The 57,671-nt window shown below is 65.1% G+C and carries 42 protein-coding genes (2 of these 42 running past the window's edge); 24 read left to right on the top strand and 18 right to left on the bottom strand.

Annotated elements, in window-relative coordinates; genetic code table 11:
• A protein-coding gene (locus tag ABB26_RS13305) for a S9 family peptidase (RefSeq protein WP_057634915.1) crosses the window boundary here: on the top strand, positions 1-248 show its 3' portion. Its footprint begins 2,071 nt before the window's first position; the window shows 248 of its 2,319 coding nt (coding positions 2,072-2,319); its start codon lies off the left edge, out of view; it ends in the stop codon at positions 246-248.
• Between the two features lie 64 nt (positions 249-312).
• Complete coding sequence (locus ABB26_RS13300; protein ID WP_425477262.1) at positions 313-2,085, top strand: DUF885 domain-containing protein; 1,773 nt, start codon at positions 313-315, stop codon at positions 2,083-2,085.
• A 130-nt stretch (positions 2,086-2,215) separates the two neighbouring features.
• Here the strand turns inward: ABB26_RS13300 and ABB26_RS13295 are convergent, their stop codons facing one another.
• On the bottom strand, positions 2,216-3,292 hold the full coding sequence (locus tag ABB26_RS13295; protein ID WP_057634912.1) for an alpha/beta fold hydrolase: 1,077 nt from the start codon (positions 3,290-3,292) through the stop codon (positions 2,216-2,218).
• On the opposite strand from ABB26_RS13295, the gene ABB26_RS19050 reads away from it, so the two are divergent.
• The 4 genes from ABB26_RS19050 to ABB26_RS13280 all read left to right on the top strand — a co-directional run bounded on the left by ABB26_RS19050 (position 3,279) and on the right by ABB26_RS13280 (position 10,784).
• Positions 3,279-3,608: a hypothetical protein gene (locus ABB26_RS19050; RefSeq protein WP_152982673.1), complete on the top strand. Its 330-nt coding sequence runs from the start codon at positions 3,279-3,281 to the stop codon at positions 3,606-3,608. The genes ABB26_RS13295 and ABB26_RS19050 overlap by 14 nt on opposite strands.
• Positions 3,609-3,760: 152 nt before the next feature.
• Positions 3,761-6,670, top strand: coding sequence for a TonB-dependent receptor plug domain-containing protein (locus ABB26_RS13290; RefSeq protein ID WP_083490829.1), 2,910 nt, complete (start codon positions 3,761-3,763; stop codon positions 6,668-6,670).
• Positions 6,671-6,787: 117 nt separating this feature from the next.
• On the top strand, positions 6,788-8,398 hold the full coding sequence (locus tag ABB26_RS13285; RefSeq protein WP_057634907.1) for an amidohydrolase family protein: 1,611 nt from the start codon (positions 6,788-6,790) through the stop codon (positions 8,396-8,398).
• Complete coding sequence (locus ABB26_RS13280; protein WP_057634906.1) at positions 8,391-10,784, top strand: beta-L-arabinofuranosidase domain-containing protein; 2,394 nt, start codon at positions 8,391-8,393, stop codon at positions 10,782-10,784. Before ABB26_RS13285 ends, ABB26_RS13280 begins: the two co-directional genes overlap by 8 nt.
• 81 nt (positions 10,785-10,865) lie before the next feature.
• Here the strand turns inward: ABB26_RS13280 and ABB26_RS13275 are convergent, their stop codons facing one another.
• The 6 genes from ABB26_RS13275 to ABB26_RS13250 form a co-directional block, all read right to left on the bottom strand.
• Positions 10,866-11,900: an Ldh family oxidoreductase gene (locus ABB26_RS13275; RefSeq protein WP_057634903.1), complete on the bottom strand. Its 1,035-nt coding sequence runs from the start codon at positions 11,898-11,900 to the stop codon at positions 10,866-10,868.
• A gap of 500 nt (positions 11,901-12,400) precedes the next feature.
• Positions 12,401-13,846: an FAD-dependent oxidoreductase gene (locus tag ABB26_RS13270; RefSeq protein ID WP_057634902.1), complete on the bottom strand. Its 1,446-nt coding sequence runs from the start codon at positions 13,844-13,846 to the stop codon at positions 12,401-12,403.
• A gap of 217 nt (positions 13,847-14,063) precedes the next feature.
• Entirely contained in the window at positions 14,064-18,518 is a 4,455-nt protein-coding gene (gltB, locus tag ABB26_RS13265; protein ID WP_057634901.1) for a glutamate synthase large subunit, read from the bottom strand.
• A gap of 313 nt (positions 18,519-18,831) precedes the next feature.
• Complete coding sequence (locus ABB26_RS13260) at positions 18,832-19,221, bottom strand: I78 family peptidase inhibitor (protein ID WP_057634899.1); 390 nt, start codon at positions 19,219-19,221, stop codon at positions 18,832-18,834.
• A gap of 200 nt (positions 19,222-19,421) precedes the next feature.
• A complete protein-coding gene (locus tag ABB26_RS13255; RefSeq protein WP_161809054.1) occupies positions 19,422-20,633 on the bottom strand; it encodes an acyltransferase family protein in 1,212 nt (403 codons plus the stop codon).
• Positions 20,634-20,724: 91 nt separating this feature from the next.
• A complete protein-coding gene (locus ABB26_RS13250) occupies positions 20,725-21,057 on the bottom strand; it encodes a hypothetical protein (RefSeq protein WP_057634895.1) in 333 nt (110 codons plus the stop codon).
• 235 nt (positions 21,058-21,292) lie between these two features.
• Between ABB26_RS13250 and ABB26_RS13245 the strand changes: the two genes are divergently transcribed.
• The 3 genes from ABB26_RS13245 to ABB26_RS13235 all read left to right on the top strand — a co-directional run bounded on the left by ABB26_RS13245 (position 21,293) and on the right by ABB26_RS13235 (position 24,850).
• A complete protein-coding gene (locus ABB26_RS13245; protein ID WP_057634893.1) occupies positions 21,293-22,408 on the top strand; it encodes a saccharopine dehydrogenase family protein in 1,116 nt (371 codons plus the stop codon).
• Between the two features lie 216 nt (positions 22,409-22,624).
• Positions 22,625-23,011 (top strand): BlaI/MecI/CopY family transcriptional regulator, encoded by a 387-nt coding sequence (locus ABB26_RS13240; RefSeq protein ID WP_057634891.1) that lies wholly within the window; start codon positions 22,625-22,627, stop codon positions 23,009-23,011.
• 3 nt (positions 23,012-23,014) lie between these two features.
• Positions 23,015-24,850 carry a M56 family metallopeptidase gene (locus ABB26_RS13235; protein WP_057634889.1) on the top strand — a complete coding sequence of 612 codons (1,836 nt, stop codon included), beginning with the start codon at positions 23,015-23,017 and terminating at the stop codon, positions 24,848-24,850.
• 201 nt (positions 24,851-25,051) lie between these two features.
• On the opposite strand, the gene ABB26_RS13230 is transcribed toward ABB26_RS13235, so the two are convergent.
• Both ABB26_RS13230 and ABB26_RS13225 read right to left on the bottom strand, forming a co-directional pair.
• Positions 25,052-26,281 (bottom strand): ribonuclease H-like domain-containing protein, encoded by a 1,230-nt coding sequence (locus ABB26_RS13230; RefSeq protein ID WP_057634888.1) that lies wholly within the window; start codon positions 26,279-26,281, stop codon positions 25,052-25,054.
• The gene (locus ABB26_RS13225) at positions 26,278-28,761 is read right to left on the bottom strand and encodes a DEAD/DEAH box helicase (protein WP_057634887.1); all 2,484 of its coding nucleotides are present in this window, start codon (positions 28,759-28,761) and stop codon (positions 26,278-26,280) included. The genes ABB26_RS13230 and ABB26_RS13225 overlap by 4 nt, the downstream gene beginning before the upstream one ends.
• A gap of 161 nt (positions 28,762-28,922) precedes the next feature.
• Between ABB26_RS13225 and ABB26_RS13220 the strand changes: the two genes are divergently transcribed.
• Together ABB26_RS13220 and tmk are read left to right on the top strand one after the other, a co-directional pair.
• Complete coding sequence (locus ABB26_RS13220) at positions 28,923-29,420, top strand: hypothetical protein (protein ID WP_245626221.1); 498 nt, start codon at positions 28,923-28,925, stop codon at positions 29,418-29,420.
• A gap of 167 nt (positions 29,421-29,587) precedes the next feature.
• Entirely contained in the window at positions 29,588-30,271 is a 684-nt protein-coding gene (gene tmk, locus ABB26_RS13215; RefSeq protein ID WP_057634885.1) for a dTMP kinase, read from the top strand.
• 148 nt (positions 30,272-30,419) lie between these two features.
• On the opposite strand, the gene ABB26_RS13210 is transcribed toward tmk, so the two are convergent.
• Positions 30,420-31,625 carry a DUF3667 domain-containing protein gene (locus ABB26_RS13210; protein WP_057634884.1) on the bottom strand — a complete coding sequence of 402 codons (1,206 nt, stop codon included), beginning with the start codon at positions 31,623-31,625 and terminating at the stop codon, positions 30,420-30,422.
• Between the two features lie 232 nt (positions 31,626-31,857).
• Positions 31,858-32,301: a nuclear transport factor 2 family protein gene (locus ABB26_RS13205; protein ID WP_245626220.1), complete on the bottom strand. Its 444-nt coding sequence runs from the start codon at positions 32,299-32,301 to the stop codon at positions 31,858-31,860.
• Positions 32,302-32,451: 150 nt separating this feature from the next.
• On the opposite strand from ABB26_RS13205, the gene ABB26_RS13200 reads away from it, so the two are divergent.
• Entirely contained in the window at positions 32,452-32,727 is a 276-nt protein-coding gene (locus ABB26_RS13200) for a hypothetical protein (protein ID WP_057634882.1), read from the top strand.
• Positions 32,728-32,834: 107 nt separating this feature from the next.
• Here the strand turns inward: ABB26_RS13200 and ABB26_RS13195 are convergent, their stop codons facing one another.
• Positions 32,835-33,503: a YceH family protein gene (locus ABB26_RS13195; protein ID WP_057634879.1), complete on the bottom strand. Its 669-nt coding sequence runs from the start codon at positions 33,501-33,503 to the stop codon at positions 32,835-32,837.
• 126 nt (positions 33,504-33,629) lie between these two features.
• Between ABB26_RS13195 and ABB26_RS13190 the strand changes: the two genes are divergently transcribed.
• The 4 genes from ABB26_RS13190 to plsB all read left to right on the top strand — a co-directional run bounded on the left by ABB26_RS13190 (position 33,630) and on the right by plsB (position 39,270).
• Positions 33,630-34,532, top strand: coding sequence for a 5'-nucleotidase, lipoprotein e(P4) family (locus ABB26_RS13190; protein WP_057634877.1), 903 nt, complete (start codon positions 33,630-33,632; stop codon positions 34,530-34,532).
• Positions 34,529-35,248 carry an orotidine-5'-phosphate decarboxylase gene (pyrF, locus tag ABB26_RS13185; RefSeq protein ID WP_057634875.1) on the top strand — a complete coding sequence of 240 codons (720 nt, stop codon included), beginning with the start codon at positions 34,529-34,531 and terminating at the stop codon, positions 35,246-35,248. Before ABB26_RS13190 ends, pyrF begins: the two co-directional genes overlap by 4 nt.
• 417 nt (positions 35,249-35,665) lie before the next feature.
• The gene (locus ABB26_RS13180) at positions 35,666-36,640 is read left to right on the top strand and encodes a hypothetical protein (RefSeq protein WP_057634871.1); all 975 of its coding nucleotides are present in this window, start codon (positions 35,666-35,668) and stop codon (positions 36,638-36,640) included.
• Between the two features lie 8 nt (positions 36,641-36,648).
• Entirely contained in the window at positions 36,649-39,270 is a 2,622-nt protein-coding gene (plsB, locus tag ABB26_RS13175) for a glycerol-3-phosphate 1-O-acyltransferase PlsB (RefSeq protein WP_161809053.1), read from the top strand.
• A gap of 268 nt (positions 39,271-39,538) precedes the next feature.
• Here the strand turns inward: plsB and ABB26_RS13170 are convergent, their stop codons facing one another.
• The 3 genes from ABB26_RS13170 to ABB26_RS13160 are packed head-to-tail and all read right to left on the bottom strand — an operon-like array spanning position 39,539 to position 43,649.
• Positions 39,539-39,745: a YdcH family protein gene (locus ABB26_RS13170; RefSeq protein WP_057634867.1), complete on the bottom strand. Its 207-nt coding sequence runs from the start codon at positions 39,743-39,745 to the stop codon at positions 39,539-39,541.
• Positions 39,746-39,762: 17 nt separating this feature from the next.
• Positions 39,763-41,232, bottom strand: coding sequence for a CehA/McbA family metallohydrolase (locus tag ABB26_RS13165; RefSeq protein ID WP_057634865.1), 1,470 nt, complete (start codon positions 41,230-41,232; stop codon positions 39,763-39,765).
• On the bottom strand, positions 41,232-43,649 hold the full coding sequence (locus ABB26_RS13160) for a TonB-dependent receptor (RefSeq protein ID WP_245626219.1): 2,418 nt from the start codon (positions 43,647-43,649) through the stop codon (positions 41,232-41,234). The genes ABB26_RS13165 and ABB26_RS13160 overlap by 1 nt, the downstream gene beginning before the upstream one ends.
• Positions 43,650-43,904: 255 nt before the next feature.
• On the opposite strand from ABB26_RS13160, the gene ttcA reads away from it, so the two are divergent.
• The 3 genes from ttcA to ABB26_RS13145 all read left to right on the top strand — a co-directional run bounded on the left by ttcA (position 43,905) and on the right by ABB26_RS13145 (position 46,740).
• Positions 43,905-44,834 carry a tRNA 2-thiocytidine(32) synthetase TtcA gene (gene ttcA / locus ABB26_RS13155; RefSeq protein WP_211261968.1) on the top strand — a complete coding sequence of 310 codons (930 nt, stop codon included), beginning with the start codon at positions 43,905-43,907 and terminating at the stop codon, positions 44,832-44,834.
• 147 nt (positions 44,835-44,981) lie between these two features.
• On the top strand, positions 44,982-45,890 hold the full coding sequence (locus tag ABB26_RS13150) for a recombination-associated protein RdgC (RefSeq protein WP_057634860.1): 909 nt from the start codon (positions 44,982-44,984) through the stop codon (positions 45,888-45,890).
• 52 nt (positions 45,891-45,942) lie between these two features.
• Positions 45,943-46,740 carry a M48 family metallopeptidase gene (locus tag ABB26_RS13145; protein ID WP_057634963.1) on the top strand — a complete coding sequence of 266 codons (798 nt, stop codon included), beginning with the start codon at positions 45,943-45,945 and terminating at the stop codon, positions 46,738-46,740.
• A 184-nt stretch (positions 46,741-46,924) separates the two neighbouring features.
• Here the strand turns inward: ABB26_RS13145 and ABB26_RS19550 are convergent, their stop codons facing one another.
• The 3 genes from ABB26_RS19550 to hemH all read right to left on the bottom strand — a co-directional run bounded on the left by ABB26_RS19550 (position 46,925) and on the right by hemH (position 51,487).
• Positions 46,925-49,084 carry a methyl-accepting chemotaxis protein gene (locus ABB26_RS19550; protein ID WP_057634858.1) on the bottom strand — a complete coding sequence of 720 codons (2,160 nt, stop codon included), beginning with the start codon at positions 49,082-49,084 and terminating at the stop codon, positions 46,925-46,927.
• A 580-nt stretch (positions 49,085-49,664) separates the two neighbouring features.
• Entirely contained in the window at positions 49,665-50,528 is an 864-nt protein-coding gene (locus ABB26_RS13135; protein WP_057634856.1) for an alpha/beta fold hydrolase, read from the bottom strand.
• Positions 50,525-51,487 carry a ferrochelatase gene (hemH, locus tag ABB26_RS13130; protein ID WP_057634854.1) on the bottom strand — a complete coding sequence of 321 codons (963 nt, stop codon included), beginning with the start codon at positions 51,485-51,487 and terminating at the stop codon, positions 50,525-50,527. Before hemH ends, ABB26_RS13135 begins: the two co-directional genes overlap by 4 nt.
• Positions 51,488-51,833: 346 nt before the next feature.
• Between hemH and ABB26_RS13125 the strand changes: the two genes are divergently transcribed.
• The 5 genes from ABB26_RS13125 to ABB26_RS13105 form a co-directional block, all read left to right on the top strand.
• Positions 51,834-52,739 (top strand): lipid-binding SYLF domain-containing protein, encoded by a 906-nt coding sequence (locus ABB26_RS13125; RefSeq protein WP_057634960.1) that lies wholly within the window; start codon positions 51,834-51,836, stop codon positions 52,737-52,739.
• 75 nt (positions 52,740-52,814) lie between these two features.
• Positions 52,815-53,042 carry a Sec-independent protein translocase subunit TatA gene (gene tatA, locus ABB26_RS13120; RefSeq protein ID WP_057634853.1) on the top strand — a complete coding sequence of 76 codons (228 nt, stop codon included), beginning with the start codon at positions 52,815-52,817 and terminating at the stop codon, positions 53,040-53,042.
• A gap of 15 nt (positions 53,043-53,057) precedes the next feature.
• The gene (gene tatB, locus ABB26_RS13115; RefSeq protein WP_083490828.1) at positions 53,058-53,528 is read left to right on the top strand and encodes a Sec-independent protein translocase protein TatB; all 471 of its coding nucleotides are present in this window, start codon (positions 53,058-53,060) and stop codon (positions 53,526-53,528) included.
• The gene (gene tatC / locus ABB26_RS13110) at positions 53,525-54,274 is read left to right on the top strand and encodes a twin-arginine translocase subunit TatC (protein WP_057634851.1); all 750 of its coding nucleotides are present in this window, start codon (positions 53,525-53,527) and stop codon (positions 54,272-54,274) included. Before tatB ends, tatC begins: the two co-directional genes overlap by 4 nt.
• 100 nt (positions 54,275-54,374) lie before the next feature.
• Positions 54,375-57,671 carry the 5' portion of a hybrid sensor histidine kinase/response regulator gene (locus ABB26_RS13105; protein ID WP_057634849.1) on the top strand. Its footprint extends 291 nt past the window's final position, so the window shows 3,297 of its 3,588 coding nt (coding positions 1-3,297); the start codon lies at positions 54,375-54,377; its stop codon lies beyond the right edge, outside the window.

Raw genomic sequence — 57,671 nt, 5'->3', positions numbered from 1 at the left:
TGCTGCTGATCGTCGGCGAACAGGACAGCAATGTGGACCCGGCCTCGACCATGCAGGTGGTCGATGCGCTGGTCCGCGCAGGAAAGGATTTCGACCTGCTCAACATCCCGGGCGGTGAACACACCGTCGGACGTTCCACCGGGCCGATCGACTACGCACACCGCCGTCAATTCGATTTCTTCGTCCGCCATCTCCAGGACCGGCAGACGCCGGCCTGGAACACGATGACGGGCACTCACGCCAAATAGGTACTGCAACCGCCGGAGGTTCACCATGTCTGTCGCACGTCCTACCCGCCAGAAGCTCTCCATCCTGGCCCTGTCGCTCTCCCTTTCCTTGGGGCTGGCGATGTCGCCCGCCGCCATGGCCCAGCCGCAGGAGCAGAAGCAGGCGCTCGCACCGCCAGCCAATGCCACCGAAGCAAAGCTGCGTGAGCTGTACAACACCGAGTGGGACTGGCGGCAGAAGGAATTCGCGCGCGAGAAGATCGATGGCCGCTGGCAATCCGCCGCGCACATGCCGTCGGTGACCGCACAGACCTGGCAGCGCCGTGGTGAGTACTGGGCGGACGTACTCAAGCAGCTCGATGCGATCCCCGCAGCGCAGCTGTCACGCGAAGAGAAGATCAACGAGGCGGTATTCCGCACCACCGTGGAAGGACTGCATAACGACGCGGTGTGGAAGACCTACGAGGCGCCGTTCAACAGCGATACCTTCTTCTGGGCCGGGCTCAACCCGCGTCAGCCGTACCAGAGTGAAGCCGACTGGCGTCGCTTCATTGGCCGTCTCAACGACATTCCGCGCTACTTCGGCGAGAACATCGCCAACATGGACGCAGGCCTGTCGCGTGGATGGAGCGTTCCCCGCTCGTCGGTGGAGGGCCGTGACAACACCATCGTGCCCTACACGAAGACCGACGCCGAGAATCCCTACCTGGCCACCTTCGACCGCATTCCCAGCTCGATTCCGGAGCCGGTCCGCAGTCAGTTGCGCGAGGAGGGGCGCAAGGCGGTGCTGGAAAACGTGGTGCCGGCCTACGCCAACCTGCTCACCTTCATGCGCGGGCAGTACCTGGTGCGTGCACGCACCACCACCGGCGCCAGCGATCTGCCCAATGGCCGCGCGTTCTACAAGACCCAGATCCGCGAGTTCGTCACCCGCGACATGACCGCAAAGCAGGTGCATGACATCGGCCTGGCCGAGGTGGCGCGCATCAATGCGGAAATGCGTGAAGTGATGGCCAGGTCCGGCTTCAAGGGCAGCTTCCCGGAGTTCCTGCAGTTCCTGCGCACCGATCCGCAGTTCTACGCAAAGACGCCGAAAGAACTGTTGTCGTATACCGCCTGGATTTCCAAGAAAGTCGATGGCGAACTCAAGAACGTTGTTGGAACGTTGCCGCGCTATCGCTTCACCATCCTGCCGGTGCCGGACGAAGTAGCACCGATCTACACCTCGGGCCGTGGCGGCCTGGATTCGTGCCTGTTCAACACCTACGATCTGCCTTCGCGGCCGCTGTACAACCTGCCGGCGCTGGTGGTGCATGAGTGCGCACCGGGCCACAGCTTCCAGGCTGCCCTGGCATTGGAAGCGCCGGCGCGACCGGATTTCCGTCAGCAGACCTACTTCTCCGGTTACGGTGAAGGTTGGGGCCTGTACACCGAATGGCTTGGTACGCTGATGGGCATCTATGAGACGCCTTACGACGATTTCGGGCGGCTGACCTTCGAGATGTGGCGCGCCGCGCGACTGGTGATCGACACCGGTCTGCACGAATATGGTTGGACACGCCAGCAGGCCATCGATTACCTCGCCGCCAACACCGCGTTGGCCCACCACGACATCGTCACCGAGATCGACCGCTACATCGCCTGGCCGGGCCAGGCGACCGCGTACTACCTCGGTTACAAGACCATGCGTGACCTGCGCAGCGAAGCCGAACGCGAGCTGGGGCCGAAGTTCGACCAACGTCCGTTCCACGACACCATCCTCAACCTGGGCTCGGTACCACTGCCGGTATTGGAATCGGAGGTCAGGACGTTCGTGGCAGAGCGCAAGGCGGCTGCACGCACTGCTGCCGAAGAGTGATGACAGGCCACTGGCTGCCTGCTCAGGCAGGCAGCCAGTGGTCCGTGCAGGGTGCCGTGAGCGCTACGTCCCTGCGTACTTGCCCGTCACTCACTCACATGCGCGCAATGCAAGACGTCGGCCCGCTGTCTCACTCGCTACGCGTAAGCAGATCCACCAGCTCCTGCTTCCAGAACACTGCCGAAGTATGTGTGCCATGTCCACGCGTCTGCGTGGATGCGGGGATCAACACGTAGCGGACATGCGGCATCGCCGGCAGCCACTTTTCGGCGATACCCAACTCCGGCGGATTGATGAAATCATCGGCCGAATTGACCCATGTCATCGGTGCGCGGATCCGATCCAGCCTGGCGGAAGGATCGTAGTTGCGTGATGCGTCCAGCTGATACAGCCAATCGTTGGCGTCGCGGCTGCCGACATCCGCCGCGAAGCGCTCCTTCCACCACGCATCGGCCGCATCGCGGCCGGGATGGGTGGCATGCAGGTTCATCGGGGCCAGGCCCGCCAGTACGGAGAGCGATGACGCGGTACGCAGGCCTGCCATCGGCTGCGTGCGATAGTCGCCCTTGTTCCATGCCGGATCTTCGGTGATGGCCTCCATCGCGGCCTTGCGCCACACCCGGTTGCGGTCGCCTATCTGCGTGGGCTGGCACGCCAGTGGCATCAACGCCTGGGCGAATGTCGGCCGGTCTTCCGCCCATTGGAAGATGTGCATACAACCCATCGACGTACCCAGCATCAAGCGCAGCGTCTGCACATCGAGTGCTTCGGTCAGCAGGCGATGCTGCAGGTTGACCATGTCGCCGTAGTCGTAGCGCGGGAAGCGTGCGCGCAGGCCGTCGCTGGGTTTCGATGAGCCGCCGTGGCCGATGTTGTCGGGCAGGATGAGGTAGTAGCGCGTGGCATCCAGCGGCTGTCCCGGGCCAAACAGCTCGTCGGCGAAGCGTGCCTGCAGGAACTGTGCGCCGCTGCCTCCGGTGCCGTGCAGCAGCATCACGGCATTGCTGATGCGTCCCAGGGCATCGCGCTGTGGTGTTCCCAACGTGCGGTAGTGGATGCGTACTTCGGCCAGTGAACTGCCATCGCCGAAGCGGACGTCAGCCAGTTTTGCGTCCGCTTCGTGCACGCCGGGTTGCGCCGCGACAGGTTCGGCAGTGAAGAGGCAGGCGAGTGTCATTGCCAGGCAAAGCGTCGTGCGTCGGATCATCGGAAGCTCCGTCGTTGAACTGCTGGTTGTGCGGATTGCGACGTGTTTGAAAGAGGAAAACACACAAACCTCCTTCTGCATGCGCGCCGCAATGCGACAGACCGTAGCAGCAATTCGACATTTCTCAACGGGGTTTTTGCAGCTTTCCGCGCAGCAATACTTCGGCGCATTGAAAAGCCACCGTGCATTCATCATCAAGCCGAATGCATTTGTGCAGATATCTGCATGCGATTCCGTCAAGAATCACAAGACCTTCGCGGGTGCCAGCAAACAGACTGCATGTGAGGGACGTATCACCTGTCGACTTGCACTTTGATCAAGGGATTGGTGGCAACACGAAGTCGGCAGCATGACGACCTGATCTTTGTCCTCGCCCTATGCGGGGTCACTCAGCCAATTTGTCACGGGAGAGAGACCATGACAGTCGTAACCACTTCTGCGCGTTGTCGCAGAACGCGCACTTCTGTAATGCACCGGCCACTTCCACAAGCAGGCAAGCTCGCCGTTGGGTTGGCATTCGCACTGTGGGGAAGTCCACTGCTGGTCGCGCCAGCATTCGCACAAAGCGCGGAATCCAAGGACGCCGTCAGCCTTGATGCGGTGATGGTGACCGGCTCGCGCCTGATCCGTACCGACCTGGATGCGCCCAGCCCGACCACGATGGTCACCCGTGAGGACATCCAGGCCTCCGGCAGCGCCACCATCGAAACCGTACTCAACGAATTTCCTCAGCTTGCCGCCGGCAATACTTCCAGCGTCAACAACGGTGGTGGCTCGGGTGTGCTGACCGCCAATCTGCGTGGCCTGGGTGCCAACCGCACGCTGACCCTGGTCAATGGTCGCCGCTTCATGCCGGCCAACTCCGACGGTGTGGTCGACCTCGCCACCATCCCCGATGCGCTCATCGAGAACGTGGAGATCGTCACCGGTGGTGCTTCGGCCGTGTATGGCTCCGACGCCATCGCCGGTGCGGTCAACTTCATCATGCGCAGGAACTTCAGTGGCATCGAAGCCGCTTACACGCATGGGCAGACGTCGGAAGGTGATGGTGCCTTCGACAAGTACGACATCACCCTGGGCGGCAACTTTGCCGATGACCGCGGCAATGCGGTGGTCTCGATCAGCCGCACCGATCGTGATCCGGTACTGCAGGGCGCGCGTGATTTCTCCAAGGTGCCGCTGGACACGGTGGACGGCAAACTGGTGCCGGGCGGGTCGGGTTCCATTCCCGGCACGCGCATCGGCCTGAGTGGCAGCCAGCTCGGTTCCCTGGTGGGCGTGAACCTTACCCCCGCGGGTGACTGCAGCGCGATGACCGGCATCCGTTTCGGCGAGAACGGCACGCCGCTGCCGTACTGCAATCCGCAGGATGCCTACAACTACGCCGACCTGAACTACCTGCAGCGGCCACTGGAGCGCACCCAGGTCACCGCGCTGGCCAACTACAAGATCAATGACGCGGTCGAAGCCTACGCCGAGCTGTACTACTCCGATTCGGCCAACCGCTACCAGCAGGCACCGGATTCATTCACGCCGGTGACGCCGGGCGCGGGCTCCTCGACGCTGCTGGTCCCCAATTTCGCCAACAACCCGGTGCTGCTGCCGGCGGTAAGGCAGTTCTTCGCCGACAACGCGCACATCTTCGACCCCGATGGTGACGGCACCGCGAGCATCATCGGTGCCGGTCGTCGTGCCGACGAGCTGGGCCCGCGCTACTACACCTACGATCGCACCAGCCGCAATCTGGTCGGCGGCCTGCGTGGCGATTTCGAGATGGGCGGGGACCACTGGTGGCGTTGGGACGCCTTCGTGCAGGAACAGCACACCCGCACCGATACCACCCAGAACAACATGATCAACCAGGCGCGGCTGGCGCAGGCGCTCAATGCCACGGTGGATGGCGCCGGCAACCTGGTCTGCGTCAATCAGGCCAGCGGCTGCGTGCCGGCCAGCATCTTTGGCCTGGGTTCGATCAGCGCCGGCTCGGCGGCGTTCCTGACGCCGCAGCGTGCCCACACCGAAACCTTCGATCGCACCGTGGTGGGGGCAAGCCTGAGCGGCTCGCTGTTCGACCTGCCGGCGGGGTCGGTGGCGATGGCCTTCGGTGCCGAGTACCGCAAGGACGAGTATGCCTTCCAGCCCAGCCCGATGGATGTGGCCGGTGAGTACGGTGCGGTGTCGCAGACGCCGATGTCCGGCGACTACAGCGTGCGCGAACTATTCACCGAGTTCCGCGTACCACTGCTCAGTGGCGCACGCTTCGCGCAGAGCCTGGCCATCGAAGGTGCGGCGCGTTATTCCGATTACTCCACCATCGGTGGCGTCAACACCTGGAAGATCGGACTGGAATGGGCGCCCACCGACTGGATGCGCTTCCGCAGTGCCTACAACGTCGCCATCCGTGCGCCGTCATTGAACGAGCTGTATTCCCCGCAGTCGCGCGGCTTCACCGCCGGCGTCGATCCCTGCACCGCTTCGGCCAACCCCAGCGCGGCGCAGCAGCAGCTATGCATCCAGCAGGGCGTGCCGGCGGCGGATCTGCCGAACTTCTCGCAGGGCTCGGTTGGTTTCGAACGCACTACCGGTGGCAACCCGAACCTCTCCGAGGAGAAGTCCAACACCTTCACCGTCGGTGCGGTGTTCAACATCCCGCAGGTGCAGGGGCTCAACTTCGCGGTGGACTACTTCCAGGTGGAAGTGGAAGACGCGATCACCAGTCTCAGCGCCAACCAGATGTTGGCCGATTGCTTCAGCCAGCTCGACCCGAACTCCACCACCTGCCGCGCGATCATCCGCCTGCCCAACGGCCAGATCGACGATGTCCGCTCCACCCTGCAGAACGTGGGCAAGCTCAAGGCGCGCGGCCTGGACTTCCAGACCGACTACCGCTTCAGCGTGCCGTGGGGCATTGGTGGCAACGACGGCAATGTCTCGCTGACCCTGCTCACCAGCTGGTTGTTTGAACGCTCCATGCAGGTGCTCAGCAACCAGCCCGAGCTGGACTGTGCTGGTTACATGGGTGGTGGCTGCGGCGGCGGTACCGGCGCGATCATGATTCCGGACTTCAAGCTCAACCTGACTGCCGGCTACAAGAGCGGGCCGCTGTCGGTGCGTGTGCAGAGCCGCATGATCGACAGCTTCAACCTGCGTCCGGGCCTGACGGCTGCCGTCAACAAGGCACCGCGCGTGTGGTACTTCGACAGCAACGCGACGTTCGACTTCAACGAGCATGTCCAGTTCTTCGCCGGTATCGACAACCTGTTCGACAAGCAGCCACCGATCCTCGGTACCGGGCTTGCCGGTGATGCCAACACCGACGTGGGCGTCTACGACGTGCTGGGTCGGCGTTACAACGCCGGTATCCGCGTGAAGTTCTGACCGGTCGGCACCGCGTTGCATCCACGGCGCGGTGCCACCGCCATCACATATCAAACGGCGCTTCCCGCAGCATGGTCTTCGGGAAGCGCTTCGCGCGGCAACGCGCAGGAGGGGACGGTGCGACTCAGGAAGCGATGGTTGTTGGGCTTGTTCGGCGCGATGCTGTGCCACGCGTCGTTGGTGCAGGCGGGGCCAAGTGCCGGCGATATTCCGCAGCGTGATGTGGGCGAGGGGCCATTCGCGCGTCTGGTGATCCGCAACGTGGACATCATCGACGGCACCGGCGCGCCCATCCAGGGCCCGTATGACGTGGTGATCGAGAAGGACCGGGTCACTGAGATCCGGTCCATCGGCGCGCCGGGTGGTATCGATGCCAGCAAGCGCGTGGCGGCCGGCGACCGCGAGATCGACGGTAGCGGCTTCACCCTGCTGCCGGGCTTCGTCGATACGCATGTGCATCTGCATGGGGACAACGACAGCCAGGGTGTACCGCCGGAATACATCCTCAAGCTATGGCTCGCCCATGGTGTGACCACCGCACGGGAGCTGGGCAGCGGCAAGCCGATCGAGTGGATGGCGGACGTGAAGCGCCGCAGCGAGGCCAACGAGATCGTCGCACCGCGCCTGGACATCTATCCGTTCTTCAACGCGATCCAACCGGGCATCAACACGCCGGCTCTGGCGCGCGATGCGGTGCGCAATGCACGCAAGCGTGGTGCAGATGGCATCAAATTCATCGGCGCGATCCCGGAGGATGTGCTGTTTGCCGCGCTGGATGAAGCCGAGAAGATCGGCATGCGCACCACCATGCACCATTCGCAGCAGATGGTGGCCTACGCCAACGTGCTCAAGACTGCCGCCCACGGGCTGGATTCGATGGAGCATTGGTATGGCCTGCCGGAAGCGATGTTCACCGACCGTCGCCTGCAGCAGTGGCCGGTGGCGTTCAACAACACCGATGAGCAATGGCGCTTTTCCGAGGCCGGCAGGCTATGGCAACAGGCTGCCGAGCCGGGCAGCGAACGCTGGAACGTGGTGATGGACGAGCTGCTGGAGCGCGATTTCGCGCTCAGCCCCACCTTCGTCGCCTATCTGGCCAGTCGCGACCTGATGCGCATGACCAATGCCAGCTGGCATGACGCCTACACCCTGCCGGCGCTGTGGGACTTCTATCGACCCAGTCGCCATCACCATGGCTCCTACTGGTTCGACTGGACGTTGGAGCACGAAGTCGATTGGCGTAACAACTACCGGCTGTGGATGCGCTTCGTCAACGAGTACAAGAACCGCGGCGGGCTGGTCGGTGTGGGCAGCGACAGCGGCTACATCTACAACCTCTATGGCTTCGGCTATGTGCAGGAGATGGAACTGCTGCGCGAAGCCGGTTTCAGTTCGCTGGAAGTGCTGCATGCCGCGACCGGGGTTGGCGCGAAGATCCTGGGCCACGAAGACCGTGCCGGCAATGTACGGGTAGGGCGCAAGGCCGACCTGGTGCTGGTGCGCGGCAATCCGGTCGCCAACCTGAAACTGCTGTACGGCACCGGTACCATCCTGCTTGATGACAAGACCGACCGCGTGCATCGCGTGGGTGGCGTCGATTTCACCATCAAGGACGGCATCGTCTACGACGCCGCCAAGCTGCGCGAAGACGTGCGACGCATGGTCAGCCAGGCCAAGGCGGCTGCCGGTCTGCCGGACGCGCCGATGAAGGTGGAACACGATGATTGAGGCGGGCGTCGGCGGCAATGCACGTGGCAGCGGCGATGTGATACGCATGGACAGGCGCCGTTTCATGGCCTGGAGTGCGATGGCGGCGGCTGCCGGGATGGTCGGCTTTCCTGAAACAGTGGCTGCCCTTTCTCCATCGCTGCCCCGGCAGTCGCTCGGCAGCCAGGTGCGGCTGACGCCGTCGCTGTTCCACGATTCGGTGGAGGCCACCCACCGCTATCTGATGCGCTTGTCCGCCGACCGGCTGCTGCACAACTTCCGCGAGCAGAGTGGCCTGGCGGCGAAGGCCGAGGTCTATGGCGGATGGGAGTCGGACACCATCGCCGGGCATACGCTGGGCCACTATCTGAGCGCGTTGTCGCTGATGTACGCGGGCAACGGCAAGGCTGATTGCAAGGCACGCGCCGACCATATCGTCAGCGAGCTGCAGGCCTGCCAACAGGCCGGCGGCGACGGCTATGTCGCCGGTTTCACCCGCAAGCGCGCCGATGGCACGGTGGAAGGCGGGCGTGTGGTGCTGGACGAGGTGTCGCGCGGCGACATCCGCGCGCTGCCGTTCGATCTCAATGGCAGCTGGGCGCCGTTCTATACCTGGCACAAGCTGCTGGCTGGCCTGCTGGACGCGCACCGCTGTTGTGGCAATGCCGATGCGCTGCAGGTGCTGGAAGGCATCGCCGGTTATATCGAAACCAAGCTCGCGCCGCTGGATCACGCACAGATGCAACGGCTGCTCGATTGCGAGTTCGGCGGCATGCAGGAGTCGCTGGTCGAACTGGGCGCTCGCACCGGCAGGACGCGCTGGCTGCAACTGGCGGCGCGCTTTTCGCATGAGGCCGTGGTTGAGCCGCTCGCTTCCGGCAAGGATCAACTCAATCGTCTGCACGCCAACACCCAGATCCCGAAGCTGCTGGGCGTCGCCCGCCAGTTCGAGCTGCAGGCACGCAAGTCCGATGCCGCTGCCGCGTTGTTCTTCTGGCAGCGGGTGAGCGGCCACCACAGCTACGCAATCGGCGGCAACGCGGACCGCGAATACTTCCAGTCGCCGGATACGATCTCGCGCTATCTCACCGAGCAGACCTGCGAGCACTGCAACACGCTGAACATGATCCGCCTGTCGCGATACCTGTATCGCTGGTCGGGCGAAGCGTGCTACTACGACTACATCGAACGCGCGCAGTACAACCATGTGCTGTCGCAACAGCATCCCGATGGCGGTCGCTTCACCTACATGACGCCGATGCTCAGCGGCGAGGCACGCAAGTACTCCGAGCCTGAAGGCGAGTTCTGGTGCTGCGTGGGCACCGGCATGGAAAGCCATGCCAGCTTCAGCGACGACATCTTCTGGAGAGACGGCAGTGACATCACCGTCAATCTCTATATTCCCGCCACGCTCGAAGATGCGCAGCGAGGGGTGGGCTTGCAGCTGGAGTCGCAGCTTCCGGATCGCGGCCAGGTGCGATTGACCATCACCGGCAACCGCGATGCGTCATTGCAACGGCTGCGCCTGCGGATGCCGCAGTGGGCCGACACGGCAAGCGTCGTGCGCAACGGCATGCCGCAGCAGTTGCAGGCACGCGCGGGCTATCTGGAATTGCCGGGACCGTGGCAGGTGGGCGATCAGCTGCAGCTGGAGTTCGCCATGCCACTGCGGGTGGAGCCATGTGCAGACGACGCGACGGTGGTGGCCCTGCGTCGCGGTCCCTGTGTGCTGGCGGCCGACCTCGGCCCCGCCGACCAACCCTGGACCGGCGTGGAGCCCTGGCTCGCTGTTGAGGACATGGCGTCTGCATTCTCCATGGCAGGCAACGACGACACGTTCCAGGTGACGTTGCCATCGCATCCACAGGGACTGCGCTTTGCGCCGTTCCATGGTCTGCATGATCGTCGTCACGCCGTCTACTTCCGTCATCTTGACGCCGCCGCGCTGGCACGCCGTGACAGCGAACGTGCGGCAGACGTAGCGATCCAGACGCGGCTGGCCGAACGCCAGATCGATCACCTGCAGCTCGGCGACGAAGCCGACGAAGCGGGACATCGCTTGACGACCGTGGGCAACTCGTACGCGTTGTCCTATCGACGGCAGAAGGGGCGCGATGTGCGCACTGGTGGGCAGATGCGCTTTGACCTGCAGGGAAAGCGCCCGGCAACGATCCTGCGGCTGCGTTACTGGGGCGAGGAACATCGCCGCCGCTTTGCCATCGCGGTGAACGGCGTGGTGTTGGCCAATGAAGTGTTGGACGGTGGCCGCGGTGATCGCTTCGTCGATGTCGACTACGCGCTTCCGGCAGCGCTGCATGCACCGACCGATGGCGGCTGGCAGGTTCGCATCGAACCGGAACAAGGCTATTCGGCCGGCCCGGTATTCGGCGCGTGGTTGTTGGCCTGAGCGGCCTGATGCCCTGCAACCGGAGCCCCTCTCCCGCTAGCGGGAGAGGGGTTGGGGTGAGGGCCGCTTCCAGGGCTCAGCTCAACCCGGCATCACCCGCATCGCAGGATCATCCCGCAGCGCCACCAGCTCCGCATGCAACTGCTCCGGAATGCGGACACCTTCCACGCGGCTTCTGGCACGGGCTTCATAGCGCCGTTGCGACGGCAGCCGCGCACCACTCGGCACGAAGGCATCCAGCAGCGCTTCGGCACGTGCGGCGTGCGGCGCAGGGTCACCGCTGATGAAGCGCGATGGATCCAGCGCCAGCACCAGCTCGCCGTGATAAGGCGAACCTCCCGCACCGCCATCGTGGCGCAGTGATTCCAGGCTGGTGAGGTCACCGATCAAGGGGCCTGCGATCAGCTCGATCATCGTTGAAAGCGCCGAGCCCTTGTGGTCACCGAAGGTCAGCATCGCGCCGCCATCGACGATGGCCTGCGGATCGGTGGTGGCGTTGCCTGCAGCATCGATGCCCCAGCCTTCGGGGATCGACTCACCGGCGCGGCGCCGCAGCTCGATCTCGCCGCGCGCCACCGCGCTGGTGGCGAAGTCGAACACATAAGGCGGCTTGTCCGGCCGGGGCCAACCAAACGCGAACGGATTGGTGCCCAGCAACGGCACGCGGCCACCGCTGGGTGCGACCCAGGCATGGCTGGGGTTGCAGGCCAGGCCAACGAGGCCGGCGTCGGTCAGGCGTTCAACTTCGGGCCACAGCGCGGAGAAATGCACGCAATGATTGATCGCCATCGCGGCGATGCCGTTGTGGCGTGCCTTTTCAATCAGGTGCGGAAGACCAGCTTCGAAAGCCAGCAGCGAGTAGCCGCCGCATGCATCGACGCGGACGATGGCCGGCGCCTGGTCATGGACGCGCGGCAAAGCGTTGCCATCGACCTTGCCGGTGCGCAGCGAGTGCGCGCAGACCAGCGTGCGGTACAGGCCGTGCGAGGTGCAGCCATCGCGCTCACCGGCGACGATGGTGTCGGTCAGCGTCCGCACGTGGCCTTCGGAAAATCCGGCGTTGGCGAGGATGGTGGCGACCAATGTGCGTGCGTCGGCCAGAGACAGCTGGATCATCGGATGCGGCTCCTTGCAGAATCATCGGGCGCGCATCCTTCGGGCGTACAGGTGCCGTGCGTCGGCAGAAGCGCGCAGGATGATGGTGTCATGCAGGGAGTGCGGTGGCTGCGTTGAAAGCCACTGGTTTGATGCTGATAAAAGCCGAATGGAGGGGGCCAGAGAAGAGCAGAAGCAGGGTAGAAGCCCCCTCATCCGCCCCTACGGGGCACCTCGCTCCGCGCCCCGGCCCAACACGGAGCGTTGGGCGTTCGACCAAGCGTGAGCCAGTGGCTCACGAGCAGCTTGCCCTCACCCCGCCTGCGGGAGAAGGGATTTCTGCAAGCACTATCTGCGCTCTGGCGCCCTAGCTTCGGACGCATGCCGAAGCAGCGGAGCCAAGACCGAAGCAAGAAAAGATCGAAGCAATCCCCTCTCCCGTTTACGGGAGAGGGGTAGGGGTGAGGGCAGCTTTAAAATAGCTTCTAAAGCTCTCATTCCTCCCTAAGCTCCCGAACCTCTCACCCCTTCAACAAAGCAACAATGCTCTCCGCCGCATCCCGCCCTTCGGCAACCGCCGTCACCACCAGGTCCGCTCCGCGCACCGCATCACCGCCGGCAAACAGCTTGGCGTTGTGGGTCTGGTACGGCAGGCGCCCGGCACCGCCGGCGACAATCCGGCCACTGCTGGTGGCTTCCACACCCTGCGCGCCCAGCCATTCCGGCAGCGTCGGCGAGAAGCCAAACGCGATGATCACCACGTCCGCTTCCAGCAGCGATTCACTGCCTTCGATCGGCTCGGCATTGCGGCGACCATTGGCATCGGCTGCGCCCAGTTGCGTCTCGATCACGGTCACGCCGATCACTTCATCATCGGCACCGGCTTCGATGGCCAGCGGCTGGCGGTTGAACAGGAAGCGCACGCCTTCTTCGCGGGCATTGGCCACTTCGCGGGCCGAGCCCGGCATGCTGGCTTCATCGCGGCGATAGGCGCAGGTCACCCGCGCCGCGCCCAGGCGGATCGCACTGCGCACGCAGTCCATGCCGGTGTCGCCGCCGCCCAGCACCACCACGCGCTTGCCGTTGAGGTCGGGCAGGGCGATCTGGTCTTCCCAGCCGGCGATCGGCCGGCCATGCGGATCGTTGCCGCCCACGATGCGGCTGTTCTGCACCAGGAACGGCAGCGCCGGCAGCACGTTCTTCAGGTCCTGGCCGATCAGCCCGCCGTCGGTATAGCGGTACGCACCGGTGCCGAGAAACACGGCGTCGTAGTCGGCCTGCAGTTGATCGACGGTGATGTCGCGGCCGATCTCCACGCCCAGGCGGAACGCCACGCCCATGCCTTCGAGGATTTCGCGGCGGCGGTCGATCACGCTCTTGTCCAGCTTGAAACTGGGGATGCCGAACTGCAGCAGGCCGCCGATCTGTTCATAGCGGTCGAACACCACTGCCTGGATGCCGGCGCGTGCCAGACGATCGGCGCAGGCCAGCCCGGCCGGGCCGGCGCCGACGATGGCCACGCGTTTGCCGGTGGACTGTACCGCGTGCAGATCCGGCTTCCAGCCGGTGGCCAGCGCGGTATCGACGATGTACTTCTCCACCGCACCGATGGTGACCGCGCCGAACTCCTCCAGCGTGCAGCTGCCCTCGCACAGGCGGTCCTGCGGGCACACGCGGCCGCACACTTCGGGCAGCGGATTGGTCGAATGGCACAGCGTCGCCGCTTCATGGATGCGGTCTTCCTGTACCAGCTGCAACCACTGCGGAATGGCGTTATGCACCGGGCACTTCCAGCTGCAGTACGGGTTGCCGCAGTCCAGGCAACGGCCGGCCTGGTACTGCGCATCGGCCTTGTCGAATTTCCCGTACAGCTCGCCCCAATCGCCGGACGTGCGCAGTTCCACCGGAATGCGCTGCGGCATGGTGCGGGGGAGGTCGAGGAACTGGAAGGCTTGCTTGCGGCTCATGGCGGACTCGTGATGTCTGGGGAGGAGCCCTTCTCCCGCAGGCGGGGTGAGGGCAAGCTGCTCGTGAGCCACTGGCTCACGCTTGGTCGAACGCCCAACGCTCCGTGTTGGGCCGGGGCGCGGAGCGAGGTGCCCCGTAGGGGCGGATGGGGGGCCTTGCTTTCAAAGCGCCCTCACCCCAACCCCTCTCCCGCTTGCGGGAGAGGGGCTCCTGGCTTCATGCAGCGTTGCGCAGCGCCGCAGCCAGCGATTCAATGCTGGCCGCCTTGGGCTTCACCAGCCAGAACTTGCCGACGTAGTCGCGGAACTCGTCCAGGATCTGCTGCGCCCAGATGCTGCCGGTCATCTCGCGATGACGGCTGATCAGGGTGTGCAGGTGCTGGCGGTAGCTCTCGAAGCCTTCGGCCGAAATGCGGTGGATGTCGATCAGCTCGTGGTTGTAGCGGTCCACGAAATCACGGTCGATATCCAGCACGTAAGCCAGGCCACCGGTGAAGCCGGCGCCGAAGTTCAGGCCAACCTTGCCGAGCACCGCGACGATGCCGTCGGTCATGTACTCGCAGCAATGGTCACCGGCACCTTCGATCACCGCCAGTGCGCCGGAGTTGCGCACGCCGAAGCGCTCGCCGGCGCGGCCGGCGGCAAACAGCTCGCCACCGGTGGCGCCGTACAAACAGGTGTTGCCGATGATGGCGGTGTTGCGGGCCTCGAAGCGCGCACCGCGCGGTGGACGCACCACCAGCCGGCCGCCGGCCATGCCCTTGCCGACGTAGTCGTTGGCTTCGCCTTCCACTTCCAGGTTCAGGCCATCGACGTTGAATGCACCCAGGCTTTGCCCGGCGGTGCCACGGAAGCGCAGGTTCAGCGGCGCATCGACCATGCCGTGATTGCCGTGTGCGCGGGCGATGGTGCCGGACAAGCGCGTGCCCACCGAGCGGTCGGTGTTGTGGATCAGGAAGCGATGCTCGCCGCCGCGCTTGTGCGCGATGGCATCGGCCAGCAGGTTGTCCATCTGCGTGGCCAGGCTGTCCGGCGACTGGTACAGGCGCTGCGCAGCGCAGTGCGAACCTTCGTAACGCGCCGGCGCCAGCAACCGCGACAGATCCACCTTGACGCCTTCGCGTGGCGAGACTTCCAGTTGCTCCAGCAGATCGGTGCGACCGACGATCTCGTCCAGCGAACGCGCGCCCAGCAGCGCCAGCCACTCGCGTACTTCCTCGGCCAGCAACCGGAAGAAGTTCTCCACACGCTCGGGTTGGCCGGTGAAGTAGCCCTCGCGCAGGCGCTCGTCCTGGGTGGCCACGCCGGTGGCGCAGTTGTTGAGGTGGCAGATGCGCAGGTACTTGCAGCCCAGCACGATCATCGGGCCGGTGCCGAAGCCGAAGCTGTCGGCGCCGAGCAGTGCTGCCTTGATCACATCCAGGCCAGTCTTCAGGCCACCATCGGTCTGCAGGATGGTGCGGCTGCGCAGGTCGTTGCCGATCAAGGCCTGGTGCGATTCGGCCACGCCCAGTTCCCACGGCACGCCGGCATAGCGGATCGAACTGATCGGTGACGCACCGGTGCCGCCGTCATGGCCGGACACGGTGATCAGGTCGGCACCGGCCTTGACCACGCCGGCGGCAATCGTGCCCACGCCGGCATGCGAGACCAGCTTCACCGACACCAGCGCCTCCGGATTGACCTGCTTGAGGTCGTAGATCAGCTGCGCCAGGTCCTCGATGGAGTAGATGTCGTGATGCGGTGGCGGCGAGATCAAACCGATGCCTGGCTTTGCATAACGCAGCCGCGCGATCAGCTCGTTGACCTTGTGGCCGGGCAGCTGGCCGCCTTCGCCGGGCTTGGCGCCCTGCGCGACCTTGATCTGCAGCACCTCGGCATTGACCAGGTATTCGGCGGTGACGCCAAAGCGGCCCGAGGCCACCTGCTTGATCTTGGAGCGCTTCTCGGTGCCGTAACGCACCGGGTCTTCGCCGCCTTCGCCGGAGTTGGAACGACCACCGAGGCGGTTCATCGCGATCGCCAGCGCCTCATGCGCTTCCGGCGACAACGCACCCAGCGAAATGGCGGCGGTGTCGAAACGCTTGAACAGTGCTTCGGCCGGTTCCACTTCATCCAGTGGCATCGGCGTGGCGGCCGGCTTGAGCTGCAACAGATCGCGCAGCGCCGAGGTCGGGCGCGAATGCACCGCGTCCATGTACTTGCGCCAATCCTCGGCCTTGCCGGTACGCGCGGCACGCTGCAGCGTCAGCACCACGTCCGGGTTGTACATGTGGTATTCGCCGCCGTGCACGTACTTGAGCAGGCCACCCACTTCGGCCGGCGCCAGCTCGTTCCACGCACGCACGGTGAGTTCCTGCGCCTCGGTGTCCAGCCGTGCCAGGTTGACGCCGCCGATGCGCGCGGTGGCATCGGGGAAGCACAGCTGCACCACATCCGGATCAAGACCGATGATCTCGAACAACTGCGCGCCGCGGTAGCTGGCCACGGTGCAGATGCCCATCTTGGAGATGATCTTGCTCAGGCCCTTGTAGATGCCCTTGCGGTAACTGCGACCGATCTGTGAAACCTCACCGCCCTTCTTCAGCTGCAGGATGCCGCGCCGGCCCATGTCGAACAGCGTCTGGTAGGCCAGGTACGGGTACACCGCCGTGGCACCAAAGCCGAGCAGGCAGGCCATGTGGTGCGCATCGCGCGCGGTGCCGGTCTCGACGATCAGGTTGACGTCACAGCGCAGGCCCACCTGCGAGAGGTGGTGATGCACCGCACTGGTGGCCAGCAACGCATGCACCATCGGCCGTTCCGGCACCGGGTAGCGGTCGGACAGCAGCAGCATCACCACGCCATCGCGTGCAGCCTGCTCGCATTGCGCACAGATGCGTTCGATGCCGGCCTTGATCCCTTCCTCGACGCTGTAGGACAGATCGATCAAACGGTTGCGGTCGACGTACTGCTCCATCTTCAACAGCTGCCGCAGCTTGCGCTGGCTGAGTACCGGCGAGTTGAGGATGACGTGGTTCACCGTCTCCGGGCCGGCGTGGAAGATGTTGGTTTCCTTGCCGAGCTGGGTACTCAACGACATCGCGCATTCTTCGCGCAGCGGATCGATCGGCGGGTTGGTGACCTGCGCGAAAGCCTGGCGGAAGTAGTCGTACAGCGGCCGCGTGTTGCGGCTGAGCACGGCGATGGGCGTGTCATCGCCCATCGAGCCGGTCGCCTCCTGGCCGATCTCGGCCAATGGCCGCAGCACCTGCTCCACTTCCTCGGAAGTGAGCTGGAACAGCTTGTGGTAACTGCGCAGGGTCGGCTCGTCGAACGGCTCTTCGGCCAGCGACGGATCGATCAGTTCGGTCTGCAGATAGGTCACGCCCTGGTGCAGCCATTGCTTGTACGGCGCACGTGCGCGGTTGATGCGGTCGATCGCATCCGAATCGAGCAGGTCGCCGCGCTTGAGATCGATGGCCATCATCTGGCCCGGCCCCAGCTTGCCCTTGCGCACCACGCGCTCGGCCGGGACTTCCCACACGCCGGCTTCGGACGCGACCAGGAAGTGGCGGTCGGAGGTCAGCATCCAGCGGGCCGGACGCAGGCCGTTGCGGTCCAGCGTGCAGGCCGCATAGCGGCCGTCGCAGGCCACGATGCCGGCCGGGCCGTCCCACGGCTCGGTGTTCAGGCCATAGAACTCGTAGAACGCGGCCAGGTCGGCGTCCTTGAACTCCAGCGACTGCGTTGCCGGCGGCACCAGGATGCGCAGCGCCTGGATCAGCTCCATGCCACCGGCCACCATCAGCTCCAGCATGTTGTCCATGCTCTGCGAATCGGAACCGTGCATCGAGATCACCGGATCAAACTCGGCGATGTCGAACTTCGGGGTCTTCCACACCTTGCTGCGCGCCTGCGCCCAGTGGCGGTTGCCTTCGATGGTGTTGATCTCGCCGTTGTGGGCGAGCAGGCGGAACGGATGCGCCAGCGGCCAGCGCGGCATCGTGTTGGTGGAGAAGCGCTGGTGGAACACCACCACGCTGGACGCCAGTTCGTGGCGCTGCAGGTCCGGGAAGAACGTGCTCAGCTTGTCCGGCAGCACCATGCCCTTGTAGCTGATGGCATCCGGGCTGAGGGTGGTGACGTAGTAATCGGCAATGTCGCGCAGCTGCTGTTCGCTGCGACGGCGCGCCAGGAACAGCGCCAGTGCGAACTGTTCGGCGCTCTGGCTGGCGTCGGCATCAACAAACACCTGCTCGATCTTCGGCAACGTGTCGCGGGCCAGTTCACCGCAGACGCTGGCATCGGTAGGCACTTCGCGCCAGCCACGGGGATGGCAGCCGGCGTTGCGCAGCTGGGCATCCAGTTCGTCGCGACATCGCTGGGCGGCATCGGCATCGTGCGGCAGGAACACCACGCCGGCGGCGAAGTTGGGGCCGATGCGGATGCCGGCTTCTTCGGCCAGCTGGCGCAGGAACACCGTGGGTTTGCGCAGCAGCAGACCGCAGCCGTCACCGGTGAGCCCATCGGCGGCCACACCGCCACGGTGGGTCATGCGCGACAGCGCGGCGATGGCGGTGTCCACCAACAGACGGGATGGCTGGTCATCGAGCTGCGCGACCATGCCGAAACCACAGGCGTCGCGTTCGTCTTGCGGGTCGTAGAGCCCTTGCGGTGTACCGGCGGCCATCTGTGCCTCTTAGCGATGTCAGGTGAGCGGCGACACTCATGCCCGCTCGCCAAACACGCCATGCACACGGGGGTGAGGCGCGCCGTCCTGCATCGTCCGGCTGGGTGGGGAAAGGCCGGTGCACATCGCCATCACGGCGTGCTTACCAGCGCTGGCGCCCTCGCGCTCACCCAATGCACATGGTGTGCTCTACCTGGAGCGCACCCTGAAGTCACCGGATGCGTTCGACTAAATCACAGTTGTTGCAACGCCGCAATACATCGTTGCTGGCGCAACCAAAGCCTTGCGGGGCAAGGCTTTGGCGGTGGCCTGTTCAGCCGCAACGCACGCCGGTGATGACGCCCTTGTCATCGGTTTCGATGTTCAGGCGTTCGCCGATGAACTCCATGGTCACGGGCTGGTTGGGCTTGAGCATGCGTACGTCATTGGCGCCGGAGTCTTCCTTGGCCTGCGCCTGCAGTGCGTCGGACCATGCCTGGCCAACCAGACCCTGCACCTGGCTGGCGTCACAGCTGGCCGGCGGTGGTGGTGCGGCGGCGGTGCCCGGATCGGGTGTGGCGGCAGCGGTTGCGGCCTGCTGGGCCTTGTCCAGTGCTTCTTCCTGTTCTTCCGGGGCCGGGCCTGCGCATGCGCCCAGTGCCAGCACCAGCGAAAGCGCGGCAATCAGGGCGGCGGGGCGGCGCAAAATAGATGGGAGCTGCATTGAAACTCCAGAGCATGAAATGACGCTTGAAGCATACCGCTTGTAATGATTCATAGGATTAATTACGTCTGAGTTCTCATTATTGACGGGAGCATATCTCAGTCGATGCGGGAGATGGGGCGTCTGTCTAGGCGGGTGCCATATGAAGCTTTCACATGGCCGGTTGTGCTGCCCGTGGCTGCATGGAAGCGGTGCTCCATTCAGCCATTTTTGACGAGTGAACTTGCGAGAGGTTGAGTATCCGACGGTTGTGCTGTGTGGGGTGCGGATGCTTCTACGGCGCTCCTGCCGATTCGATTTGCCCATGCCACAGATGGCTTGTCGAAAATGCGATAAAAGTATTCTGCGGTTAACAGTGACAGGATTAAACAGGTCAACCCGGAGAAAATTGCAGCGCTGACATAGTTGGTGGTTGGTAGTGCCAATTCAAAAAGCCATTTACTCAGCACCATGAGGATCAGCGTGTGGGTTAGATACAAAGAGAAGGATATCTTCCCAAGCCAAACGCAGAAACGGCTGGCAAAGGGGGCGCTGATCACGCTACCACCTAGCAATGACAGAACCACTAGTACTGCTCCCAATCCAGGGATGAAAACCGGCCAGTTGAGGGCGATTCCGTACTCGAATTGCAGCGTGTTTGCCAATACGACAACTTGCCGGTACGCGGTGGAGGGGCTGTCATAGCCGCCCAGATAGATTCCGACAAGTAATAAAATGGCTGCAATTGCAGGATTGCTGGCAAACCGCACAGCCCTTCCCAGATATGCGCCACAAATAAACATCGCAAAGAAATAGCCCATTAATGGCAGTCGTGCCATCAGCCCGGCACATAGGACGACGCCTGCCACCCACCCCCAACGAAAGCGCCCAAACATCAAGAGATAGATGAACAATGCAAACGATCCGAGCAATTCGACCTGCATCGTCCAAATGACTGCATTATGAGTATTCTCGCCAAACAAGAAGCCTCCATACAGGCCCTCGCGTGCAGCAGAAAGTAGATGTCTTGGCCATGCGGCAGCCGGCATTTGATTCAGAATTCCGGCGGCGATGGCCATCAGTAGGGTGGAGGCCAGAACCGCAGGTAACAGGCGGAAGTACCGTTTCGCCATGGAGTCACTGATGACATTGCTATCAAATGTCTTCAGATACTTGAGCGACAGCACATAGCCACTCAAAACGAAGAAGATGCAGACCGCAAAGAAGCCGGCATAAAAGGCGCGGAATGGGCTATCGTAAAGCCATTGTTCGAGAGGAATATGTTGCTCGTGCAAACGGCCCACAGCAGCTGTGGGGAAAAACTCCATCATAATGTGCGACAGCACGACAATTACTGCTGCCAGACCCCGCAGCCCTTCAAGCGAAAGCACTTTTGGCCCGCGGCCTGACGGCGCGATATCCAGAGTTTTCATCGTTACCCCCATTCATTCGGGGTAATTTAGCATGCTTTGTGAAGAGGCTAGTGCTTGGCTGGAGTTGCTCGAATGTATGCGTTTGCCGTATTTAACTGCAGCGCATCGCGGTGATGTTGTTGGTGCGGCCGACTTCGATCGTCAGGCGACTGCCACCGCTGGAGGCCGACGCCACCTCGACCGAGTTGGCGTGGCCATCGGCTTGTTCCTGCCCGCGGACGACGACGACTTCCAGGCTGTCGCTGTCCACGCGTGCGCGCTCCACCGTTTCCGGCGCGGCGGCCAGCCCCACTGCGCCGCGCACCATGTCGACATGGCATTGGCCGGAGATCACGCCGTCGATGGGCTGCACCTCGGTGACATATGCGGAATTGCACGCTGACAGCAGCAGAACGGTGGCTGGCAGTGCGAGCAGACGGTACATGGCGTACTCCGGGAATGCAGGAACGAGTGCGAAGCATCGCGCTGCGGCTGTATGCAGCGGATGAATCCACGTCACCACCACGTTGTCTCACCTGCGTTGTGACCGTGCATATCGCGCACGGGCACTGGATCTTCCGTTGGCGCGGGCGTCCCAAGAACATCGGATGCATTCACCGGCTCGGAGGCAGTGGCCCGATTGGTCGATAATCGCGCATCCACCAGCGCAGGATGTACCGATGCCGCAGCAGGAAAGCTGTCGTGTTCTCGTATTGGGCGGTTACGGACATTTTGGTGCGCGCATCGTGCGTGCGTTGTCGATCACGCCTGGCATCACCGTCATTGCGGCCGGCCGCCATCCCCCGCATGCGGCAGCCCATCTGCCGGGCGTGGATCTGGACACCATCGAACTGTGCCGGTTGAACACCGCTGATCCGGATTTCGCCACCGCGCTGGCAGCCACGCGCGCGCATCTGGTCATCCACACCGCCGGTCCTTTCCAGGGGCAGGGCTTCGATGTCGCCCGTGCCTGTTTACAGGCGGGCATGCACTACATCGATCTTGCGGACGGTCGCGACTTCGTTCGTGACTTTCCCGCGCAGATGGATGCCGCTGCGCGTCTGGCGCAGCGCAGCGCGATCAGTGGCGCCAGCACGTTGCCCGGGCTTTCCAGTGCGGTGGTGGATGCATTGGCGCCGCAGTTCGAGCCGCTGCGCGATATCGATATTGTCATCGCACCGGCACAGGCCACGCCGCTGGGCATGGCCACCGTGCGCGCGGTGCTGTCGTACTGCGGGCAGGGCTTCAAGTGCTGGATCGACGGCCGTTGGCAGCGCGTGGTCGGCTGGTCCAATCCGCAACGGGTCAACTTTTCCCGCATCGGTCCGCGACTGGCCTCGCCGTGCGACGTGCCTGATCACGATCTGCTGGTACAACGCTATCCCGGCGTGCGCACGGTGCGCTTCCGCGCCGCACTGGAGTTGCCCTTTCTTTCGCGTTGCCTGGCCGCCATCGCGGGCTTGCGTCGTATCGGCCTGCCATTGCCGATGGCGGCACTGGCGGGCGTGTTCGCGCGTGCCGGGCGCTGCTTCGACCGTTTCGGCACCGACCTCGGCGGCATGCGCATCATCCTGCACGGCCAACGGGGTGGTCAGGCGCACACCGTGCATTGGGATCTCACCGCACCGATGCTGCACGGCCCGGAAATTCCCACCTTCGCCGCCGTGCTGTTGGCGCGCCGGCTGGCGCGTGGCGAACCGCTGCCGATCGGCGCCCACGCCTGCCTCGGCCTGATCAGCCTGGCCGAGTTCGAGAGCGAGTTCGCCCGCTGGCAGATCGACAGCGCCGTTTCCTGAGGCAATACCCCCGCGTCGGCGGATTGCCATGCGTAACTGGGCCCTTGCCTGGAGTCTGCCGATTCGCCGGCAGGACCCTGCGGGGGGCATGGTTTGGCAGGGTGGCATCAAAACCTGAAGCGTTCATCCGAGCGGTGTGCGGGGTGCCTTCCGGGCTATTGACTACATTTGTAGTCATGGCTACGTTGACGACAAGTGTAGTCACTGGAGTCGGCCATGCGCCGCAAGACCGTCGGGGACCAGGAACTGGCCCTGCTGCAGTACATCGGAGAGAACGAGCCCACCAGCGTGGGTGAGGTGGCTGCACGTTATGGCGAATCGCGCGGCCTGGCCCGTTCGACCGTGTTGACGATGATGGAGCGGCTGCGCACCAAGGGGTACCTGCAGCGTGCGTCGCATGAGGGCGTGTACCGCTACCACACCACCGCCGAACAACAGGAAGTGGTGAACAGTGCGGTGAGCAGCTTTGTCGAAAAGACCCTGCAGGGCTCGATCTCGCCGTTCGTGGCGTGGATGTCGGAGAAAGCCGCCGTCAGTGACAACGAACTGGCCGAACTGGAAGCCCTTGTCGCCAGGCTGCAATCGCAGCGCCGGGAGGACTGAACCATGGACACGATGCTCGAACTGCTCGGCAACCGCCTGCTGGCCACCAGCGTGCAGACCATCGCGCTGACCGCCGTGGTGTGGTTGCTGTGCCGCTACGTGCGGCGCTTACCGGCCAGCACCCAATGTGGCTTGTGGTGGCTGGTGGCACTGCAGGCCGTGGTCGGCCTGTTCTGGGCCACCCCGCTGGAACTGCCGCTGCTGCCGGCCGCCGAATCGGTCACCCTGCTGCAGCAGGCCGGCGCTGCCGTGCCGCAGAGCCACGCCGCGCCGCTGATCGTGATGAAGCCGTTGCCGGTGGACAGTGGTTGGTCGTGGCAGCTGCTGCTCATGTCGCTGTGGCTGGCCGGGGTGCTGGTGATGGCGCTGCGCACCGGCTTGGCCTGGCACGCCAGTCGCACCCTGCTGCGCAACGCGCAGCCGTGCAACGACCACAAACTCAATGCGGCGCTGCAGCTGGCATCCGAAGCCCACGGCCTGCCACGCGCACCGCGCCTGATGCTGAGCACCGCCATCGACTCTCCGCAGTTGATCGGCCCATGGCGTCCGGTGCTGCTGTTGCCGGCACGTGGCCTGCAGCGCATGGGCGATGACGAGCTGGACATGGCATTGACGCACGAACTGGTGCATCTGCAACGCCATGACCTGTGGCTGGGTTTGGTGCCTGCGCTCGCGCAACATCTGTTCTTCTTCAACCCGCTGGTGCACATCGCCAACCGCGAATACGGCATTGCCCGCGAAGCGGCCGTGGATGCCGCTGTCGTCGCCGGTAACCGGCATTGCCGTCAGCACTACGGGCGCCTGCTGCTGCAGTTGGGCGTCGCACCGCGTCCCGGTGCCGGCCTGGCCAGCGCTTCACCTACCTTCCTCAGCCTCAAGCGGAGATTGCTCATGTTGCAGAACACCTCATCGTTCCCGCGCATGGCCGCGGGCCTGATCCTGGCGGCCGTGGCACTGGTCGGTGTGATTCCGCTGCGCCTGGTGGCGATGCCGGTTCCACCCGCACCACCCGCACCGCCCGCGGCGCCGCCAGCAGTGAAAGCGCCGCCAGCCCCGCTCGCGCCTAGCGCGAAAAAATCATCGGTGCACGTCTATTCCAGCGATGGCAGCGACGTGATGCCGGCCCCGCCTGCGCCGCCGGCGGCTCCTGCAGCGCCTGCTGTTCGCGTGCCTCCGGCACCGCCCGCAGCACCCGCAGCTCCGCCTGCGCCGGTCAGCACGCAGGGCGTGATCCACCTGTCCAACGACCACAGTCGCAATGCCTACGTATTGTTGCAGGGCGGTCGCAGCATCATGAACGGCTCCGTCGCCGACCTGCGCAGGGTGCAGCGCCTGGACGATGGCAATGGGGTGTTGTGGCTGCGCCGTGACGGCAAGGATTACGTGGTGCATGACGCGGCCACGCTGGCGAGCTTCCAGCAGCTGCATGCCGAAACCATGCGGTTGGGTGACCTGCAGGGCAAGCTCGGTGACCAGCAGGGCGAGCTCGGCGAGCGTCAGGGGGAGATCGGCGCGCGCATGGGCGAGATCGGTGCGCGGATCGGTGAACTGGCCAGCGAGCAGGCACAGTTGGCGCTGAGCGGAGGTGAACGCACCGAGGCGCAACGCAAGGCGGCTGCGGAGGCGCGTCGCAGGTTGGCCCAGGCAAGGCAGGAAATGGATAACCCTGAGATGCGCGCGGAGATGGTAAGCCTGTCGCGTCAGCAGTCGGAACTGGGCAGGCAGCAGGCCGACCTGGGCCGTCAGCAGGCGGCGGCCAGCGTGCGTGCACAGCGTGAGACAGAGCAGTTGATCGAGCGGGTGATCCGCGATGGCGTTGCCAAGCCGGTTCGGGGCTGAGGGCTTGCGCTGAGGTTTTGCTTTGAGGCTTTGCTCTTGAAGACCCTCTCTCCTTGCGGGAGAGGGGTTGGGGGAGAGGGGAGAGCGAAGCTGAAACATGGGAACCGAGAGTGACGGGTAGCCAGCACGTATGTGCTCCGCCTCTTCCGCTCTACGAGCACCGGGAGAAGAGCCAGAAAGCCAAGGCGCAACCCGCAAGCTTCAATCTTCTCCCAACAGGTCCAACTCCGCGCGTTCATCCGCTTCGGCCTGCACCAGCCTGAGAAACAGCTGCGCCAGCGTCACCACGTCCTGATGGTTGTGCTCGCCCACACGGCGCAGGTTGCGCGCGCTGCCGCCGCGCAGATAACCCAGCCATGCTGAAGGGGCTTCGGAGCCCGGCAGGTCATCCTCGCGGGCGATCTGCAGCAGGTTGCGCTCGATGGTCGCCAGCCGGCAGTTTTCCCAGGTGCCGCGATAACGGCGACGGGTGGGATACAGCAGATCCACATGATCCAGCGCGGAAATCGGATCGCCACGCCGCGCCAGCCGATAGCGGGTCTTGAGCAGGGGCGAGTCGTAGCTGCGGCCGTTATAGCTGGACAACACCGTGGATGGCGACAGCCAGCCGGTGAACACATCCAGCATCGCGCTCTCGGCGCCCATCGTCGATATCAACAACTGGCGCACGCGCAGGCCTTCGCCACGCGCGCTGTCGTGGTACCAATCGGCGGCGCCGATCATGAAAGCGCGGGTACCGGTGCCACCGGCAAGGCCGGTGGTTTCGGTGTCGAAGAACAGCAGGTCGCGCGGTTGCACCACCTCCTCCGGTCGCTTGCTGAAGGCCAGCGACAGCGGCTGCGTGGGAATCGCCTGGGGCAGGAAGGCTTCGATCAGGTGCAGGCCCGGCGCAATCTCCGTGCCGGGCAGGTCACGATCCAGTGGGCCGCTGCGTTCATTGCGCGGCCCCGATGCAATCGCACGATTGCGTGATGCCAGCAATCGCCGCAGCGCATCGCCGTCCTGCGCACGCGGTGCCGTTGCCTTGTGCTGGATCTGTTCGACCCAGCCAAACACCGAACCCCCTTCGTCTGCCTGTCGCAGGAGCGGTCTTGGCCGCGAAGCCGACGCCGCATCCGCAGCCGATGACGCGCCTGCTGCAACCGCAGACGTGGCTTCAGTTTCCACCTGTGCCGGTTTCGCGGCCAAGGCCGCTTCTACAGCAGGACTGCCGGCTTTTCGTAGCAGCGGCCTGGGCCGGGCGGCTGAAGATGCATCCGTAGTCGATGAAGACGCTGGCGCAACCGCAGGCATGGCTTTGGCTTCTGCCGCCATCGGCTGCGCGGCTGACTCCGATTCTGCAGAAACATCGTGGGCGCCTGCCGGGCGCGGCTTGTCCGCATGCCCGGCCTGCTTCCGCAACGCCTTCAGCTTGTCCAGGCTGATGCTCATGGCAGCAGGTCGAGTGCCTCATCCATCGCCACGTCCTGCACCTGCTCGCAATGCGCGGCCGACAACAGCGACAACACCCGCAGTGCCAGCGAGCGCGGCGTGATGTCGTCACCTTCTTCCTGCGCGGCCAGCACCGGGCCAACGCAGGCCGGGCAACCGGCGGTGCAGTCGCAGCGTTCGACCAGTTCCAGCGCGCGCTGCACCAGCTCGCCCTGGCGCAGCCACAGCGGCTCGCTCAGGCCAACGCCACCGGGGAAGTTGTCGTACAGGTACACAGTCGGCACGAAGCTCTGCATCAGCTCGACCACTGCCTCGCCACCTTCGTTGCCACGCAGCTGGCCGCGCCCGGTCTGGTCGGCCACCGCGAACCACGCGCCGTCGCCGTTGCCCACCGCCTTCTGCAGGTCGCGCGCATCGGCCATCACCGCCACCGTGGCGACGATATGCAGCGCATACGCCGCGCCAAGGAAGCCATCGAGCGCATCCTGCTTCTGCGCGAAGCTGCGCAGCAGCGTGGCCTGCGGCAGTTGCCACCACACCGACGTGGTGTGCAGCTCCTGATCGGGCAGGTTGACCGGGCCGTAGCCGATGTTTTCGTGCGTGTAGTAACGGATCTTCTTGTAGCCGGCCACACGCCGCACCACATGCACTTCGCCGTGATGCGAATCACCGCGCCCGGCAGCGTTGCCGTCGAAGCGGTCCAGTACCTTGAGCTTGGTGTAGTCGATGCTGTCGGTGTAGTAGTCCACATGCGTGCGGGTGACGTAGGCCTTGCGGCCTTCCCAGTCCAACCGCTCCACCTGGTACGGCGTGCTCTGCACCATGTGGATGGCGCCTTCGTACAGCGTCAACGCGGCGGCGGAGTAATCCACTTCGGCAATGATCTTCTGCTTGCCGTCGCTGCGGTCCACCACCACGAAGTTGCCGTCGGCCACCGCACGCAGGCTCACCGCGTTGGCCGGGTAGCTGTCGGCGATCCATTCCCAGCGGTCGCCTTCCTGGTGGATCACCTCGGTTTCGGCCAGTGCCTGCAGGAACACCAGCGGATCAATCGGCCCGAACGGCTCGCCGGCCAGGAACGGCAGCTCGAACGCCGCACAGCGGATGTGGTCGAACAGGATCAACGGTTGATCCGGCGAAATGCGTGCGTGCTCGGGCGAGGCGTTGGCGAAGAAATCCGGATGCCGTACCACGTACTGGTCCAGCGGCTGGCTGCTGGCGACCATCACCCCCAGCGCGGCCTGTTGCCGACGACCGGCGCGGCCGAAGCGCTGCCAGGTCGCCGCCACGCTGCCCGGGTAACCGTTGAGCACCACCACATCCAGTGCGCCGATATCCACGCCCAGCTCCAGCGCCGAGGTGCTGACGATGCCGTCGATATCGCCCGCGCGCATCGCGCGTTCCACCTCGCGGCGCTCGGTGGGCAGGTAGCCGCCACGATAGGCACGGATGCGTGCCGGCTTGCGCGGGTCGTTGTCGAAGATGTCCTTCAGGTACTTGGTCAGCACTTCCACCATCAACCTGCTCTGCGCGAACACCAGCGTCTTCAGCCCGCTCTTGATCGCGATGCGGGCGATGCGGTTGGCCTGCGAACGGGCGGATGCGCGCAGGCCCAGGTCCGGGTTGATCACCGGCGGGTTCCACAGCAGCACATGCTTGGGCCCGGTGGGCGCGCCGGACTCGGTGATCGCATGCACCTGTTCTTCCACCAGCGCTTCGGCATGCGCATGCGGGTTGCCGATGGTGGCCGAGCACAGGATGAATTGCGGTTGCACGCCGTAGAAGGCGCAGATGCGCTTGAGCCGGCGGATGACGTTGGTGACGTGGCTGCCGAACACGCCGCGATACGTGTGGATCTCGTCGATCACCACGTAGCGCAGGTTCTCGAAGAACTGCGCCCACTTGGTGTGATGCGGCAGGATCGCCTGGTGCAGCATGTCCGGGTTGCTGACCACGATGTCGCCATGCAGGCGGATCGCCTGCCGCGCATCACCGGGGGTGTCGCCGTCGAAGGTGAAGGCCTTCACGCCGAGGTCGCCGGCGCGGTTGAGTTCCAGCAGCTCGGCCACCTGGTCCTGCGCCAGTGCCTTGGTCGGGAACAGGTACAGCGCCTTGGCATTGCCCTGCATCGCCGCGCTCACCACCGGCAGCGTGTAGCACAGCGACTTGCCCGACGCGGTGGGGGTGACGATGGCGACGTGCTCGCCGCGCTGGCTGGCGTCCCAGGCCTCGGCCTGGTGCGAATACAGCTGCTCGATGCCGCGCGCCTTGAGCGCGGCTTTCAGCGCCTCGGGGACGTCATCGGGGATCGGCGCGTAACTGCCTTCGCGGCCGGGAATCGTGAAGCTGCCGGTGACCCGGTCGCTGTAGCGCTTGGCCAGCCGCTTGCCGAGCAGCGAGCCGTCACGCGAGGGCAGGCCGTCGGTGGTTGCCAGCGCCCGTTCGCTGGCTTCGGTGCGGGGAGCGAGGGAGAACGCCATGCGCGCAGCTGTCGATCAAAGGAGGGGCATGGAAGCACGAACGGGTCTCAGCCTGTGAGACAGGTTTGCGTCTGTTTGCTGAACGCATGCGCCCGCGCAACGAAATCTGAAGCCCGCATCCGTAAGCTTTGGCCCGTACGCGAACAGAGGCGGAAGCAGCGATGGTGCGTGGATGGCAGGGAGCAATGGTGGCCGGCATGATGCTGGCGGGTACGGTGCAGGCGCAGCAGGCACCACCGACACCGCCGCCGGTGGCTGTCACCGACGGGCAGGCCGAGGTGGCACAGGACGAAATCCCGCCGCCCCAGGCTGACGGCAATGTCACTACGCTGGGCGAAGTACGCGCGCTTAAGCCCGAGGACGACGAGCCGCTGGACCTGTACCGCTTCAAGAATCCGGTACAGGCCGAATCCAACCGTTTCAGCAAATCCTGGAGCGAGCCGCCCACACCCGAGCAGGTCAGCATGAGCGGTGGCTACCTGTTGATGGGCATCAACTACGGGCTGATGGCGGCTGCCAAGGGCCTGCACAAACTCACCAATGGCCGCGACCAGATCCAGTCGGCCATCGCGCGCCCGCCGCCGGAGCTGACCGAGCAGCAACTGCGGCGCGCCGCCGACTATTGCGAAGGTGCGGACTGCGCGGCGGCAGGACGCTGAGCGGAATGAGCTCAAAGCCCGGGAGAGGGGTTGGGGTGAGGGAACATCGGAATCCGATCAACGCCCGGCCAGTGGCGGATCCGAAGCCATCCCGAGCCCCCAGCCATCACTCCCGCATCGGCCGGCCACAACCCCGCAATCCAGCCCATGCGTTTAAAGTAGCGCCCATGATCAAAGAACAGATTCCCGGCGGCCTGCTCATCGCCATCGAAGGCATTGATGGCGCTGGCAAAACCACCCTTGCGCACGCGTTGGCGCGCATCCTGGAAACCGCAGGTGCCACGGTCGTGCTGGGCAAGGAGCCGACCAACGGCCCCTGGGGCACGCGCCTGCGCGAAAGTGCCGCCACCGGCCGCCTGAGTCCGGAGCAGGAAGTCGAATTCCTGCTGCACGACCGTCGTCAGCATGTCGAGGACGTCATCCAGCCGGCGCTTGCGCGCGGCGAGGTGGTGATCCTGGACCGCTATTTCCCGTCGATGGTGGCCTACCAGGGCGCCGCCGGCCTGCCGCTGGACGAGATGCTGCACGCCAACGATTTCGCCCCGCGCCCGAACCTGCTGCTGTTGCTGGACCTGGCCCCGGAGCAGGGCCTGGAGCGCATCCGTGCCCGTGGCGACAAGCCCAACCACTTCGAGACCGCGCAGAACCTGGAACGTTGCCGGGTGATCTTCCAGCAGCTGGAACTGCCCAACAAACGCGTCATCGACGCCACCCAGAACGAAGCCCACGTGCTGCGCGCCGCACATGCCGCCATTGCCGAAGCACTGGCCATGCGCATCGATGAAAGCGGCAATGACGCAGCGGAAAATGCCCGCAAGATCGCGCGCTTGACCGCGGCAGACATAAGCTGAGCCATGGGCCACTCCCTTCTCCCGCGCACGCTGTGCGTGGCGGGGGCGCGGAGCGAAGTGCGGGCGCGTCCAACGCCGTTTGCATTTACAACAGCGCACAGGAAAGCCTGGAAATCCCGCTTCCCAGCGGTTTCAGGCCAACGCCGCGCTACGAAGAAACCCCGGCCAGCACCGCGTAAATCACCACAAACACCACCAGCCAGGAATAGATGCTGCCGATGAAGGCATAACGCGGCAGCGTCACCCACCTGCGCCCGCCGTACACGCGCTGCTGCATCCACAACAGGTAGACCGGCACCGCCAGCCACAGCGTCACGTAGATGCAGTCACCGATGACGTTGATCACCGGATTGCCGATGGCGCCGGTGATGCCGATCGTCACGAACGTCGCCAACAGCACCAGCATCAGCCACGCATGGCTGTACAACGCCACCACCAGGTGTTCCAGGTAGCCGATACCGCGACCGACATACGCCACGCGCAGCACCAGTGCAAACAACGGCATCAGGAAGAACAGCGCGCCGGGCAGGGCGGTCAGGATGGCCTGGATGTACAGGTCGGTCTTACTGCCCATGCGTTCCACGTTGGCATTGGCGTTTGCCACGCGACGGTTGAGCCAGTTGTTGACGAACTGCGGCAGGCTGGCGAAAACGACGGGGTTGGTTTCCGGATCCCAGGGTTTGCCGTTGACCCGGTAGTTGAAGGCGCGGTCCTGCTGTTTGTCGGTGGCGCGCGCTGCGGCCTGTGCCGCACGCGTCATGGCCGATTCCGTGGTGCCGCTCGCCGCCGTTTGCGCCTGTTCGTTGAGTTCGGCGGTTCGCTCCGCCGCAGCGGTATTCACCGCGGCCATGGCGATGGCCAGGCCTGCGGCAGCGCTGGGCGCGCCGCCTTGCTGGGCCTCGATGGCTGCCACCTGCGTGGCACGCAGCGTCTCCACTTCCGCCGTGGTCTTCGCTGCCGCAAACGCTGCATCGTTGCCGGTCACAGTGAAGTCATCGGCATGCAGCGTCAGCTTGCCGACGAAGAAGGTGAACAGGGTGAGGATCAGGAACAGCCGCAGCGGCTGCACATAGCCAACGCGGTGGCCTTTGAGGTAGTTGACCGCCACCCGGCCCGGCACCAGCAGGTCCCGCAGGGTGCGGAAGATGCGCCCGTCCAGATGCCAGAACGACTCGAACACCTCCTCGATCGCATGGCCAACGTGCTTGAGCGGGTTGTGCGCAGACTGCCCGCAGGCGTGGCAGTAATGGCCATGCAACGCGGTACGGCAGTTGTCGCAGGCGACCTGTGCGTGCGCTGCATCATCAGCTGCGGCGAGCTGCTCGGTAACGGGCAAAGCGTCGGTCTGGCTCATTGGCGAACGGCAGGCGGCTGATGGAAGCCGCATACGATAGCGGTGTTTGCTGGCGCTGTTCAGCACCAGGTCTCAAAGGGCGGGATGTGCTGTGAAACCCTGCCCTCTCCCGTTTACGGGGTGAATGCCTGTGGCTTGCCAGCCGCTGGCCGGTGCATGGCCGTGCGCGGAGTGACGCGCCCTGAAAGGCGGGCGAGGAACAACCCTCGCACCAAGCGCACCGCGCTGATCCTCAGCGCGCCTTCCGGTGCCACAGCGCATTGACGATCACCCAGCGCCCCTCGAACCGTCCCATCTGCAGGTGGTCGATGAACCATGGGCTCTCAACGCGCACGGTCGCGATGTCCTCATCCACCGCCAACACGCTGATCGTGCGCTGCCACTGCTCACGCGGGGTCTTCAGCGCGCCCTCGCGGGTGTAGCGGATCAACTCATCGGAGGTCATCCGCCCCAGTCCCAGGGTTTCATCCGGCTTGCTGACAAGATTGCGCTTGGCCAGGTCCGGATGCAGCGCCCGCGTCACCCGCGCGACATCGCCTTCCAGCTGCCCGTCCATGTAGTCATGGGCCGTGGCCTCAACCGCCTTCAGCGTGGCTGCATCCGGCATTGCCGCGCTCGCCGTGCCGCACAGCATCAGTCCCGCCAACATCCAGCCGTGCATCGCTCGAATCGCCATGGTCCGTTCCTGCCTGTGGATGCCGCCAGCCTGCCAGCCGCGTGGCGGCCGTCAATGTGCCGTCGGTCACCGCTGCGGCCCCGTCATGCTGGAAGCCGGTGGCGGGCATGCCGTACCGTGTCCTGCACACCACAAGGACACTGCCTGCACATGGAAGCCGCCCCGCAGTCCCCGCAACGCTCGCATCGACTGGGCCTGATGTCGCTGCTGATGCCGCTGGTGTCGTTGCTGGTCGGCTTCATCGCCGTGTCGGTGATCCACGGCGGGCTGGAGAAACTGGCCGCCGGGCTGATCGTCGCCATTGGCGGCGGGGTGATCGGCACCGGCCTGGGCATCGCCTCGCGCTGGCGCAAGGAGCGCGACGAATGGATGGGCTACATCGGCATGCTCGTCAACGGCCTGCTGGTGCTGGTGTTGTTTCTTTAAAAAAGGCTCGAAGCTTCTCCAGCCCGCCCCCTCGTTCTGCGAACGGGAGGGGCGAAAGCGGGATCGTTGCGGCAGCGCTTCGCCCTGGGACCCTCAAACCGCTTGGCTCAACCGCCGACCGCAGCCTTGAACTCCGCCAGCTGCTCCTGCAGCTCAGCCACGGTGGCTTCCAGCTGCAGCACGCGCGCTTCCAGAGCACTGGTGTCCGCAGAGCTCGCTACCGACGGTGCCGACTTATAGGTTTCCGCCAGTGCCTCCATATCCAGCGGCCCGCACATCAGGTGCATGTAGCGGTCTTCGCGCTGGCCGCTGGCGCGCGGCAGCTGTACGACGAGGCCGCGCTGTTGCAGGCGCTCCAGCTGGTGGCGCAGGTCGGCGGCGTCGGCGAATTTGGCCATGCGCTCGCTGCGGGTGCTCAGTTCGCCGATGGTCTGCGGGCCGCGCAGCAACAGCAGGCCGAGCAGGGCCACGCGCTGGCGCGACAGGTCGAGCTTGATGCCGGCCAGGTGCTCGTAGCGCTCGGCGCGCGAGGAAAAGTGCTGGCGCGCCAGGCCCAGGTTCTCCAGCTGGCGCAGCGCGTGCTGCACCTTGCCGGTGTCCAGATTCATCATCGGCTCGCGCGCGGTTTTCTGGTTTGCCGCCACCTGGGTGGCGTTGACGGTGAGCGGGTAGGCGTCCGGGGTGGTGGCTTCCTTCTCGATCAGGCAGCCCAGCGCGCGCGCTTGGGCGGCGTCGAGGATTGGGAAATTGGGGGCTTGCTGGCTGTCGTCGGTCATCGTCGCTGTTCCGTCACGCGGGGGCGCAAGGATAGCCGGTTCGCTGGCCGGTCCTGGCCCGGCGGGGGCGGTCAGAGCGGGGAGCCGGTAAACTTGCCGGGTTTTGGAAGATTCCCGGTAGTTCCCATGTCCCGATTCCCTGCCTTCACTCTGCTCGCCGGCGCCGTGTTGTCACTGGCCGCCTGCAGTTCGCCCGACCGCCTGACGCGCGTTTCACCGCCGCCGGCCGCGGTTGCGGTTGCACCTGCCAATGGTGCCAACGACAACCTCAATGCCGTGCTGTGGGTGCAGCGGTCGCAGGAATACCGCGCCAGCGCATTGCAGACCTGGGCGCTGGCCGGTGAGCAGCTCGACCGCGCGCTGGCCGACCCGACCTGGACCGCGCTGTTGCCGGAAGAAGGCGGCAATCACCAGTCGGGCAAGTTGAAGCCGGCCGTGGTGGTGGACGTGGATGAGACCGTGCTGGACAACTCGCCCTACCAGGCGCGGCTGGTGCGGGACGGCAGCAGCTACAACGACGCCACCTGGGCGGCGTGGGTGGATGAGCAGAAGGCCGAGCCGGTGCCCGGTGCGGTGCGCTTCGCCCAGCTGGCCGCGTCCAAGGGCGTGACCATGATCTACATCAGCAACCGCACCGCAGCGATGAAGGACGCCACCCTGGCCAACCTGCGCAAGGTCGGCTTCCCGGTGGCCAATGACAGCGTCTACCTGGGCCTGGGCATGGAAGTGCCGGGCTGCAAACAGGTGGAAAGCGAGAAGGGCTGCCGTCGTCAGCTGGTCGCGCAGCAGTACCGTGTGCTGATGCAGGTGGGTGACCAGTTCACCGATTTCCTGCAGGTCGAGGACAACACCCTGGCCGCGCGCGATGCGTTGCTGGACAAGTACCAGGGCTGGATCGGCTCGCGCTGGTGGATTCTGTCCAACCCCACCTACGGCGGCTGGGAAGGCGCATCGTTCAACAACGCGTGGTCGTTGCCGGCCGACAAGCGCAACGCCGCCAAGCGTGACGCGCTGGAGGTGGCCCGATGAGCCGTGCTCCGCTGCCGCTGCGCAATGACGAAAAGCTGATCTTTGCCCTGGATGTGCCGAGCAAGGCGCAGGCCATCGAGTGGGTGGACCGGCTGGGTGACTCGGTGTCGTTCTACAAGATCGGCATGGAACTGCTGGCCTCCGGCGAGTACTTCGACGTATTGGACGCGCTGGCCAAGCGCGACAAGCGCGTGTTCGTTGACCTGAAGTTCTTCGACATTCCCGCCACGATCGGCGGCGTTATCCGCCGTTTGTCGCAGTGGCCGGTGAGCTACTGCACCATCCACGGCTGGCACCCGGCGATGATGGAGGCCGCTGCGGCGGCCAATACGTCGGACATGCGTGTGCTGGCGGTGACCGTGCTGACCTCGATGGGTCGCCCGGATCTGGCGCAGATGGGCATCGACCGCGAGCCGGTCGATGTGGTGGTCGAACGTGCGCTGGCCGCCCAGCGTGCCGGCATCGACGGCGTCATCGCCTCCGGCCAGGAAGCCGCGCCGATCCGTGCGGCAACCGGCGCCGGTTTCTCCATTGTCTGCCCGGGCATCCGCCCCGGTGGCCCGGTGGGTGATGACCAGCAGCGCACCGTGGGTGTGGCCGAGGCATTTGCCGACGGTGCCGACGCCATCGTGGTGGGCCGGCCGATCCGTCTGGCTGCTGATCCGCGCGCTGCGGCGCAGCTGATCCAGCAGGAAATTGCAGATTCATTCAAATAAAATCAACAACTTATGACGTTGTTTATCAAGTGTTGCTTTAACTGAATTCGACGCGTAGGCTAGCCCTCGTCCGGCGCTGCCGGCGATGCGTCAAACCAGTCCACCGGCCCTGTGCCGGCTTGAGGAGGTCTGTCACCGGCAACGGGGCGGCCTCTTTTTTTTGGTGATTTTTTGGGCGGCGCGCCAAGCGCCTCCTCCCCAGCCCTCCCCTTCGCTGCGCGAAAGCGAGGGAGCGGGAGCAGCTTCAGCCGCGACCCAGCAGCCCAAGTGAAACCGCTCCCACCCCCTTTGCCCCTGGCAAGGGAAGGGCTGGCGAACGGGCTTTTGCTCCAGGGCCTCCCACCGTGACGCCCATGCTTGCCGCTGTCATCGGGCTGGCCTCAAGATGCTTCGGCCTTTGGGGAGGACCGCCGCACCATGCAACGCCGTTCATTACGTGCCTGCCAACACCTTGTGCTGCTGTCGCTCTGCACGACGGCGTTGCTTGTCGGGTGCAAGCGCGACGCCGAACCGCTGCCCGGGGCCGCCACCGAGCCCGCAGCAGCCGTGCGCCAGCTGGCCCGGCACCTGCAGGACAACGATCTGGTGGGTTACGCCCGCGCGGCCGTGCCGCCGGCCCAGTACGCCGAGCTGGAAACCGCTTGGGCGCAGGGTCACAGTCGCTGGCCACTGACCGAGCTGCCGTTGGACGAGAAACTCCCGGGGCTGCTGGCCACGCTTTCGGAGAAGAACGCCGAGCAGCAGCTGCAACGCGCCTTCAAGGCGCAGCTGCAGGGGCAGGCCGCCAGCGTGCGCCAGGCGGCGCATTCGCTGGAGTTGTTCGGCGTGCAGTACATCACCCATCAGGGCGACTACAGCCAGGCCGAGCGCGAGCACTACGTGCAGCTGGTCACCGCGCTCAGCGCCTGGGCGCAGGCCGCACCGCTGTCCGATCCCACGCTGGCCAAGACCAACATCGCCACGCTCACCACCGCCGCCCGCGCCACGGGCCTGGCAGGCGAAGCCGCCTTCCAGGCGGCTGGCATGACCGCCAGCCTGCAGCAGCTGGCGCCGTTTGCCGCGGCGGTCAAGCAGGTGCTGGCCAGCTACGGACTGGTGCTGGATGACAGCATCAGCCAGATGCGCACCGGCCTGATCTCCCAGAACGGCGACAACGCCACCGTGCGCGTGCAATACCCGCTGGCCGGCAAGGACGTGGATCTGCAACTGGTGCTGGTGCGGCGTGACAAGCGTTGGTATCCGGAGCGCACCTTGCGTGATGTGGACGCCCTGCTGGCTGCCGCCCGCGCCATCGAACAAGCCAAGGCCCAGGCAGTGGCCGATGAAGCCGCACTTTCCGAAGCACCGGCGCAGGATGCCCCGGGCAACGCGGATGCATCGGCTAAGCCATAATGGCGCCGATGTCGAAACAGAAATCCCGGCCCGACCAGGGCGAACTGCTTCCGCCGGACGACGCCAACGCGTCGGCCGCCTCTCCTGCTGCCATCGTGCCGGGCCAAGCCGCGCGTGGGTCGCATGCCCGCGCTGGCCGCCGCCCGTTGTGGGCGCGCCTGCTCGGCAGGCTGATCGAGCCCTGGCTGGGGCTGAAGATCGAGCCTGAACAAGCCGGTGAGTACAACGACGGCCGCCCGGTGGTGTACGTGCTGGAGGACTACGGTCTGTCCAACGCGCTCATCCTGGACAAGGCCTGCCGTGACGCCGGGCTGCCTTCGCCGCTGGTACCGCTGGCCGGCGACCCCACCGGACGCAAGCGCGCCTACGTGGCGTTGTCGCGGCGTTCCAGCAACAGCGCGCTGATCCCCGAGCAGCGCGGCGCCAAGACCCATTCCGACTCGCTGGCCAAGCTGCTGCAGGCGCACCGCGCCAACCCGGCGCTGGACATCCACCTGGTGCCGGTGTCGATCTTCGTCGGCCGTGCCCCGGACAAGCAGAGTGGCTGGTTCGCGGTGCTGTTCTCGGAAAACTGGGCGCTGGTTGGTCGTTTCCGCCGCCTGCTGGCGGTGCTGCTCAACGGCCGCGACACCATCGTCCGCTTCGCCCCGCCGGTTTCGCTGCGTGACACCGTGGACGAAGGCCTGGAGCCCGAGCGCACCGTGCGCAAGCTGCAGCGCGTGCTGCGGACCCACTTCCGCCGTATCCGCGAATCGATCATCGGCCCGGATCTGTCCACCCGTCGCCTGCTGGTGGACAAGGTGCTGGAATCGGACTCGGTGCGCGAGGCCATCGCCGTCCAGGCCAAGCGCGACAACAGCAAGACCACCGACGCCTGGAAGAAGGCGCAGAGCTACGCCTGGGAAATCGCTGCCGATTACTCCACCCCGGTGGTGCGTTCGGCCAGCTTCATGCTCAGCCACGTCTGGAACCGCATCTACGCCGGCGTGCTGGTGCATCACCTGGACAAGTTCAAGGAAGCCGCGCCCGGGCACGAGATCGTCTACGTGCCCAGCCACCGCAGCCACATGGACTACCTGCTGCTGAGCTACCTGCTGTACGACCGCGGCATCGTGCCGCCGCACATCTTCGCCGGCATCAATCTCAACCTGCCGGTGGTCGGCACCCTGCTGCGCAAGGGCGGTGCGTTCTTCGCGCGGCGCAGTTTCCGTGGCAACCCGCTGTACTCGGCGGTGTTCTCCGAGTACATGGCGCAGCTGGTGTCCGGTGGTTATTCGATCGAGTACTTCGTCGAAGGCGGGCGCTCGCGTACCGGCCGCCTGTTGCAGCCCAAGGGCGGCGTGATCTCGATGACGCTGCGCGCGTACCTGCGCCAGCCGCGCAAGCCGGTGCTGTTCCAGCCCATCTACATCGGCTACGAAAAGCTGATGGAGGGCAACAGCTACCTGGACGAGCTGACCGGCCGGCCGAAGGAAAAGGAATCGATCTGGGCACTGCTGTGGGGCATCCCCAAAGTACTCAAGCAGAACTATGGCCAGGTGGTGGTGAACTTCGGTGAGCCCATCGCACTGACCGACGTGCTGGCCGAGAACGCCCCGGAATGGGACGGTCAGCCGATATCCGAAGACGAGAAGCCGGCGTGGTTGATGAAGACCGTCGACACGCTCGCGCAGAACATCAATGTGCACGTCAACGCCGCCGCCGACGTCAATCCGATCAACCTGCTGGCGCTGGCGTTGCTGTCCACGCCCAAGCACGCCATGGGCGAGGCCGACCTGATCGCGCAGATCGAGTTGAGCAAGAAGCTGCTGGTGGAAATGCCGTACTCCGACCGCGTCACGGTCACCCCGCATTCGCCCGAGCGCATCATCGCCCACGCCGAGGAAATCAACGTCCTCACCCGCGTCAAGCATCCGCTGGGCGACGTGCTCAGTGTCAGCGGCGACACCGCGGTGCTGCTGAGTTATTTCCGCAACAACGTGCTGCATCTGTTCACCGCGTCGTCGTGGGTGGCGTGCTGCTTCCAGAACAACCGCCGCATGAGCCGTGGTGGCCTGCTGCGCCTGGGGCGTGGCCTGTACCCGTTCCTGCAGGCCGAGTTGTTCCTGCCGTGGACCGAGGACGAATTCGCCGCGCGCATCGACCAGACCATCAACGTGTTCGTCCGCGAAGGGCTGCTGCAGCACGTGGGCGAGGACGACGGCGGCATGCTTGCGCGCAGTACCGGCCAGACCGATGAAGTGTTCCGCCTGCGCGCCATCGGTCACTCCCTGCAGCAGGCGTTCGAGCGCTATTACATCGCCATCGCGGTGCTGGTGAAGAACGGCCCGGGCACGCTGGGCGCCGCCGAACTGGAAAGCCTGTGCCAGCAGGCCGCGCAGCGCCTGAGCCTGCTCTACGCACCGGCCGCACCGGAATTCTTCGACAAATCCCTGTTCCGCGGCTTCATCCAGAAGATGCGCGAACTGCGCCTGGTATGGCCGGACGAGAACAGCAAGCTGCTGTTCGATGATCGCCTCGATGCCTGGGCCAAGGACGCCAAGTTCATCCTCGGCCGCGAACTGCGCCATACCATCGAGCGTGTGAGCCCGGAAGCGGTGAAGCCGGCGGAGCCGCCGGTTCAGGGCTGAGGCAGCGCGCCGCAGTAGCCGCTGCGGCGCATGTCATCGTCAGGTGATCTGCGAATTGCCGCCTTCCTGGAATGCCCCCGCCCGCCTTGCGCGGGCACAGGCCAAGAGCCCGGTGGCAGCATGCAGAAACGGGTCCGGCACGTTGCCGATGATCGGCGACGTGCCTGTCATCGGCCGAGGTGCATCGCGGGAGGCCGATCCGCTGTAGTTCCGGATGAATTTTCCCGGGATGGAAAGCCGGCTTCTGTACAGCAGTTCGCGTCAGGCCTCAGGCCGGCTCGTCCGGAATCAACAGACTTTCCAGCTTGATGATGCAGTCCTTGAGCTGCAGCTTGCGCTTCTTCAGCCGCTTGGCTTCCAGGTCATCGTCCGGATTGGCGGCCAGGCGTTCGATGCGTTCATCCAGCCCGCGATGCTCGGCTCGCAGTTCGGCGATGCGCTGGTGCAGTTCGTTGGCGGGCGGCAGGTTGGACATGCCGCCAGCTTAGCCCGTCAGCGTGACCAGTTCACGTATACCGGGTTGCCCAGCATCAGCAGGCTGCCGTCGGCCGCACGCACGTCCACCCGCAACCAATGGCGCTTGCCGTCCGAACGCCAGCGCAGGCTGGCCTGCTGACTGCCGTTCGCGTTCGGCGCCAGCGCGGCGCGCTGGCGCTTTCCATCGACGATGAATTCCAGTTGCACCGGCTGTGGATACTCCAGCTCGGTAAGCAGGGTGGCCCATTGCCCAGCTGCCAGCGCGATGTCCTGGCCCATGTCGGCGCTGCGGCCGTCATCGGTTTGCAGGCGCAGTTCCAGCCGGCTGCCACGGGCATTGCGCACGTCCACCACCACGCGGCCCTGTTTGATGCCGGCCAGCAGCGCTTCGCGTGACAGCGCGTCGGCATGCACCAGCGTGGCCGGCAAGCCGATCGGAGACGGGCCATCGGCCGCGCCGGGGTTGTGGCTGTCACTGCCGCCGACGGCGGTCATGCGGTGGCCCTGCTGCAGTTGCCGCTCCCAGAAACCGACGCCGGAACGCGGACCATCGGCCTGGCTGCCGTTGACGACTTCCACTGCCTGCACGCCGGCCATGTCCACCGGCTTTGCCGGCGTCCAGCCGCAGCCCATGCAATCCTCGCCGGCCGGAAGTGCCGGATGGTTGATGGAGAACACCGCGCCTTCGTCAGCCACCTGTCGCAGCAACGGGTTCCAGTCCGGCAAGGTATCGCCCAACCGGAACGGCATGGGCCCATTGATGCCGAATATGTTGGCGTGGCCCTGGAAGGTGGTGACCTCCATGCCCGGGATCAGCAGCAGGCGGTCGAACCAGGGTTGATGGCGCACCAGTTCTTCCAGGTGCGAAACGGTGTTGTGTTCGGTGACCACGACGAAATCCAGGCCCTGCCGTACCGCTGCCTGCAGGCTCAGGAACAGCGGGCACGGCACCTTGTTGCCGCGCTGGCTGCTGCAGCTGCCATCGCTGTGGGTGCTGTGCATGTGCAGGTCGCCGCGGTACCAGGCCGGCGCGGGATCAAGCACGAGCGCCGGTCGATCCTTGCCGGCCTGTACTTCGGCCTCACTCCACAGGGTCACTTCAACCTTGTAGGGCGTATGCACGTGGGTGCGGATGTTGGGAATGCCGAGCAGCACCTTCCATTCACCCTGCGGCAACGCGCCGGGCAGGTAGCCACCGCTGGCGTCATAGCGGGATACCGAGATGGACGAACGCGATCCGCCGCTCCAGCCACGGAAGCCGTTGGCGTCGAGCAGGCCCAGGTCGATGACGGTGCGGTCCTTGCCGCCGTCGTGCTGCAGCGTGACGCCGACCCGCCCGGTGCCTTGTGGCACCTGGAAGGGCAGCTCCAGATAGCGTTGGTGATCGGTGCCGGTCAACGTGCCCTGCAGGTGCAGGACGTCGGCGGCATCGGCGCTGGTGCTGGCGGCAAGCGCCGCCAGCAGGAGAGGCAACAGGCGGCGCATCAGAAGCGGTACATCACGGCCAGGCGGTAGTTGCGGCCCAGTACCGGCCGCGCGATGAAGGCACTGGCACCGGCATCGCTGCTGGCCAGTTCGCCGGCACGCGGGTTGCCTTCGGTCAGGCCCAGCGAATTGGTGAGGTTGTCGACGTAGCCGTAGAGCGAGAAGCGGTCGCTCAGCTCGTAGCGCGCGCTGAGGTTGAGCAGCTCGTAGGACGGCAGCCGCACCGAGTTGGCGGTATCGACGAAACGCTCGCCCTGGTGCTCGGCGGCAAGCTGCAGGCGCAGGCGCTGGTCGAGCAGGTTGATGCCGGCCACCGCACGCAGGCTCAGCTCCGGCACACGGATCAGCTGGTTGCCGATGAAGTCACGCAGCACCGGTGCGCCGTCCACCAGCTCGCTGTAGCGCAGGTCACGGTACTGCGCGTCCTGCCAGGTGGCGTTGACGCGCAGGTCGAACCAGTCGCTCGGGTACCAGGCCGTTTCCAGCTCCAGGCCGAAGGTGCGCGTGCTGGCGTAACCGGCCTCGCGGGTGGACACGCCGGTATCCGCGTTGAAGTGGTAATTGCTGAAGCCGACGTTGTCGTACTTGGTGTAGAACGCGGTGGCGTAGGCGCTGAACAGCGGATTGGCGAACTTGAAGCCGACTTCCGCCAGATCCATGGTCTGCGTATCGGCGGTGGCATTGTTGCCGGCCACGCAGGCGGCGACGGTTTCAGCCGAGGTGGCATCGCAGCTGTCATTGCGGGTGAGGTAGTTGCCCAGGCTGGGCAGGCGGAAAGCCGAGGTCCAGCGGCCGAACAGGCCCATGCTGTCGCTGAACTGCCAGTTGGCGCCGACCGACCAGCCCAGGTCGTCCGAAGACAGGTCGTGGTTCACATACAGGCCCGAGCCGGTCAGCATCTGCGAGGTGGCCAGGGTGCCGCCATTCACGCGCTTGCGCACTTCATTCCAACCGCTGCTGCTGGCTTTTTCCCAGCGCAGGCCGCTGTCGATGCGCAGCTTGTCGTTCACCTGCCACTCGTCGCTGATGTAGAAGGCATGGCTCTTCTGCTCGCCGGAGGCGTTGTTCCACTCATAGCCGTAGCGCCACACGCCGTTGTCGCTGAAGGTCTGCAGCACATCGCCGTTGGCGTCCAGCGCCACCAGGTCGAGCACGCTGGCGTTGTCCTTGGCATCGAGCAGCATCGAGGACGAATAGCGGCTGTAGTCCTCCTTGGTGGCGGCCATGTAATAGCCGACGGTGAGGTTGTGCTGCTGGCCGGCGATGTCGAAGCTGCGCATCAGCCGCGTGTCGTTGACGAACTCGCGCACGGGGATATCCAGCCCGCGCAGGCCCGCGGTGACCAGCAGCCCGTTGCCGTTCTGTCCGGCGATGTCGAAGTTGCCGCTGCCGTTGAGGTAGCGCAGGCCCAGCGACGTGGCGCCCGGCACCGAAGCCAGCAGGCCTTTCTGCCCGTCCACGAAACTGGCGGCGGTGCTCAATGAATTGGGAAACACGCCGTTGCGGATGGTGTTGGTCTTGCTGAAACGTGCCGACTGCGCCAGCTCCCAGCCGGCACCCAACTCGGTTTCCAGCTTGAGCGTGAGCTGGTCGCGCTTCACGTGGGTGCCTTCGCTGTTGTCGAAGTCCCAGCCACGGCCATCGGCGGTTTTCATCGACAGGTGACGGGTTTCCGGGCCCGCCAGCGTGCCGTGGTTGCCGTCGAAGCCCGGAACGGCGCGGATGTCGCCATTGCCGTTGGTATACATCGGGATGCCCAGATACAGCGCAACGCGGTCATCCATGTGCTTGGCGTCGATGCTGAAACGGCCGCCGTCGAATTCCTTGGCCAGGTTGAGGCGGAACTGGCCGCCTTCATTGCCGTTGAAGCCTGGGTCGCGCACGCCGTCCTCGACGCGGTAGAAGCCACCGAGCAGCAGTTTCCAGCCATTGGCCAGCGGGCTGCCGTAGGCGAAATCCATGCGGTTCAAGCCGCTGTCGCCCACGGTGTACTTGAATACGCCGCTGGCTTCCTCACCCACCTGGCGCGGGATGAAATTGATCGCGCCGGCCGGCGCGTTGGAGTACATCACCGAGGCCGGGCCACCGCGCACCACTTCCACGCGCTCGATGGTCTCGTCGAGGCGGAATGCCTGATCGCCGTTGAGGTAACCCAGCGCCGGATCGTGCACCACCGGGATGCCGTCTTCCAGCAACGTGACCGAGCCGAAACCGTCCACCGGGATGCCGCGTGCGCGGATGTTGCCACTGGCTTCCCCGCCGGACGCCTCCACCCAGAAACCGGGCACCGACTTCAGCGCTTCGGTGACGCTGGTGGGGGCCTGCATGCGCAGCTGTTCTTCTTCGATGTTGGTGATCGAGTAGCTGGTTTCGGCCTTGGTGCGGATGCCGGTACCACTGCGGCCGGTGACGATCACCGTATCCAGGTCCTTGGCGGACGCTGTGTTGGACGTAGCCGCTTGTTGGGCGAGAGCCGAGGCGGGCAGAAGGGCGGTGACAAGAAGGGCGCAGCTGACAGCAGAAGCAAGACGATTGCGGAGCACGACGGGATCAACTGTGGGGCGAAGGGAGCCGGGATGCTGTCATCGGGGGGTGACGAGACCATGACGGTTTTTTGAAAGCCGCCCGGCGCGCCGCTGTGGAGGCAGGGCCCAGCCGGTAGAATGGCCCTGATGAGTGCTGTCCTTCCCCTGCCCGATCCGGTGTCGCGCGCCCGCGACCCACGCGCGCCCGAACGCGGGCCGCACAAGCTGGGCAAGCGGTTGCGCCGCCAGGTGGGGCAGGCCATCGCCGACTTCGGCATGATCGAGGCGGGCGACAAGGTGATGGTGTGTCTGTCCGGTGGCAAGGACAGCTACACGTTGCTGGATATCCTGCTGCAGCTCCAGAAAAAGGCGCCGGTGCCGTTCGAACTGGTGGCGGTGAACCTGGACCAGAAGCAACCTGGTTTTCCCGAGCATGTATTGCCGGAATACCTGGCCGCGCTGGGTGTGCCGTTCCAGATCATCGAGCAGGACACCTATTCAGTTGTCAGCCGGGTGATTCCGGAAGGCAAGACGATGTGCTCGCTGTGTTCGCGGTTGCGACGTGGTGCGCTGTACAACCACGCTGAACGCCACGGTTTCACCAAGATCGCGCTGGGCCATCACCGTGACGACATCGTCGCCACGTTCCTGATGAACCTGTTCCACCACGCAAAGATTTCCAGCATGCCGCCCAAGCTGCTCAGCGACGACGGCAAGCATGTGGTGATCCGCCCGCTGGCGTATGTGAGCGAGAGCGACATCATCGACTACGCCGTTGCATGCAACTTCCCCATCATTCCCTGCAATCTGTGCGGCAGCCAGGAAAACCTGCAGCGTCGTCAGGTGGGTTTGATGATGCAGCAGTGGGAAGCGCAGCACCCCGGCCGCATCGAGCAGATTTCACGCGCGCTGGGCAACATCCAGCCTTCGCAGATGGCCGATGCTTCGTTGTTCGATTTCATGACGCTGGGCCACCGTCAGGACGCACCGCTGCCCGACGCGCAGGCGTGGTTGGCCGGCGGCGGGAAGTCTGAAGAACCGCAAGCCCCTCTCCCGCTGGGAGAGGGGCTGGGGTGAGGGTACGGGCGAAGCCTGTTGTCGTTTGGCATCGCAAGGCTTCGCCCGCACCCTCATCCGCCCTTCGGGCACCTTCTCCCGCAGGGAGAAGGGAACGCTCGGCAACATCCACCTTTTCCATCTCCATTTCCTCTTTCCGGCGCCCAAATGTTCTTCAAGAATCTGACGTTGTTCCGCTTTCCCACCTCCATTGATTTCTCCGAAGTAGATACGCTGCTGCCGCAGGTGATTCTCAAGCCGGTCGGCGCACTGGAAATGACCTCGCGTGGTTTCATCTCGCCGTTTGGTCGCGAAGAGAAGACGCAGTTCTCGCACCGTCTCGGTGATGCGCTGTGGCTGACCGTCGGTGGCGAAGACAAGATCCTGCCCAGCGTCGTGGTCAACGACCTGCTGGCACGCAAGCTGGAGGAAATCGAAGAGAAGGAAGGCCGCAAGCCGGGTGGCCGTGAACGCAAGCGGCTGAAGGACGACCTGCTGCATGAGCTGCTGCCGCGTGCCTTTGTGAAGAGCTCGCGCACCGACGCCTTCCTCGACCTGCAGCACGGCTACGTGGCGGTGGACAGTTCCAGCCGCAAGACCGGCGAGAACGTGATGAGCGACATCCGCGGCATGCTCGGCAGCTTCCCGGCGATGCCGCTGAATGCGGAAGTGGCGCCGCGCGCGATCCTCACCGCGTGGATCGCCGGCGAGCCGCTGCCAGAAGGCCTGAGTCTGGGTGAAGAGTGCGAGATGAAGGACCCGGCCGAAGGCGGCGCGGTGGTCAAGTGCCAGCACCAGGAACTGCGCTGCGACGAGATCGACAAGCACCTGGACGCCGGCAAGCAGGTCACCAAGCTGGCGCTGATTTTCGAGGACAACCTGTCCTTCGTGCTCGGTGAAGATCTCATCGTGCGCAAGCTCAAGTTCCTGGACGGCGCGCTGGACCAGCTGGAGCACATCGACGAGGACGGCCGCCGCGCCGAACTGGACGCGCGCTTTGCACTGCAGAGCGGTGAGATCCGCCGCCTGTTCCTGTTGCTGGAGCAGGCGTTCAAGCTGAGCAAGGCTGACAGCTGAACCGGATTGCTTCCAACCGGAACCGTAACAGCGGCCGGATTATGCTGTGAGCATGGGCCGTCTGTTCCGCCAGTTGATCGCACCCGCCGCGCCGGTGATCCAGCGCGACACGGTGCGGTTGCGCCTGGATGATGCGGAGATCGATGTGCTGCGCGTGCGCGACCCGCGTGCGCGTCGGCTCAAGCTCAGTGTCGACGAGCGTGGCGCACGGCTGACGATGCCGCTGCGCGCAAGCCTGATATCGGGCGAACGTTTCCTGCAGGCCAATCGGCAATGGCTGCAGCAGCAACTGGCGCGGCTGGGCGGCGATGGCCTGATGGCACCGCCGCTGAGGCTGCGTGAGTCCGGCATGTTGCCGCTGCGCGGCGAGCTGCTGCCGGTGCGCTGGCAGGAAGGCCGCTTCACCCGCATGGAGATCGACGCCGAAGGCGTCTGCATCCAGATGCCGGCACGTGCCGGTGAACAGGCGTTGCGGCGTGCGCTGCGCGAGTTCTACGAAACACAGACGCGCGCCGATGTCGGCCAGTGGCTGCCCAAATATCTGCCCAGCCTGTCGCGTGCGCCGGCACGGCTGCGCTTGAAGGTGATGTCCTCGCAGTGGGGGTCGCTGGCACCGGACGGCTCGATGGCATTGGACCTGGCGCTGGTGCTGGGGCGGCCTTCGGCATTCGAGTACGTGCTGGTGCACGAGCTGTGCCACCTGCTGCAGGCCAATCACTCGCCGGCCTTCTGGGCCGAAGTGGAGGCGCGCTTCCCGCACTGGGAGCAGGAGCGCGATTACCTGCGCGTGGAAGGACGCAGGCTCAAGAGCACGCTGCATCAGTTGCTGCAGGTGCGCGGCGAGGGATGAGTTTCTGTCGGGAGCTCGACACCTCCCTCCCCTTCGCTGCGCGAAAGGGAGGGGGTTGAGTCCTGCAGCCCGCGACATCGCGCGCAATCCCGGCTTCGCCCTCCTCCCTTTGCCGAAGGCAACGGGAGGCTTGGGGAGGGAAGCTTCCAGCGGACTTCCCCGCCAGAAACACCCCGTCAGCAGATCAGGCCGTCCGCCGCCGTGATGGCACCGCAACGCGGTCAGCACCGGCGTAGCGGAACACCGCCACCGCTCCCGCCAGCGCTTCGGCCTGCTGTTCCATGGAACGTGCCGCAGCACTGGCTTCTTCCACCAGCGCCGCATTCTGCTGGGTGGTTTCATCCATCTGCACGACGGTGTGGTTGACCTGCTCGATGCCGGACGATTGTTCCTGCGATGCCGCCGCGATGCGGGTCATCAGTTCGGTCACTTCCTGCACCGAGGTGACGATCTCATTCATGGTGCTGCCTGCACGCGCCACCAATGCCGCGCCGTCATCGACCTGGCTCATCGAGTCACTGATCAGGGTCTTGATCTCGCGTGCCGCCGTGGCCGAACGCTGCGCCAGCGTGCGCACCTCCGAGGCCACCACGGCGAAGCCACGGCCCTGGTCGCCGGCACGGGCTGCCTCCACCGCGGCGTTCAAGGCCAGGATGTTGGTCTGGAAGGCGATGCCGTCGATCACCGAAATGATTTCCGCGATGCGGTGCGAGGAATGCTCGATGGCCTGCATGGTGCTGACCACCTGGCCGACCACCTCACCGCCGCGCGCGGCCACCCCGGCGGTACCGACTGCCAGCGTATTGGCGTGACGCGCCGATTCGGCGTTCTCGCGCACGGTGGCGGTCAGTTCTTCCATCGACGCTGCCGTCTCTTCGAGACTGGCCGCCTGTTGTTCGGTGCGGCGCGACAGGTCATCGTTGCCGCTGGCGAGTTCACGTGCGGCCGTGGTGATCGACTGCGAGCATTGCGTGATCTGGCCGATGATGTCGGCCAGACGCTCGGCGGTGAGATTGGCATCGCGCTTCATCGCCTCGAAGTCGCCGGCGTGGTTGCCGGTGATGCGGTGGTCGAGATCACCTTCGGCCAGCGCGGCAAGCATTGTGCGGATCTCGCCAGTGGCGCCGGCCACCGTTTCCAGCAACTGGTTGATGCCAACCGTCAGGGTCTGGATGAAGCCCGCTTCCGCCACCGGTTGCAGGCGCTGGCCAAGGTCACCGGCCGTGGCAGCGGCGACGATGCCGGCCACGCTGTTCTCCAGCTGCAGTTCCTGGGTGCGATCGTGCCACTCCACGGCATAGCCGCTGCGGCTGCCGTCGGTGTTGAAGACCGGCGTCACCACCTGGCCGAAATGCACGTCACCGATACGGATCTGGCCGTGATGGGGCTGGCGCAGTTGGTCGAGCATGCCGCGGATGCGTGCCGGGTTGGCATGGAAGCGGTGGATGCTGCTGCCGATGAGCGTGTCCACGTCGAAATCGGGGAAGGCCCGGCGCAGCGTGTCCTGCTGGTTGCGCAGCAATGCGACCACGGAGCGGTTCACGTAGCGGATGATGTGGTCGTGGTCGGCAATCATCATGCCGGTGCGCGAGGCATCCAGCGATGCACGGATCTGGGAATTCTCGTGATGCAGCGCCTGCTCGAGCTGCTGGCGTTGATGAAGCTGCATCTGCATCCGCAGCACACCCTCGGCCAGCGTGCCGGGTGCGAAGCGTGACCCATCGGTGAGGTCGCGCACGTCTTCGCCTTTGGCGATGGCATCCACCAGCGCCCGCAGCTTGGCCGGTGCCGCCCCCAGTGTCTGCACCTGGCGGCACAGCTGTCGGGCCATCACGCAGACGAAGCCGGCTTCCACCGCCACGTACACCGCATGCAGCAGCACGACGCTCAAGTCGCTGCCGTGTGCGAATGCCTGTACCTGCGAACCATGCGTCTGCAGCCAGTAGAAGGCCAGGTGATGGACGATGATCGCAGCGGCGGCCACGGCTACCGGAATCCAGTCGCGGTAGTACAGCAACAGCGCGATCACCACGAACACGCCGAAATGCATTTCCACCAGGCCATGCGTCTGCTGGATGGTGGCTGCGACCAGTGCCACCAACACCAGTGCCACGACGATGCGGCTGCGCAACGTGCCGGGGGCGAGTTTGAGCTGCACGGCCATCACGGCCAGCGCCGGCAGGCTGATCGCAAGGAACGGCAGCCACTGCCCGGACCACAGCGCGATGCCCAGCGATGCCAGCCCCAGCAGCAGGCCAAACAACAGGAACAGGCGATCAGCGGCGCAGGCCAGCTGTGCGTAATAGGCATCGTGAGGCGGTGTGGCGTGCGTGCGGGGGGACATGCGTACTCCGGTTCAACAGGAACAGCGGGGGAAAGGAACAGCGACGGGCTGTGCTCGTACAGCAGCCCGGGGAATGTGTTTGCGGGTGTGTTGCTGCGATGACCGCAGGCCGACCACGGCGATGCCAGTGGCCCGGCATGTGGCAGCGGACCATCGAGGGCCGGCATTGGCAGTTCGTAACTGCTGCTTGTGGATGCATCGAGTGCCGGCCCGGCGTTGCGGGGCCAGCCAGGCGTGGTCACGGCCGGTGCTGCGCAGCCGGTGGGTGATCGGGGTGTCATCGCCGGGAAGCGGAATGCGCGCGACCGGTACATCCCGTAGTGCCATCACCGCGGTTGCCTCACCCGTTGGAGGTTGGTCCAGGGTGGCAAAGCGGATGATGGTCCAGCCCAGCCAACGGGCGAGCTGGATCAGGCCGGTAACGACACCGGGCCGGAGGGCGGAGAACGGGGGCATTCGGTGCTGGGGCTCGCAGAACCCGTTGCGGGTCTGCGGAACGTCTTCTCGATAACGGCTATGCCCCGATAGCGGCAGCCAGCGCCTTTACTGAACCAGGCGCCGTCGTTGCGGCGCGCGATGTTCAGCCGGTGTCAGGCAATGTCGAAATGAAACGACGGATGATTTCGGCTACCGCTTCGGGATCATCCATATGCACGTGGTGATGGCCGGGCAAGGTATGCAGGCGGCCATCGGGCAGCAGCGCCGCGCGCTGGCTGCGCTCCGGCTCCGGGAAATAGGGTTGCGCGGGCGTGGCGTAGATCACCTGCACCGGGCATCGGATGGCACTGACCACATCACACACCTGGTCCTCGGTCATGCGCACCGCGGTAGGCAGCATCAGCCGCGGATCGCTGCGCCAGGTCCAGCCGCCGTCCACCTCTTTGACTCCGCGTTCGACCAGCAGGCGTGCGGATGCTTCACTGAGCTGGTTGACCATCATGCGCGCGCGCACCGGCGCGGCCAGGTCCGGGAACACGCGCAGCTGCTTGGTTTCCAGCTTCATTGCCGTGTCCACGTGGGTACGCAGCCGCTGCACGGTTTCGTTGGCCGGTGCGGCCAGGCCGCCCAATGCCTCGATCGACACCAGTGCCTGCACGCGTTCGCCGGCAACGGCGGCCACCAGGCTGGCGATCGCCGCGCCCATGGAATGGCCGAGCAGCACGAACCGTTCCCAGCCCAGTGCATCGGCGATGGCCAATGTCTGCACGATGGCCAGCGGTGTGGTGTAGGGCGTGGTCAGCTGCAGGTGATCGCTGAAACCGTGGCCGGGCAGGTCGACCATCGCGATGTCCAGCGTCGGTAGATGTTCGGCCAATGGCAGGAAGCTGGCCGCATTGTCGAGCCAGCCATGCAGGGCCAGCACTTTCAACCCGCCGGGTTTGCCGGCGCGCAGGCCGGCAACGCGCTGCCCATCAATCTGCAGTTCAAACCGCGTGGCGCTCATGCCGTCTGCGCCGTTGCCAGCGCCGCCAGGGCATGCGCGTGCGAGGGTGCGTCGTTCAAGCAGGGGATGTAACGCATCTGCGCGCCGCGTTCGGCGACGGTGGCGGTGAAGCCCAGCGCCACTTCTTCCAGGGTTTCCAGGCAGTCGGTGGCAAAGCCGGGGCAGACCACATCCAGCGTCTTGAGGCCGCTTTGTGCCAGTTCCCACAACCGTGGCTCGGCATAGGGTTCAAGCCAGCGTTCACGGCCGAAACGCGATTGATAGGTGAGCTCCCATTCGTCGGCCGACAGCCCGAGTGCGGCGGTGATCGCTTCGGCACTTGCCCGGCAGCGTTGCGGGTAGGGATCGCCGGCATCGGCCAGGCGCTGTGGAATGCCGTGGAACGAGAACACCAGCTTGTCGCCGCGCCCGTGCTGTTGCCAGTGCGCGGTGATGGACGCCGCCACCGCTGCGGCCCATTGCGGGTCGTCGGCGTAATCGCGGATCAGCTGCACCTCGATCTGCGGATTGCGTGCCTGCCATTGCTGCACGCGATCTTCCACCGAGGCGGTGGTGGTGGTCGAGTATTGCGGATAGAGCGGCAGCACCACGATGCGCTGGATGCCTTCCGCGGCCAGCGCATCCAGCGCGGGCAACAGTGCCGGCGTGCCGTAGCGCATGGCATCGCGCACCCGCCATTGCGGCAATTCGCGCTGCAGGCCCTCGGCCAGACGGCGGGTATGCACGGCCAGCGGCGAGCCCTCCGGCAGCCAGACCTGCGCATATTTATGCGCGGAACGACCGCTGCGCAGCGGCAGGATCAGCCCATGCAGCAAGGGCTTCCATAGCAGTGGTGGGATCGAAACCACACGCGGATCGCTGAGGAATTCAGCAAGGTAGCGACGTACCGCCGGGGCGGTAGGTGTCTCTGGCGTGCCTAGATTGACCGCGAGCAACGCGGTGGTGGGGGCGTCGGACATGCGTGCATTTTCGCAGGTCTGGCCGGAGAAGGGCGAGGAGCGGGGAGAAGAGTGAAGCGTGAGCAAGAACAAAAGCAGGAGCTGCGGTCCCTTGCTCGATCCTCCCCTGCGCGTTGCGCAAGGCAGGAGGCTGAAGCGCCGGCTCCGGCCAGACCTCAGGTCGCAGGACCGCCGGCTCCCTTGTGCGCAATGAAGGGGAAGACCGGGAGAGGGCAGCCTTTGCAGTTGCGCCTGCCCACTCCTCTGAACTCACGTCTGCTCCCGCTCCACTCACTCCCGATTCATAGCTGCGCCCCTAATTTCAGGCACTTGCTATATCGTTGTGCATCGACCTATGGAGTTCACCATGCGCCGCCTGCCGTGCCTTGTTCTGCTGCTGTCTGCGAGCCTGCTGTCCGTCAATGCCTTTGCCGGCCCCAAGGAAGACCAGCGCGCCCGTAACGCGGTGCGTGTGCTCAGTGAAATCCAGGACATCCCCGAGCAGGCCATTCCGGACAAGTTGCTCGATGAAGGCCGCGCGATCGTGGTCATCCCCGACACGATCAAGGCGGGTCTGGTGCTGGGTGGACGTCGTGGCCATGGCCTGATGTCGGTCAAGACGCCGGATGGCAGCTGGTCCAACCCGGTGTTCATCAAGCTCACCGGCGCCAGCATCGGCTTCCAGGCCGGTGTGCAGTCGTCCGACGTGATCCTGGTGTTCCGCAACGACCGCAGCCTGGACAACATCGTCAATGGCAAGTTCACCCTTGGCGCCGATGCCGGCGTGGCTGCTGGCCCGGTCGGCCGCAATGCCGCTGCCGCCACCGACGGCCAGCTCAAGGCCGAAATCTGGTCGTGGTCGCGTGCGCGCGGTTTGTTTGCCGGTGTCGCGCTGGACGGTGCGGCGCTGCAGATCGACGATGCCGCCAATCTTGACGCCTACGGCCAGGGCACCACGCCGCGGATGATCATCGAGAGCCGCCTGGCGGCTGCGCCTTCCAGTGATGTGGTGGCCTTCCGCGACCGTCTGGAAGAATCCACCTATGCCGCCCGCCAGAAGCGCGGCACCCAAGGCGCCGCCGCCCCGGTGGTTGCCTCGGCATCAGCGTCGCGCGTGGCACCGGTGAGCGTTCAGGCTCCCGTCGCAACCGGCGCCGATACTGCGACCACCGAGCCGCTGCAGAACACGCCGGCGCAGGCGGCCCCACATCAGGGCTTCCAGCTGGTGACCGAGGGCGAAATCCGCACCGAGTCGCTGGACGGCGGCAACTGACCTTTGGCATAGCGATTGGCTAAGGCCGTGTGCGCTATGCTCATCCACCTTCCACATTAATTACGCGAGCAGATCATGGGCAGTTTCAGCATCTGGCACTGGTTGGTCGTGCTGGTCATCGTCCTGCTGGTGTTTGGCACCAAGAAGCTGACCAGCGGTGCCAAGGATCTTGGCAGTGCGGTCAAGGAATTCAAGAAGGGCATGCGCGACGAGGACAAGCCGGCTGCACAGCTGGGCGACGAGTCGGGCGATGCCGAAAAGAGCCGCGAAAAGCAGGCTGAGCACGACAAGCAAGCGCGTTGATCCGGAGTTCCGGGCGTGTTTGATATCGGCTTCAGCGAACTGCTGTTGATTGCGGTGGTTGCGTTGGTGGTACTGGGTCCGGAGCGCCTGCCCAAGGCGGCGCGGTTTGCCGGCCTGTGGGTGCGGCGTGCCCGCAATCAGTGGGATTCGGTGAAGCAGGAGCTGGAACGCGAACTGCACGCCGAGGAGATCAAACGCAACCTGCAGGACGTGCGGCAGTCGATGCAGCAGACGGAAACCGAGCTGCGTGACCAGGCCCGGCAGGTGCGCGACGGTGCCGATGCCTTCCAGCAGGAAGTGCAACAGCCCGGTGTCCAACCCCAGCAAATGCCGGCCCCGGCCGACGCTGAGCGCGTGATCGAGCCCCGCCCGATCAGGCCGGCGCCCGCGCTGGAGTCGGAGATGGGCAACCGCGCCATCCCGTTGGATACACCGGTCCCGCCTGTCGCTGACACTGCGCCGTCCGCGCCGGAGCGGCCGCAATGAGCGCCAATGATTCCAACGAAAGCCCGCTGATCGAGCATCTGATCGAACTGCGCGCACGCTTGGTGCGCGCGCTGATGGGCCTGGGCGTGGTGCTGCTGGCGCTGCTGCCGTTCTCGCGCACGCTGTATACCCATCTGGCCACGCCGCTGATATCGCAGTTGCCGGCAGGGCAGTCGATGATCGCCACCAATCCGGCTGGCGCGTTCTTCGCACCACTGAAGCTGACCTTCTTCACTGCCGTGTTCGTCGCGGTGCCGTGGCTGCTGTACCAGGCCTGGGCCTTCGTGGCGCCGGGGCTGTATGCGCGCGAACGGCGCCTGGCGGTGCCCTTGTTGGGTTCGGCCATGGCCTTGTTCTACATCGGCTGTGCGTTTGCGTACTTCCTGGTGTTGCCGGCGGTGTTTCACTTCCTCACCACCTTCCGTCCTGAGGTGATCGCCATCACCCCGGATGCCAACGCCTACCTGGATTTCGTGCTGGCCATCTTCTTTGCCTTTGGCGCCAGTTTTGAGCTGCCGGTGGCGATGGTGATCCTGGTGCTGCTGGGCTGGGTGACACCGCAGCAGCTGCGCGAAGGCCGCGGCTATGCCGTGGTGGGCATCTTCGTGCTGGCCGCGGTGCTGACCCCGCCGGACGTGGTGTCGCAGTTGATGCTGGCCATCCCCATGTGCGTGCTCTACGAACTGGGCATTCATGCCTCGCGCTGGCTGATGCCGCGAGACCAGGACAAGACCGCAGCACCCTGAATAGGCGCCCACGGCGCCTGCACACGTTCTGCGATATTTTTCAGCGTTGGGGCTGCGCGTTACATCGGGCAGGCTTGGGGCGACCAAGGGGGATTGCCGGATGACGCAGCACAAGGGCGGTTGGATCAACAACGTTTCATTGCTGGGCAAGATGCTGGCCGCATTCGGCTTGGTGTTCCTGTGTTTTCTTGCCACCAGCGTGGTCAGTTACCGCACTTCCGGGCAGGACGATGCCGTTCGTCAGAGAGAGGGCGTGCAGATCGAAGTGATCCGGCAGGTGGAGGGTGCTCTCCAGGCGGTTCGCCTGCAGCAGATCGCGATCCGCAACCATCTGCTGGGCGGTGGTGACAAGGAGCTGGACATACTGCGCCGCCAGCGCGAGCGCCGTGATGCGGCACTGAACGTAGCAATCGAGGCCGGCGATGCGGCGCAGAGTGAGCGCCTGCAGCGTGTGGCTGCGCAGGCCGCCAGCTGGGATGCGGAGGTGGCGGAAGTGTTGCGCCCGGCGGCGGTGGACGCTGTTCCGATGACGCCGTTGGAGCGCCTGCATGCGGTCAGCAGCGGGAAGGGCGATGCCTTGGCTGAAGCGCTGGATGGCATCTACGAAACAGAAATGAAAATGCTGCTGCACGAGCGCGGCCAGATGAGCCAGTGGATCGCGCGTGCCCACCGGATCTCGTTGGTCCTGCTGGTGGTCGGCTTCCTGATCATCATCGGTACCTTGTGGATGATTTCCCGGGCGGTGGTGAATCCGATCAACCGCCTGACCGAGAAGATGACGCGTCTGTCCAATGGTGATCTGGACGTGGAAGTGGACGGCCTGGACCGTGCCGATGAAGTCGGCGAGATCGCCCGCGCGATGGAAGTGTTCCGCCGCAACGCGCTGGTGTCGCGCGATGCCAACTGGGTCAAGCTGAGCGTCGGTGAAGTGGGCGCGCAGCTGCAGACCGCGCAGACCCCGGAGGATTACGCACAGGCGCTGGTGTCGTTGATCGCACCGCGCATCGAAGCGCCCATCGGGGTTTTCTTCGCCTGGAATGAAGAACGCAAGGAACTGCATCTGCAGGGCAGCTATGGCTTCCAGCGGCGCAAGCATCTGGGCCTGCGCTACGGCCTTGGCGATGGTTTGATCGGGCAGGCTGCGCTGGAGCGCAAACGCATCGGCGTACAGCAGGTGCCGGACGAATTCTTCGGCGTCCATTCGGCATTGGGCGAGGCGCAGCCGCGCCATCTGGTAGCGGTGCCGCTGCTGCTCAAGGACCGCTTGCTGGGCGTGTTCGAGTTCGGCACGTTCCATCATTTCAGCGCGACCCAGGAGGCGTTCGTCGACAGCGTGTTGCCGACCGTCGCATTGGGCCTGGACAACATCCGCCGCGCCGACGAAACCCAGCTGCTGCTCGACCACACCCGTGCCCAGGCCGAAGAACTGCAGCAGTCGCAGATCGCCTTGCAGGCGCAGGAAGAAGAACTGCGCGCGGCCAACGAAGAGCTTCAGGGCAAGACCGTGGAGCTGGAAGAACACGCCCAGCGCCTGTCCGCGTCGGAGGAAGAGCTGCGGGTGCAGGCCGAGGAGCTGCAGGCGTCCAACGAGGAGCTGCGGCAGAAGACCGAAGTGCTCAACGAGCAGAAGGATGTGCTGCAGGTACTGCAGCGCGAAACCGAATTCAAGGCGCAGGAGCTGGCACGTGCTAGCCAGTACAAGACCGACTTCCTGGCCAACATGTCGCATGAGCTGCGCACGCCGCTCAACAGCCTGTTGATCCTGTCCAAGGAGCTGGCCGAGAACGAGAGTGGCCATCTGGATTCGGAGGAAGTGGAAGCGGCCGCGGTCATCCATGATTCCGGCTCCAACCTGCTGCGTTTGATCAACGACATCCTCGATCTGTCGAAGATCGAAGCCGGCAAGATGGACGTGTACCGCGAGGAAGTGCGGGTGGAGGCGCTTACCCGCGAGGTCATCCGCCACTTCCGCCACATGGCGGTGGACAGCCGCCTGGAATTCGCCATCGAAGTGGATCCTGCGGTGCCCGAATCGCTGGTCACCGACCGCTCCAAGCTGCAGCAGGTGCTCAACAACCTGCTCGGCAATGCCTTCAAGTTCACCCGCGAAGGCAAGGTGACGCTGCACCTGGCGATGGCCGATGCCGCACTGCTGACCCGCGTGGGCGCAGCGGCCGACGAACAGCATCTGGCGCTGTCGGTGCGCGATACCGGCATCGGCATCCCGGAAGAGCGTCTGGAGTCCATCTTCGAGGCATTCGAGCAGGTGGATTCGAGCACCAGCCGCCATTACGGCGGCAGCGGGCTGGGCCTGGCCATCGCGCGCCGCCTGGCGCAGTTGCTGGGCGGCCAGCTGGTGGTGGACAGCGAGCAGGACAAGGGCAGTTGTTTCGCGCTGGTGCTGCCGCTGCTGTCGGCCGCGGTCGGCACGCTGCCAGCGACGGTATCCGCCCAGCAGCGGCACGAGCCGGCGCCGGTGCGGACCGCCAGCGCGATGTTGATCGACTGGATTCCCGATGATCGCCATGCGATTGCGGCCGGCGAATCGGTCATCCTCACCATCGAGGACGATCCGGCATTCGCCCGCATTCTGGTTGACCTGATCCGCCGCAAGGGGCACCGCGCGTTGGCCGCAGCCGATGGCGAGAGTGGCCTGGAACTGGCGCGGCGCTATCGGCCCACCGGCATCCTGCTGGACGTGATGCTGCCGGGCATGGATGGCTGGTCGGTGCTGCAGCACCTGAAGCACGATCCGGTCACCGCCGCGATCCCGGTGCACTTCATTTCGGCGGTGGACGAAGCCGCCAAGGGCGTGGCGCTGGGTGCGGTGGGTTACCTGACCAAGCCGGTGGATCGCAAGGCGTTGATCGCTGCGTTCGATCACCTGCTGGATGTGGCCGGCAAGATCGTGCGCAAGTTGCTGCTGGTCGATGACGATGATGATTCGCGCGTGGCACTCACGCATCTGCTGCAGGCCGACAACGTCGAAATCGACCAGGTGGCGTCGGGCGAAGAAGCGCTGGAGCGCATCGCCACGCACAGCTACGACTGCATCGTGCTGGACCTCAACCTGGGCGGAATTTCCGGCGTGGAATTCCTGGAGCGCGCGGCCACCCTGGTGGCGGTGCCGCCGGTGGTGATCTATTCCGGCCAGGACCTGAGTCGCGAGGAAAGCCTCAAGCTGCGCCAGTACACCGACAGCATCGTCATCAAGGGCCAGCGTTCGCCCGAACGCCTGCTCGATGAAGTGAGCCTGTTCCTGCACAGCATCGGTTCGCGGGGAGCCAGCGCCACGCCATTGAACGACCAGCATCTGGCTGGACGCCAGGTGCTGCTGGTCGACGACGACATGCGCAACCTGTTTGCGCTGTCAAAATCACTGCGCGCGCGCGGCGTG

The sequence above is a fragment of the Stenotrophomonas humi genome (genome assembly GCF_001431415.1).
GTDB lineage: Bacteria > Pseudomonadota > Gammaproteobacteria > Xanthomonadales > Xanthomonadaceae > Stenotrophomonas > Stenotrophomonas humi.
Note: the sequence above shows the minus strand (reverse complement) of the source record. Positions and strands in the feature narration are given on the sequence as shown.

What these genes read in the sequence shown, in the direction of transcription:
- ABB26_RS13295 (WP_057634912.1), bottom strand. Translation starts at nt 3,292, where the DNA reads ATGATCCGACGCACGACGCTTTGCCTGGCAATGACACTCGCCTGCCTC.
- ABB26_RS13290 (WP_083490829.1), top strand. Translation starts at nt 3,761, where the DNA reads ATGCACCGGCCACTTCCACAAGCAGGCAAGCTCGCCGTTGGGTTGGCA.
- ABB26_RS13280 (WP_057634906.1), top strand. Translation starts at nt 8,391, where the DNA reads ATGATTGAGGCGGGCGTCGGCGGCAATGCACGTGGCAGCGGCGATGTG.
- ABB26_RS13275 (WP_057634903.1), bottom strand. Translation starts at nt 11,900, where the DNA reads ATGATCCAGCTGTCTCTGGCCGACGCACGCACATTGGTCGCCACCATC.
- ABB26_RS13270 (WP_057634902.1), bottom strand. Translation starts at nt 13,846, where the DNA reads ATGAGCCGCAAGCAAGCCTTCCAGTTCCTCGACCTCCCCCGCACCATG.
- gltB (WP_057634901.1), bottom strand. Translation starts at nt 18,518, where the DNA reads ATGGCCGCCGGTACACCGCAAGGGCTCTACGACCCGCAAGACGAACGC.
- ABB26_RS13260 (WP_057634899.1), bottom strand. Translation starts at nt 19,221, where the DNA reads ATGCAGCTCCCATCTATTTTGCGCCGCCCCGCCGCCCTGATTGCCGCG.
- ABB26_RS13255 (WP_161809054.1), bottom strand. Translation starts at nt 20,633, where the DNA reads ATGAAAACTCTGGATATCGCGCCGTCAGGCCGCGGGCCAAAAGTGCTT.
- ABB26_RS13250 (WP_057634895.1), bottom strand. Translation starts at nt 21,057, where the DNA reads ATGTACCGTCTGCTCGCACTGCCAGCCACCGTTCTGCTGCTGTCAGCG.
- ABB26_RS13245 (WP_057634893.1), top strand. Translation starts at nt 21,293, where the DNA reads ATGCCGCAGCAGGAAAGCTGTCGTGTTCTCGTATTGGGCGGTTACGGA.
- ABB26_RS13240 (WP_057634891.1), top strand. Translation starts at nt 22,625, where the DNA reads ATGCGCCGCAAGACCGTCGGGGACCAGGAACTGGCCCTGCTGCAGTAC.
- ABB26_RS13235 (WP_057634889.1), top strand. Translation starts at nt 23,015, where the DNA reads ATGGACACGATGCTCGAACTGCTCGGCAACCGCCTGCTGGCCACCAGC.
- ABB26_RS13230 (WP_057634888.1), bottom strand. Translation starts at nt 26,281, where the DNA reads ATGAGCATCAGCCTGGACAAGCTGAAGGCGTTGCGGAAGCAGGCCGGG.
- ABB26_RS13225 (WP_057634887.1), bottom strand. Translation starts at nt 28,761, where the DNA reads ATGGCGTTCTCCCTCGCTCCCCGCACCGAAGCCAGCGAACGGGCGCTG.
- ABB26_RS13220 (WP_245626221.1), top strand. Translation starts at nt 28,923, where the DNA reads ATGGTGCGTGGATGGCAGGGAGCAATGGTGGCCGGCATGATGCTGGCG.
- tmk (WP_057634885.1), top strand. Translation starts at nt 29,588, where the DNA reads ATGATCAAAGAACAGATTCCCGGCGGCCTGCTCATCGCCATCGAAGGC.
- ABB26_RS13210 (WP_057634884.1), bottom strand. Translation starts at nt 31,625, where the DNA reads ATGAGCCAGACCGACGCTTTGCCCGTTACCGAGCAGCTCGCCGCAGCT.
- ABB26_RS13205 (WP_245626220.1), bottom strand. Translation starts at nt 32,301, where the DNA reads ATGGCGATTCGAGCGATGCACGGCTGGATGTTGGCGGGACTGATGCTG.
- ABB26_RS13200 (WP_057634882.1), top strand. Translation starts at nt 32,452, where the DNA reads ATGGAAGCCGCCCCGCAGTCCCCGCAACGCTCGCATCGACTGGGCCTG.
- ABB26_RS13195 (WP_057634879.1), bottom strand. Translation starts at nt 33,503, where the DNA reads ATGACCGACGACAGCCAGCAAGCCCCCAATTTCCCAATCCTCGACGCC.
- ABB26_RS13190 (WP_057634877.1), top strand. Translation starts at nt 33,630, where the DNA reads ATGTCCCGATTCCCTGCCTTCACTCTGCTCGCCGGCGCCGTGTTGTCA.
- pyrF (WP_057634875.1), top strand. Translation starts at nt 34,529, where the DNA reads ATGAGCCGTGCTCCGCTGCCGCTGCGCAATGACGAAAAGCTGATCTTT.
- ABB26_RS13180 (WP_057634871.1), top strand. Translation starts at nt 35,666, where the DNA reads ATGCAACGCCGTTCATTACGTGCCTGCCAACACCTTGTGCTGCTGTCG.
- plsB (WP_161809053.1), top strand. Translation starts at nt 36,649, where the DNA reads ATGTCGAAACAGAAATCCCGGCCCGACCAGGGCGAACTGCTTCCGCCG.
- ABB26_RS13170 (WP_057634867.1), bottom strand. Translation starts at nt 39,745, where the DNA reads ATGTCCAACCTGCCGCCCGCCAACGAACTGCACCAGCGCATCGCCGAA.
- ABB26_RS13165 (WP_057634865.1), bottom strand. Translation starts at nt 41,232, where the DNA reads ATGCGCCGCCTGTTGCCTCTCCTGCTGGCGGCGCTTGCCGCCAGCACC.
- ttcA (WP_211261968.1), top strand. Translation starts at nt 43,905, where the DNA reads ATGAGTGCTGTCCTTCCCCTGCCCGATCCGGTGTCGCGCGCCCGCGAC.
- ABB26_RS13150 (WP_057634860.1), top strand. Translation starts at nt 44,982, where the DNA reads ATGTTCTTCAAGAATCTGACGTTGTTCCGCTTTCCCACCTCCATTGAT.
- ABB26_RS13145 (WP_057634963.1), top strand. Translation starts at nt 45,943, where the DNA reads ATGGGCCGTCTGTTCCGCCAGTTGATCGCACCCGCCGCGCCGGTGATC.
- ABB26_RS19550 (WP_057634858.1), bottom strand. Translation starts at nt 49,084, where the DNA reads ATGTCCCCCCGCACGCACGCCACACCGCCTCACGATGCCTATTACGCA.
- ABB26_RS13135 (WP_057634856.1), bottom strand. Translation starts at nt 50,528, where the DNA reads ATGAGCGCCACGCGGTTTGAACTGCAGATTGATGGGCAGCGCGTTGCC.
- hemH (WP_057634854.1), bottom strand. Translation starts at nt 51,487, where the DNA reads ATGTCCGACGCCCCCACCACCGCGTTGCTCGCGGTCAATCTAGGCACG.
- ABB26_RS13125 (WP_057634960.1), top strand. Translation starts at nt 51,834, where the DNA reads ATGCGCCGCCTGCCGTGCCTTGTTCTGCTGCTGTCTGCGAGCCTGCTG.
- tatA (WP_057634853.1), top strand. Translation starts at nt 52,815, where the DNA reads ATGGGCAGTTTCAGCATCTGGCACTGGTTGGTCGTGCTGGTCATCGTC.
- tatC (WP_057634851.1), top strand. Translation starts at nt 53,525, where the DNA reads ATGAGCGCCAATGATTCCAACGAAAGCCCGCTGATCGAGCATCTGATC.